This is a genomic window from Halalkalibacter nanhaiisediminis (genome assembly GCF_007830185.1).
Lineage (GTDB): Bacteria > Bacillota > Bacilli > Bacillales > Bacillaceae_D > Halalkalibacter > Halalkalibacter nanhaiisediminis.
The window spans coordinates 115,344-173,014 of record NZ_VLKZ01000007.1 but is presented as its reverse complement, the minus strand read 5'-3'; the positions used below and the strand labels follow the sequence as shown (position 1 = coordinate 173,014).

Here is a 57,671-nt window from a genome sequence, read left to right as displayed (position 1 = left end):
GAGCAACTTCATGGTGAGATGCTTCAATATCAAAGCCCATATCTTCAAGCTCAAGTACGATATCACGACGGCAGTTTTCCCCTAAATCTGTAGGAGCTAAGTCAAAGTAACCACCTTTATCATTAAGCTCAAGTGTTGGCTCTCCGTTTTCGTCATTCTTGAAAAGGAAGAATTCAGGTTCTGGACCGATATTGAATGCTGTAAAGCCCATCTCTCTAGCTTCGTTAAGAACACGCTTTAAGATTCCACGAGGGTCACCTTCAAAAGGAGTAGGTTCTTCACCAGGCTTACCAGGCATGTAAATATCACAAATAAGACGGGCTACTTTCCCCTTTTCTGGCGTCCAAGGAAATACTACCCAAGTATCAAGATCTGGGTATAAATACATATCAGATTCCTCAATACGAACAAATCCTTCGATTGATGAACCATCAAACATCATTTTGTTATCAAGTGCCTTTTCTAATTGGTCAACTGGAATTTCAACGTTCTTAATTGTCCCGAGTAAATCTGTGAATTGAAGACGAATAAAACGTACATTTTCTTCATCGGCGATACGCATAATATCTTCGTTACTGTATTGTGCCATCCTATGTAGTCCCCTCTCAGTATTCTAATTTTATTAAAAAAACGAGCCACCTTCTACGGTACAAGTATGACTGTTTTTTCTTACCCTCTTTTTCTTCATTAAAACATTTGTCTAATGAAAAAATCTTGATAATTGACCTTGAATAATGGAAGCACGACCTAAGCGTCCAGCCATAACAAGCTCACTTTTAAGATGTTCTCTTAATTCTCTGTCTGTCATTTTCTTTTCAGTTTTCTTTTCTTGGGTTGCATGTGTCTTTGCTTGTTCTTTCAGCTCAATGACTTGCTTAATTCCTGAAATATTAACACCTTGCTCAATCAATGCTTTAATTTCAAGCAATCTATCGACATCGCGAAACGAAAATAGACGTTGATTGCCTTTTGTTCTAGCCGGAGAGATCAGACCATTCTGTTCATAATAACGGATTTGTCTTGCTGATAATTCCGTTAATTGCATGACGATACCAATCGGAAACAATGGCATATTGCGACGAACTTGGTCATTCATGCTAACACCTCCTCCGCTTACATCACAATACTACTAAATGTCATCTAAAGTGTCAACTTAATGTTAGGTAAGTTAACATAAAATTATTTGTTTTCACGCTAAATTCAGACAATTTTTTCATAAAAAGAATGATGACTCATGTTTATACTAGCATCCCCAAATTAAATTGACGTATTCAAGTTGATATAATGCTAGTGAGCCATCATTTTTCAATTAATCTAAAATGCTATCAAGTGCTTGTAAAACGGCAATTTTGACATGTTCATACGTCAGACCGCCTTGTACATATGCGACATATGGAGGACGAATTGGTCCATCTGCTGTTAATTCAATGCTCGCACCTTGAATAAAAGTCCCTGCTGCCATAATGACAGGATCCTCATAGCCTGGCATAGGACTTGGTTGTGGCGACACATGAGCGTTAACTGGAGACGCCGCTTGAATCGCTTGGCAAAATGAGATCATCTTTTCAGCATTCGGAAAATGTACTGATTGAATTAAATCAGTACGTCGTTCGTTCCATTTTGGTGATGTACTCATACCAACTTCCTCAAGCAAAGCTGCTGTAAAAATAGCTCCTTTTAAGGATTGTGAGACAACATGCGGGGCGAGGAAAAAGCCTTGATACATTTCAAGTAAACTATAAAGGCTTGCTCCCCCCTCTGCTCCAATACCAGGTGCGGCTAAACGGTAGGAAGCTAATTCAACGAGCTTACGTTTACCAACGATATATCCACCTGTTTTGACAATTCCCCCACCTGGATTTTTGATTAATGATCCAGCCATTAAATCCGCACCAACCTCACATGGCTCTCGTGTTTCAACAAACTCCCCGTAACAATTGTCTACAAATATAATAACGTCTTCTTTAATACCGCGAATAAACTGGATCATTTTTTCAATTTCAGCAATCGTATAAGACGGACGATCTCCATACCCTTTTGAGCGTTGAATACCAATTACTTTCGTCTTTTCGGAAATAGCCGCTCGAATGTTCTCTTCATCAATCCAACCAGAATCGAGTAACGGGACCGCTTGATAGCCAATGTTAAATTCTTTTAAAGAGCCATTTCCGTTACCACGAATACCAACAATTTCTTCAAGTGTATCGTATGGCTTACCTGTGATATACAAAAGCTCATCACCTGGTCTAAGTACGCCAAAAAGAGCTGTCGCAATCGCATGTGTACCAGAAATGATTTGCGGGCGAACAAGTGCTGCTTCACCACCAAACACATCAGCATAAATCGATTCTAATGTATCTCGTCCCGTGTCATCATATCCATACCCTGTAGAAGGAGTAAAATGAAAGTCAGATACTTGATGCTTGCGAAAGGACTGCATCACTTTTGCTTGATTGGTCAGAGCAATCGCTTCTATTTCTTTATGGTGATCTCTGATTTGTTCTTCAATACGTTCTGTTAACTGTTCAAGCTTTTCTTGATGCTGTAATTGACTTAACATGCTTTATTCCTCTACTTTCGTTCGATTCAATAATTCCTGTCCAAGTGAAGAATTTGGAATGACAAACCCTTGTAAGTGGTACGCTTCTCTCTCTTCATCAAAGACATTGGTTTTCAGTAATGTATGTTGCTTACATTTGGCAAGAAGTTTTCCTTCACTCGGCTCTAGCCACACATTATAGCGAGATAGTTGTTGTGTTAACTTATCTTCAATCACCATCTTTAGCTGGGCAACATCTTCTGGGTCAAATGCACTCATTTCAACAGATGCTTCTGTACGAGTTGGAAAGAAATCAGGCACTTGATTTTCAGCTTTGTTGTAAATAAGTAATTGCGGAATCCCATTAGCCCCTAATTCTTCAATTAATTTTTTAACAGTCCGTTCATGCTGTTCATAATCTGGATGTGAACTATCGACAACGTGTAGTAATAAATTAGCTTGCTGTAGCTCTTCTAATGTTGATCGAAAGGCAGCCACAAGAGTTGTAGGCAGATCCTGAGTAAATCCTACTGTATCTGAGAGCAAAACCGTCATTCCACTAGGTAAAGTAAATTGTCTCGTCGTTGGATCAAGGGTCGCAAAAAGTTGATTTTCTTCATACGTATCTGCTTGCGCCAGACGATTAAGCAAAGTTGACTTTCCTGCATTCGTATACCCAACAATTGCTAATTGTAGCACCTCATTTTGCTTGCGACGGTCACGGTAACGCTCTCTATGACCTACTACCGCTTCAAGCTGACGTTTGATTTCATCCATACGTCTACGAATATGACGGCGGTCAGACTCTAATTGTGTTTCACCAGGTCCCTTTGAACCTATTCCTCCTCCTTGTCTTGAAAGTGCCAGCCCTTGACCAGCAAGTCGAGGTAGCAAATAGGATAGCTGCGCGAGTTCAACTTGGAGCTTCCCTTCACGTGACTGAGCTCGTTGTGCAAATATATCTAAAATTAATTGTGTTCGATCAATCACAACAGCTTTTGTACGGGTATGAACATTGCGTACTTGACTTGGTGAAAGTTCATCATTAAAGACGATGCTATCCGCTTCTGTTTCCTCCACTAATTGAATCAGCTCGTCTACTTTTCCTTTTCCGATGTATGTTGACGGTTCAACCTTTTGTCTCTTTTGTGTGAGTGTCGCCACAACGATTCCGTTCGCTGTCTTTACTAAACTATTTAATTCATCTATAGAACGTTCAAATGCACTGTCATCTTCATCAAACTGACAGCCAACAAGAATGACCTTTTCGGTATCTCGGTGATTAATCTCTTGCAATCAATTCCACATCCTTCATCTCTGTTAAAATCTAGCGTCTATCCTCCATCTTACCACGAAATAGCGCGAAAAAGAAAAGCTAGAAAATGTCCTAGCTTTTCTTTAATTCAGCTTCACGTGAGAAGTATGGAATTGAAAGTCATCTCTCTTAATTGTGATAAGCGCTTGCCGATCATATTTTTGCTCACGTAAAAGTCGAACGGCTTGCATCCGAATCGCTTCCTCAATGAGATTACGAATATAACGGCCATTGCTAAACGTGCGCTCTTGTTCTTGCCGAATACGTCTTAAATGTTCCTTAACGTGCAATTCTCCGTCTTTTGTCAACTGATATTCACGCTCTGATAACATCCGACGCACAATTTCCATCAATTGATCAGTCGTATAGTTTGGAAAATCAATTGCAATTGGAAAACGTGAAGGAAGGCCTGGATTGAGAGAGAGGAAATAATCCATCTCACGAGAGTAGCCAGCTAAAATTAGAACAAAATCATGTTGGTTATCCTCCATTGCTTTCACTAACGTATCAATCGCTTCCTTACCAAAATCCTTTTCTCCACCTCGTGCTAAGGAATAAGCCTCATCAATAAAAAGCACACCACCATTTGCTTTTTTTAAAACATCTCGTGTTTTTTGCGCTGTATGACCTATATACTCCCCCACTAAATCGGCTCGTTCAACCTCCATGAAATGCCCTTTTGACAACACACTCATTTCATATAAAAAGGAGGCAATGATTCTTGCAACTGTTGTTTTTCCTGTTCCTGGATTGCCTTTGAAAATCATATGAAGGACTTGTTTACTAGCTTTGAGTCCGTATTGCTGTCTTCGCTGATTAATGTAAAGCCAAGCATAAATTTCATTAACAAGTCTTTTAATTTCTTCAAGTCCCACATATTTTTCTAGCTCCGTTTCAAAACGCGATAAAATATCATGTTTTTCTTTTTCCTGTTCCGTTTGAAAAAGCGATTCCGTACGGTCGACTTTATCAATAGTCTTGTGATTGATGACGACATTGATCCGACCTTTTTTCCTTACATTTACTGGGTTATTCATGCTACTCACCCCTTTACTCCGAATACCACTCAAGTCCATTTTTAGTTCCTTTAACACTATACGCATAAATAGGCGAACATGTGACAAATGCCCATTTTTTTGTCCTTCTTAATTTTTTAGAGCACTACAACAAATAAAATGGTAAACTAATGGATTAAGAAGGGAGTGAGAGAATGGAGCCAGAATTCCCTGCATTTATTGAAGATTATCTGAACCAACTCTTACTAAAGGGGAGAAAGGATTCAACAATTAGACGATATCAATATGATCTATTTGATTTTTCAAACTGGCTAAGACAAGCTCGGCAAACGACAGAAGTCATTGATTGGAAAACGATATCAACAGAAGAATTAGAGCTTTTTTTTGAGGAATTATCAAGCGGTCGTAATTATCATATCCGAACGATCAGGCGCATTCATAGTGTGTTAAAGCAAGTATCACGTTACCAAAAGTCGCTTGGCTCTAGTGAACTCAGACCGATTGAGGATATCGAACCACCAGAGCTAACAGCGAACCCATTGTCGGAATCTGAATGGTTAACAGAAAAAGAGCGAACAGTTTTATTACGTTCTGTTATGTCTGATCACGGATTATCTGATCAACAAATGGAGACCTTTCATTTTTATAAAGAGCGAAATGTCTTTATGGTTCGTCTTTTCTTACATTATGGTCTTACTTTACGCGAGGTACATCAATTATCAATGACAAATATCAAGTTTGAACGAAACGAACTAGTAATCGATCATGAAAGTGCTCCAGCACGAAACATAACATTAGAGGAACAAGATAAAAAACTAGCGTATACGTACTATAAACAAATACCTGAGCCTGTTCGCCCTCGCTTACATAGTGCAGATCCTTTTTTTGTTGCTTTTGATTTTAAGCGGAAGACCTTTCATTGGTCTTATGATGATGATGGTCCAAAGCGAATGACTATAATTGCGATGCAGAAGATGCTTAGAATGGAAGTGAAGCGTGCCCAGCTTAGAAAAGGAATCAGTGCGCAAACACTGCGCCACACCTTTATTTTACAGAAATTGATAAACGGAATGTCACAAGATGAATTGATCGATATTATCGGCTACACTTCACCACTATCAATTAAACGATACCTTAACACTGCTCAGCACATGACGAAAGAACAAATCGCTCGTTTAAACAAATAAAAGCAAAAATGGTGCTCGAAGTATGATCTGGCACCATTTTGTTTCATCATGTAATAATTTACAATAAATACAAAACGACGATCGGTACAATGACCGATGTCAAAATAGCAGCTAAACCCATCGCTATGCCTGCCATCGCTCCTTGCAATTGCCCTTCCCTAGCAATTTCTGCTGTCCCTTGTCCATGTGCAATCGTTCCCATTGAAAGTCCTCGCGAAAGGGGGTCTGTGATTTTTGTCAGTGTTAAAAACCATGGTCCTACCATGCCCACGATGATTCCTGTAGCAACCACAAATATCGCTGATAAAGAAACATCTCCGTAAATCATTTCTGATACTTCAACAGCAATCGGAACGGTTGCAGACTTAACACTAATTGAAGCAATGATCGTATCCGTTAACTCAAATGCTTTCGCTATCCAAATCACTGAAAGAATCGTCGAAATTGACCCAAGAAAAAGGCCAATTCCTGCTGTTATGCTGTATTTCATGATAATTTTCCGTTTTTTATACAATGGAACAGCTAACGCAACCGTTGCTGGACCTAAAAGATAAGTGATGATGTCTTTTGCTGGTTCATACCGCTCGTAAGGAGTTCCTGTCGCTAATAAAAGCAAAATAATAATTGTCGTACTAAAAAAGACTGGAGTCGTAAATGGTGAAGGGTATTTTCCTCCAGCTACTCTTGAAAGAGCATAGACCCCAATTGTGATCAAAATACTGAGCAACGTAGACATGATGATCATACACTCTCTCCTCCTTTCTTTTTAGCTAAAAATTGAGAAACAAAACCAGTGACATAAATACCAATCATCGCGCTAATAGTGATCGCAATCCCTAAGGCGAGACCGTGCTGCCAAAATAAATCGCCAAATTTCATCAAACCGACAGCTACTGGAATGAAAAAAAATGCTAAATGTTTTATCAAAAAGGTTGCTGCCTCTTCTACTAATGATAGGGGGATGACACCCGTTACTAATAGAACTATGAGAATAACCATACCAGCCACATTGCCTGGTAATGGAAGATTAAGCCAACTCACAATTAAGTAGCCGAGTTGATTGATTGCCCATAAAATCATTAGTTGAATAATAACAAGTATACCGTTTCGCAACACAATAACCGACCTCCTCTAAAAATGTGAGTTTTAACGTATAAAAAATCGATAGCAAGAAACGGAAAAACCTTTTAAACTAAAGATTAAAGAGTTCGTCGATATTTTCGATTTATTATAACTTTAGCTTATGGTTCATTATATGAGTAATATAGTTATAAAGAAAATACATATAAACTATGCTTGCTATTCATTTTAGTTATAGGGAGGTTTTTCGAATGGATATTCGTCAGTTAGAGTATTTTTCAGAGGTTGCTAAACAAGCAAGTTTCACGAAAGCTGCCGCAACCTTGCACGTTTCCCAACCATCCTTAAGTAAAGCAATTAAAAACTTAGAAGGAGAGCTAGGAGTCCCTTTATTTTATCGTTCGCCAAAACAATTGGAGTTAACAGATGCAGGAAAAGCCGTCTTGATGAATGCCAAAAATGTCCTAGAAGCTTTTAAAAATTTAACGTCAGAGCTAACAGATATTATGGAGATAAAGAGTGGAGAAATTAGAATTGGTATTCCACCCATCATTGGGGCAGCTTTTTTCTCAACATTAATTGGCCAGTTTAAAGAATCATATCCATACGTTGATATTCTCTTAAGTGAAGTTGGCACCATTAAAATTAAAGAAGGGCTTGAGGACGGCTCACTAGACATCGGATTAATTTGCACGCCACCAACAGAAGGGCATTTTGAAATGATTAATTTATCAAAGGACCCACTGATGGTCATTGTTCATTCCGAACACTCCTTTGCTGCCAAAACTGAAATCCTATTTAGGGAATTAGAACATCAACCGCTTATTTTATATCGAAATGATTTTTCTCTTCACGACCGTATTCTTGAGGAATGTTCAAAAAATCAATTTAATCCGAATATCGTATGTGAAAGCTCACAAAAGGATTTTATGATTGAAATGGTAGGGGCCAAATTAGGAGTTGCCTTGTTTCCTAGTAAGATCTGTGAGTCTATCAACAAAAAAGAGATCATTGCCATACCTTTATCCGATCCTGAGATTCATTTAGAGTTAGGGCTAGCATGGAAAAACAATAAATATTTATCGTTTGCCGTGCGTGAATTTATTCATCTTGCTCAAAAACGTCACGAAAACCAATAACATCGTTTGGAAATACCAAACGATGTTATTGGTTGTGAATCATATTATCTTATCATTCTATGTTTTAAGCTTGCTTTTCAATTGTTGGGAAACGAATATAAAAATTTGTTCCCTCGTTTACTCGACTTGTTACACTTAATTTACCACTCATCATTTCAATGATCTGCATAGCTGCCATCATACCGAGTCCTGTTCCTTCTCTTCCCTTTGTTGTGTAATAAGGTTCACCTAATCGAGATAGTTGCTCTTTCGTCATTCCTTCACCCTCATCAGAAATCACAATCATCAATTCGCCATTTCCTTTATATGTTTCTATAAAAAGTTCTCCGCCATTCGGCATGGCTTCAATACAATTTTTTGTAATATTTAACAAGCATTGCTGTAGTAATTGTGGATCACCCAGGATGAAGCAACTTTCAAGCTTAGTTCCTATATGGATCCTATTTATGTTGGCCAATGGTGTAATGATGTTAATTGCTCGTTTCAATTCTTGCTCAATATTAATCCGTACGGCGTTTTCAGGAGACGGCTTCGCAAACGTTAAGTAATTTTGAATAATATCAGTTGCTCGATCAATTTCTTCAATGGAAAGACTTAAATACTCTCTTTGTTTCTTTTCTGATACAGTCGTTACCTGCATCAGCTGCAAAAAGCCTCTAACGACAGCCAATGGATTTCGGACTTCGTGTGACATTGAGGAAGCTAAATGACTGACTATCTCCATTTTTTCCGCTTTAATCACTCGTTGGTTAATTAACTGCGATTCTTGAAATGCTTCGTATATATAAATAACTAAAAGAGTAGTCATAAATGTTAGAATCAAATATAAAAAGACAAAAAAAGCATTAAATGAAATATCAAAAATGATTATTGAGACAAACAAGGCCCATACACCCGCTAATAAGGAAACAGTAGTACCTACTAGGAGTTTTTTCTGTTTTGATGATTTTCTAAACATTTTTCTAATAGCGATTAATATAAACATTAAAACAATGCCGATAAGAACGGTTGCCCCAACTCCAACTCCTCCAAGAAAATAACGAAACGCTATCGTTAATCCAGTCAATAAAATAATTGTTGTAACTCCACCATACAATCCCCCGATCGTAACAGCAACCCAACGCAAATCAAAAATATACCCATCTATAATGGAGAACGGAAATAAAATACATAGAATGATTCCTAAACTAGCAGAAAAATTGATGATCCAGTTCTTCTTTGTTGGATTGAATAACATCTTCGAATTAATTTCTAACAGTAGAGGGATAAATAATAAAAAGATGATGATAAAAAGTACATTTAATAAAAGAGATTCTAGACCATGCATCAACTATTGACCTCCTTTCATTCCATGGCTCACCTACTAGGTTAGTCTATCTTTTATATAAATGATACTTTTTTCTTATTTTTTAACTTCACCTTATTTTATGATTATGAATTCTAAAACTCTTATTACAATTATGATTTTACAGAACCAATTAGAAAAAAGTTACCTCGTCGTCATCCAATTAAAACTTTCTTCACTTTTCCCTTTTGGCGAATACTCTAATCCTATAAATCCCTCATAATGAAGATTATGTAGTAAATCAAATATTTCTTGATAGTCCATTTCTCCAGTCCCTGGTTGATAGCGTCCTGGAACATCTGCTATTTGGACGTGTTCGATGAGATGAGTATATCGCTCGAATAAAGTAAGCGTGTGACCATATGTTCTTTGAATATGATAGAAATCGAATTGTAGTTTAACATTAGGTGAATGAACTTCTTTAATAATATGCACTGCCTCATGAAGATCATTTAAAAAGTATCCTGGGATATCAAATGTATTGATGGGTTCAATTAATAGTGTTAGGTCATGCTCTGCCATTTTCGCTGCTGCATACTTGATATTGTTTATAAAAACATCTCTAACCTGCTCTTTGTTAGATTTTTCAGGCATTACACCCGCCATACAATGAATCCGCGGGCATTGTATAGTAGTCGCATAGCGAATTCCTATCTTAACAGACTCCCTAAATTCTTCTATTCTGTTTGGGTCAATTGCCATTCCTCGATCGCCACTCACCCAATCTCCTGGTGGCAGGTTGATTAAAACCATTGAAAGATGGTGATCATCAAGTTCCCGTTTGATCTTTTCTAATGAATAAGGATAAGGAAATTGACATTCTACATGAGTAAAACCATGTTCTTTTGCTTTTTTGATGCGATCGATAAAAGGATATTCAGTGAAAATAGTTGATAGATTAACAGAAAATTGATTCATAAAATCCTCCTAATTGAGATTTTTTCTTATCTAAAGTAAACATGGACATAAGAAAATAAAACCCTCATCATAAGGGTTTTATTTTCATTATATCTTTCTTCATACTATAAAATTATTTCATTCCAAATGGTGTACTTTTATCTATTAATAAGTCAGCACGCTTACGGTTTGTTGCAATAATGTAAACGGCCGCAAGTGCAATACCTAAAACGATAAAGCTACCGATGTTAAAGAGACCTTTTTCCGCATACCAGACAATGGAGTAACCAAGCCCTCCAGCAAATAATGCATAATAGAGAAATGGGAAGATGGTTTTCCGAATAATCGTACCTTCTTTTCCGACTAAACCTACAACAGCAGAAGCTGCTACAACATTATGAACACAGATCATATTACCAGCTGCTCCGCCGACTGCTTGAAGAGCAACAATCCATGTAGGATCTACTCCAATTTGTGCACCAACATCATATTGGAATAATGCGAACATCATGTTACTTACGGTGTTACTTCCAGCAATAAATGCTCCAAGACCCCCAATAAATGTTGCAAAGATTGGCCAGAAATCACCAGTTAATGAAGCTACTCCATTCGCAAGTGCGATCGGCATTCGATCAAAACCTGCTGCTCCCCCGTCTGTATTTAAAAATACTTGGACCATTGGCACCGTAAACACAAGTGCAGTGGAAGCAGCAAGTGTTGTTTTAGCAGAATCAGACCAGGCTTTCATGTAAGCGTTACTACTCATTCCGTGTATGAAGAAAGTAATTAATGTGACAAGAATAAATATCGTTCCAGGCAAGTATAGTGGCTGAAAACTTGCAGAAATTTCTGTTCCAAGAATATTATCGAAACTAACAGTCCATGCCCTCAACCAGTCAATAATAGGCAGTGATTGTAATCTTGAGAGCACTAAGAATATCCCGACTAAAATGTACGGTGACCATGCTCGAATCATGCTCATATTTCCACTTTTATGAGCAATATCTTTGATTTCGATTTTACCTGTCCATTCTGGATCCCATTTTGACTTTTCTTCAAAGTTCCAAATTTCATCTTTCGGTGGCATCAAAAATCCTTTTTTAGCTGCAGATACGACAATTACTAGACCAACTAAACTACCAATCATGGATGGGAATTCAGGTCCAAGTACATTTGCTACAATCACATAAGGAATTGTCATTGCAAAAGCAGCAAATAAGGCAAACTTCCAAATTTTAATTCCTTCTGAAAATGATTTGTTTTTTCCAAAAAACCTTGTCATAAGTGCTACTACAAATAATGGGACAAGTGTACCTGTAATAGCATGCATAATTGCCACTTTGCCACCGATCTCAGTTACTAATAATAGAAAGTCATTGGTAATGGTCGGATCAGCTGATAAACCAGATTGTACTCCAACTAACATCGGAGTACCAACAGCTCCAAATGATACAGGGGTACTTTGGATAACCATTCCCGAGATAACCGCGGCCATCGCAGGGAATCCAAGTCCTACTAGTAATGGTACGGCTACAGCTGCAGGTGTCCCAAATCCGGCAGAACCTTCAATAAACGATCCAAACAACCATGCAATAATAATCACTTGTACACGACGGTCTGGAGAGATATCAGTAAATCCTTGACGGATCGTTTTAATTCCTCCACTTTCCTGTAGAGTATTTAAAAGCAGTATCGCTCCAAAGATGATATACAAAAGTGTCCCTGCAGTAACAAGCCCATTAATCGATGCTGCAGCGACATTTACCCCCGGAACTTGCCAAACAAATAATGCAAGTCCAACTGCCACTAGGTAGGAAATCGGCATCGCCTTACTTGCAGGCCACCTGAGTCCAACTAGAAAAATCGCTACCGCAATGATCGGTAAAAGAGATAAAAAAGCCAACATCCCAGTACCCATAAATTTTCCCCTTCCTTATGCAATCGTTTATTTTTTACATTATTATTAAATTGTTGTATAATTTTCACTATTATTTATACAACAAATTATCCAAAAAATGATAGCGTTTACATTTTACTGTTACTTTTATGAAAGCTAAAATATTATTATGCCTACAAATAAACTTTCAATAGCATTTGTATAAATTAGAAATAATGAGGAAAAAGGTTATGTAAGTTTTAAGGTGAGGATTCATCTTAATAGCATGAAAGTATGCCCGGCACAAAGCGTCTGTATCTCATTGCGACCGGGCTCCATTCGTTAAATCGTTTTTACATTTTGCTTTGCACTAACAAATGTGTTACGCAAAACACCGATTTCTTTTATTTCGCATTCAATGCTATCACCAGCTCCAACTAGTTCAGCTCCAACTGGACTACCTGTTAGAATCACGTCACCTTTTTTGAGTGTCATGACATTTGATAAATATGAAATCATTTTTCCAATAGGAACAATCATTAATTCCGTTGCACTATTTTGCTTTTCGACATCATTTAGGCGTGCCTCGACTCTAACATTAAAAGGATCTAGCTCTGTTTCAATGACAGGGCCAAGGGGTGTAAATGTATCAAATGATTTTCCAATCGTCCAATGACCATCTTCTCGGAAGTATTGAGGAGCTGTTACATCATTTCCTACTGTATAGCCAAAAACATAATCTAACACGTCTTCTTCCGCAACATTCTTCGCATCTCTTCCAATGATGATCGCTAGCTCTGATTCAAATTTAACCTCATTAATCGCAGCTGGTATGACAATTTCATCCTCAGGACCAATGACTGATGATGTTGGCTTGAAGAAAAACACAGGAATCTCAGGTAACGTATCAGGAATTTCTTCTACTTTTGTAACAAAGTTTGCACCAATTCCAATGATTTGGTTTGGCTCAAGTGGAGCAAGCAATGTAACATCACTAGGTGAAAATTCTTTTCCTGTGAACTCCCAGCTTTCAAAAATGTCACCTTCTACTTCTTTAATAACATTATTCTCGATAACGCCTGTATATACTTCTGTATTAACTGAAAATCTAGTAAATTTCATTATCATTTTCCTTTCAATGTAAGGTAGGTAACAGTATGTACGTTTGCAGCAAGTCATGGTGTAAAGATGTGACGTCCACCATGACTTGTGCAGTATTGATTAATTCCTAATTCATTAAGCGTTTTGAGCAATCTTCGCCTTCGCTTCTTGACGGCGACGGTGTAAAATTGGTTCTGTGTATCCGTTTGGTTGCTTACAACCTTCAAACACTAGCTCACACGCTGCTTGAAACGCAACAGAGTTGTCAAAGTCTGTAGACATTGCACGATATTCAGGGTCACCTGCGTTTTGCTCATCTACCACTTTTGCCATACGTTGTAATGTTTCAAGTACCTGCTCTTTTGAACAAATGCCTTGGTGAATCCAGTTTGCCATGTGTTGACTAGAAATTCGAAGTGTCGCACGGTCTTCCATTAGCCCAACATTATTAATATCAGGTACTTTTGAACATCCAACTCCTTGCTCTACCCAACGAACAACATAGCCAAGAATTCCTTGTGCATTGTTATCTAGCTCTTGCTGAATCTCTTCAGGGCTCCAGTTAGGATTTTTAGCAACTGGGAATTCCAAAATTTGATCACGTAGGTCTTTAGATTCCTTAGCTAATTCATTTTGTACTTCTTTCACATCAATTTCATGATAGTGAAGAGCATGTAATGTAGCTGCTGTTGGAGATGGTACCCAAGCCGTATTTGCTCCTGCTTGAAGTTGGCTACCCTTTTGCTTCAACATTTCTGCCATCATATCTGGCATTGCCCACATTCCTTTTCCAACTTGCGCGCGCCCACTAAAACCACTAGCTAAACCAACAATTACGTTGTTTTGCTCATACCCTTGTAACCAGCTAGATGATTTCATATCATTTTTGCGAATCATCGGACCAGCTTCCATCGATGTATGCATCTCATCACCTGTACGATCTAAGAAACCAGTATTAATAAATACGACTCTCTCTTTTACTTCGCGAATACACGCTTTTAAGTTTAAAGTCGTACGACGTTCTTCATCCATAACCCCAATTTTTAACGTATTTCTTTCTAAACCTAGCAAGTCTTCAACTCTGTCAAAGAGCTGATTTGAAAAAGCGACTTCTTTAGAGCCGTGCATTTTCGGCTTAACGATATAAACAGAGCCTTTTCTTGAATTAGCTTTATCTCCATTACGTAAAAGGTCTTGTTTAGCAAGAAGGCTCGTAATAACTGTATCCAAAATACCTTCTGGAACCTCTTGTCCCTCTTGATCTAATACAGCATTACTTGTCATTAAGTGACCAACATTTCGTACAAACATAAGTGAACGGCCTGATAATGTAAGTTCACTGCCATTTGAAGTCGTGTACGCGCGATCAGGATTTAGCGTACGTGTAACACTCTTACTACCTTTTTGAAAAGTAGCTTCTAATTTTCCATTCATTAGACCTAACCAGTTGCGATAAACAAGTACTTTATCCTCTGCATCAACTGCAGCAACAGAGTCTTCACAATCCATGATTGTTGTAAGTGCAGATTCCATTAGTAGGTCTTTTACACCAGCCTGGTCTGTTTTACCAATTGGATGCTCACGATCAATTTGAATTTCAAAATGTAGACCGTTATTTTTCAGTAAGATAGCGGTTGGTTCCTCTGCTAATCCTTGATATGCGACAAGCTTCGATTCCGTTTCTAGCTCTGTCGCCTCACCATTACTTAAAGAAATAGACAATTTACCATCTTGGATCACATATTTGACAGCATCTTTATGAGAAGCTGATTTTAGAGGTACTGTTTTGTCTAAGAAATCCTTCGCATATGCAATAACTTTTGCTCCGCGAGCTGGATTGTATGATTTTTGACGTTCAGCACCGTCCTCTTCACTGATTGCATCTGTGCCATAAAGAGCATCATATAAACTTCCCCAACGAGCGTTCGCAGCATTGATCGCATAACGAGCGTTATTAACTGGAACAACTAATTGTGGCCCTGCTTGCAATGTGATTTCTTCGTCTACATTATCTGTTGTAATTTGATAATCTTCTACTTCAGGCTCTAAATAATTAATATCTTGTAAAAATGCTTTATATTTAGCGAAATCAAAGCTCTCTTTATTTTCTTTATGCCAAGCATCAATTTGACTTTGAATCTCGTCACGTTTAGCAAGTAATTTCTTATTTTGCGGAGCTAAATCGTTAATTAACGTTTCTAATCCAGTCCAAAACTGTTCCGTTTCTACTCCGCTTTGCGCAAGAGCTTCCTCGTTAATAAATTGATGCAATTCCTTAGCAACTTGAAGATTACCTACTTTTATATAATCTGTCATTGACAATCTCCTCCTTAAAATATGAGCTTTTCCATTCGTTTCTTATTAGGAAACACAGTTTCTATTATTCCACTAAAGAGTACCATGAAGACGCTATCATTTCAATAATTTTCTTAACATTCGTTAAATTTATATTATGAACTAGCCATGGCTGCTTTCATCTCTTTTTTGATTTCAACACAACGCCCTGGAGACGGGAACAATTTTCCTGCATTTAATAAATTATTTGGGTTAAAGACTTCACGAATATTCGTTTGAGCAGCAATTTCCTCATCTGTGAAAATAAAACGCATCTCATTGATCTTTTCAATTCCAACTCCGTGTTCACCTGTAATGGATCCACCGACATCAGCACAAACTTGTAAGCAAGCACTTCCTGCCTCTAATGCCTTTTCAGATGCTCCTGGAATTCTTGCATCAAAAAGAATAAGTGGGTGAAGGTTTCCATCACCTGCATGGAAAATATTCGCTATTCTTAAACCGCTTTCTGCACTGATTTCATTAATTCTATTTAACACCTCAGGCAACTTACTTCGCGGTATGACACCATCTTGTACAAGATAGTCTGCAGATATCGCTCCCATAGCTCCAAAGCCTGTTTTACGATTAGCCCACCATCTTGCTCGCTCTTGTTCATCTTGTGCGACTTTTACTTCGCGCACATGATGATTCTTACAAACTTGTAAAATATGATTGATTTGTTCGTTAATACCCGCTGAAACACCATCCACTTCAATGAGCAATAAGGCTTCAATATCTTTTGGATGTCCTACTGGGAAAGATGCTGCTTCTACCCCTTCGATCGCTGTTTTATCCATCATTTCTAACGCTGCTGGTACAATACCTGCAGAAATAATATCAGATACAGCCTGACTTCCATCTTCCACATGATCGAAATAAGCTAAAACGGTTTGCTTCGCTTCAGGGTTTTTCAAAATTCGCACGGTAATTTTTGTGACAATGCCAAGTGTGCCCTCTGAGCCTGTTAATAAACCAAGTAAGTCATAACCTGGTGCATCAGGAATTCCATCATGCCCAATCTCAATGATTTCACCATTTGGCAAAACAACCTCTAGGCCTAAAATATGGTTCGTTGTGACACCGTATTTAAGACAATGTGCCCCTCCTGCATTTTCTGCCACATTACCACCAATTGTACAACAAGATTGACTCGAAGGATCTGGTGCATAATAGTAACCTTTATCTGCTATAGAATTGGTTAACTTAAGATTGACATAGCCCGGTTCCACGACTGCACGACGATTTTCTAAATCAACGCTTAAAAGACGTTTCATTTTAACGAGACTAATAATCACTTCTTCGTTTAAAGGGATCGCGCCACCACTTAAGCCAGTTCCAGCACCACGAGCTAGGTAAGGCAAGCTATTTTCTGCACAGTATTTAACGAGTTCAGCCACTTCTTCGGTATTGTTAGGAAAGACGACAGCCTTAGGCAAATGTTTATGAATGGTAAACCCATCGCAATCATAAGCAAGTAGATCTTCTTGATCATAGAGAATAGAGTATGGACCCGAAACAATTTTAGCCAAATTGTTAATATGTTTGTCTTTTGACCTTACTTTTGTTCTCGCCATTAGTTACCCTCCTTTTGTGCATCTTCCTTTTGATAAGCCCAATCGAGAAGCTGAACAGTATGAACGACCTTTTGATTTCTGCCGTACTTTTCAACACCGATTGCCATCTGTAGCATGCAGCCTGGATTCCCCATTGAAATCATTTCGACATCATCAGGAACATTTTTCATTTTACTTTCTAGAACAGCGCCTGCCATCTCTGGATTCGTCATGTTATAAATACCCGCGCTTCCACAACAACGGTCTGCATTAGGCATATGAACCATTTCAACTCCAGGAATATTAATTAAAAGATCACGTGGCTCTTGGCGAACTCCTTGACCATGCGCTAGGTGACATGCATCATGATAGGTGATTCTTGTGTTTAGTTCCGCCTTTGGTTTTTCATAGCCAGTATCATATAAATGTTTCGAGATGTCTTCTACCTTTTCAGCAAACTTTTCTGCTCTTTCTTGCCATTCTGGTTCCTCCTTAAAGAGTTCACCATATTCTTTCAACATACAACCACAACCAGCTGCATTCACAATAATCTTATCTGAATCTTCAAATGCTTCGATGTTCTGTTTTGCTAGCTTTCTTCCCGTATCACGGTCTCCAGCATGTACATGCAGGGCTCCACAGCACGTTTGTTTTGGTGGAATCGTTACTTCATTTCCATTACGAGTTAGTACATTGATCGTTGATTGGTTAATATCACTAAACATAACGTCCATGACACAACCTGTCATAAATGATACTTGTTGCTTCGTTTCACCTTGAGCAGGGATCACATTATTATTCTTATATTTTTTTCGTACAGGCTGCTTCACCTCAGGCATAACAGCTTCCATTTGAACTAAATGCTCTGGCATAATATTCATTAAACCTGTTTTTCTCACAACCTTCTGAATCCCACTCTTTTGATAAACCTTTAATAAGCTTCCTAATGAATTTAGGCGATTTTGATGCGGGAATAACCCTTGTAAGAACAATTTACTAACAGAGCCCTTCCACCCCGTTAATGGCATTGCTTGGCGAACCTGTCCTCTTGCTTCTTCAATTAGTCCACCTACATCAACATCGGCAGGACAAGCGGTTGTACATGCACGGCAATCTAAACAAGCAAACACTGGATCTGCAAATTGTTCATTAACGACAAGCTTTCCTTCTGCAACTGATTTAATTAAATGGACACGACCTCGCGGTGAATGCTGCTCTTGACCGGTTAGTTCATAGGTCGGACACGATTCTAAACACATTCCACAGTGAACACAGTCTGCCCATTTGTTCTCATCTGGCTTATCACTCCACAAATAGTTACTCAAACTCGTATTTGATGAACAGGCTGGTGTTTGTTGTTTTTCCTTTTCTGCTACACTCATGTTAAATTCCTCCTACAAAGCGCTTATGATTCAGCGTTCTTTTTGGATCAACCTTTGTTTTGATTCCGTCTAGTAAAAAGAAATGAGCTGGCTTTTCTCCCCAGACATTTGTCGTTTGTCTGAGTGACAGCGGTAAATGCTTCACCACTACATATCCACCTAGTTCCTTAACAGACTGTTTAAGAGATTCAATGGCAGACATGACATCCTCGCTTGCTCCCTTTAAAATGACTTGACATAATCCATGCCCTAACCCACCATGTGCAAATACCGTAAGATTGTTCGCTTCTTCTAGTAGTTGACTAGCTTTTATGACTTGAAGGACATCAAGATTTTTTACACCTATTTTTAATGCTGCTTCTGTTATTTCACCTTGCTGCGTATTCAATCCATTTGGAGCCAGCTTATAAAAATCATCCCAGATTGATTGCGCTTCTTTTTCAGCAAGAATTTGTAAATTTGTGTTTGCAGGCTGATTTTGTTTGACGAACTCTTCTTGATAAAGCACAGAACTTTGAACATCTTCAAAACTAATCGCTAACGTGTAGTTTTCATTACCCGTTAATGCCTTTGAAATGGAAGGATTTAATAGTTCAAGAGCAATAGGCTCCATCATTGAATCTAATAACTGAATGGCAAATGCTCTTACTTTCTTGAGGTCTCCATCAGGAAATGATAACAAAACGAGACTTTGATACTTAGGTATCGGTCGAAGCTTTAATGTCACTTCCGAAATGACGCCTAATGTTCCCATCGATCCGATAAACAACTTGTTCATGTCATATCCTGCAACATTTTTCACAACTTTCCCACCTGAACGAATGACATTGCCATCTGGGTAAACGACTCTTAGACCAATGACTAAGTCTCTCGCTGATCCATAACCAAGTCGTTTAGGACCACTATCATTTGCAGCAATAATCCCACCAATTGTCGCATGTTCTGGCCATGCTGGATCAAGTGCGATCATTTGCTGATGTTGTGCTAAGTATTCCTGTAACTCTTTAAAAGTTGTACCTGTCTTAACAGTCAGCGTCATATCTCCAACGGTGTGCTCATTTACACCTTTATACATCTCTAAAGATAACAAGATGTCTGTTTGAGGATCTAATCCACCAAAACCTCTTTTCGTTCCCATTCCTGCAATAGTCACTTTCTTTCCATTGTCATTTGCATATTTGAGTACGCTTTCAATTTCTTGTTCAGTTTTTGGATAAACAACGATTTCCCCACTATTACCTAGTAAATCGGACTGACTCCCTTTCTCTTCAACTTGATCTACTGGTAAGATTGCTTTTAAATCAGCTAAAAGATTTGAAGTGATCACGATAACACCCCTATTCGTTTCTTAATAACAAACGATGTTTCTATTTTTGTTTCAAAAAAATGAGCGATAATTTTAAAACGCTTACATTGTTTCGTGTGCTTTATCAATTAGAACACGATCTTGTAAGAGTTCTTCGACAAAACTCAAATGTTTAATCATTATTTGGTATGCCAGTTTAGATTCGCCTGATTGTATTGATTTATAGATATTATTATGCTGCGCTTTAATTGATGCAAGAATCTCATCATTTGGCTCGATTTGTGCATAAAATTCATTCATCGTTTTCTTCGTTGTTGAGGAGATAAATTCCATTAACTGTACTAAAATCTCATTACCTGCAGCATGTGCAATTGCCATGTGAAAGTTGTAATCTGATTCCCAGCCATCAGTTTGATTTAAAAGAATTTCTCCAATAATCTCTACGTCTTCCTCTGTCCTATTCAATGCTGCTCCTTCCGCTATCCCTGCTTCAACAATCTTTCTCACTTGAAACAATTCGCGGATATTTTTTTGACTAGGTAATAAGGTTGTTTGATTAAAAAACTTTGTTGAGTCAAATTCACAAATATATGTTCCTTCGCCTTGCTTGACATTAACGGTACCTTTTCCGTTAAGAGTAATGATTGCATCACGGATTGCTGAACGTCCAACATCAAACATTTCACAAAGCTCTCGCATAGAAGGTAATTTTTCTCCTGGTTTGAACATTCCCGATTCAATCATCTTCTCGATTTGCTCAACAACTAACTCCGATATTTTCTTTTTTGGTATTTTTTCGACATTCACATATCCACCACCCTTCTGATCAATGATCACATATGTGATATGTGTGTAACTTTATTAAACCATCCTTCCTTTTATTTTTCAATATTTTTTTAAAATATTCTAAACAATTGCAATTGATAACAAAATACGACATCTTTCTTATTTTACTAAAAAATATAAAAAAGCTAACTGTTTTGTTAGCTTTTTTAATTAATTTGGAGAAATATATCCAAGACGTCGTGAGATTTTTTTTCCTACTTCGATAATGACTGGGCTTATTGCTTTCAAACGATCACTTTCCATGCGAATGGACGGTCCTGAGACACTTATGGCAGCTGCAATCCTCCCTCTATTATCGAATATTGGTGCAGCTATACAGGTTATGCCTGTTTCATTTTCTTGAATTTCCACTCCGTAACCTTGGTTTCTAATTTTTCGTAACTCAGTAAGTAAACTTTCTTTATCTGTAATCGTATTTTCAGTCCGCTTTTCCATCCCATTTTTATTTAAAATAGCTGAAACCTCTTGCTCAGGTAAATGGGCAAGAATAACTTTACCAACACTTGTACAATGCATCGATGCTCTTCTACCGACTTTTGAGTGAGTACGTAACGTTTCATTTCCCTCTAATTTCTCAATATAAATCACTTCACCTTGATCAAAAACAACTAAGTGAATCACTTCGTTTGTATACGATTCTAACTCCTCAAGAAACGTTTTTGCTTGAGAACGTAAATCAATCGACTCTAGTAAAATAGCGCTTAATTCTAAGTACTTATACCCTAATCGATACTTTTTTGTCTCAATATCTTGTTCGATAAAACCATGACTGACAAGTGTGGTTAATAATTTATAGATCGAGCTTTTATTTAAGTCAAGATGAGTAGCGAGTTCCGTTACACCTCGCCCCTCTTTACTTTGACTTACTAAAGTGATGATTCTTAGCGCCCTATCAACTGATTTAACCATTTGCATCCCCCAAGTGATAAATGATAACCAAATATTACCTTCATAAAAAAAATATAAAAAACTGACTTGTCGTGTCACTCTCCATCACTTCCACAAACAAGTGAGTATTCAGAGTAGACACTGTAACAAGTCAGCTTTGTTATTATTATGCAGTTGGTTCTGAATCTGCTTTTAGTTGCACATTACGTTGCGGGGCAAATGTTGAAATGGCATGCTTATATACAAGTTGCTGCTTTCCTTCTGTTTCTAGAATGATTGTAAAATTATCGAATCCTTTCACATGACCACGAAGCTGAAAACCGTTGAGTAAAAAGACTGTGACTGAGATGTTATCTTTGCGTAATTGATTAAGAAATTGATCCTGAATGTTAATTTGCTGTTTCATCGGGGTGTCCTCCTCTTATTGACTCTCTCTTTATTTCGATAAAGATTGGAATTTTCCTTCAATAAATGTACAAATTTCGTGAAAAACTTGCTCCGTGAGCCCGTCAGTCATGTCAAACCACGTCGCATCTGTTTTGTTGCGGAACCATGTTAATTGTCTTTTGGCATATCTTCTTGAGTTTCTTTTTAATGTTTCAATAGCCTCATCTTTTGAACACTTACCATCAAAATATTCATACAGTTCTTTGTAACCAATCGCTTGTACTGATTGACAGTCGATAATACCTTGATCATAAAGTGCCTTTGCTTCTTCTACAAGCCCTTGCTCGATCATTAGATCTACTCTTTGGTTAATCCGCTTATACAGTTTCTCACGCTCCATTGATAATCCAATAAAAACGAGATCATAATGAGATTTTTTTTCTCCTTGTTCTCCAACTTGTTGCTTTGAAAACGGTACTCCTGTCACACGCGAGACTTCAAGTGCTCGAATAACACGACGAACATTATTAGGATGAATGTTGACAGCAGCTTCATGATCAACAGCTTCTAACATCTTATGTAATTCTTCGTTTCCAACATTTAAAGCAATCTCTGCAAGCTCGGCTCGATACTTTTCATCAGTTGGCATCTCATCGAGTTGATACCCTTTTGTTATTGCATTTACATATAGCCCTGTACCACCGACTAAAAAAGGAATATGGCCTACTTGATTAATAAGAGAAATAAGCGGGAGGCAATGTTCTTGAAATTCAGCCACTGAAAAAGATTCGTGTGGCTCTTTGATATCTATTAAATGATGCTTAATCCCGTCTTGTTCTACTTTTCCAACCTTCGCAGTGCCGATATCCATTCCTTTGTATACTTGCATTGAATCCCCACTGATGACTTCACCGTTGTATTTCTTACTAAGCTTAATGCTTAGAGCTGTTTTCCCAACAGCAGTCGGTCCGACGATTACGACTAGCTTTTCTTTCATCATCTTCTCCCTATTTTCATAAATTCAAACATTTTCCTTCTTTTTCTATATATCCATAGTGGAAGGCGGAGTGCTGCCTCCTTATTACGTGAAAAGGAAATCGATCAAAGCGTGTACTTTTCCAGTGATCCTTTAAAACGATTCGACCACTACACACTCGGTATGTCTCTCTCAGCGTTTCCTCTGACAAATCATCATGACAAGCAAATTGCTTTAAGCCTTTTATCCCAGTGGAGTCTGATAAATGCTGTTCAAACATTGGATCAAAGTAGACAACATCGACTGAATTATCCTCAAGTGACAGTAAGTAATCATAATGTTTCGCATGAATGACTTCAATTGCTTTCATCGCAGCAAGCATTTCAGGACCGCCCTCATTCCACGTTTTAAGTCCTTCTTTTACAATTGCTGCGACAGTTGCATTCGCCTCAAGACCAATCACACGCCCTTCTTTTCCTACAGCAAGCTTTGCAACAAGACTATCAGATGCAAGCCCTAATGTACAATCAAGAAATGTCATTCCTTTTGTTAGCTTAGCCGTATCAACAAGCGGATCATATCCTGTCTTCAAGAACTGCTTTACTCTAAACATCGCAGAATTTGGGTGATAAAAGAAAGGTTCCCCTCCACACGCGTGATGAAGAGTGATTTTTTGTTTTCCTATTACTAATACATCTTCCTTGTACTGCTCGATTAATTCCTGCACAGATTGTTTATTCCTCAAAACAAATCGACAATCTAGCTTTTGACTAAAACCGATCGCTTTCTCATGTAACTGATCAGCGCCTTTTCCTGCAGTTGTTACGATCATTCTCGTTTCTCCTACTATTATCGTCTAATTTGACCTATTTTTAAACCTTTACATCACCCGCTTGAACATTTTCTCCAAAGCATATGTTGAGAAATGAACAATGATTGGTCTCCCATGAGGGCATGTAAATGGATCACTGCTTTTCCTTAGTGATTCAAGTAAGGCATACATTTCATCATGACGGAGGTGGCGATTGGCTTTTATAGCTGCTTTACACGACATAAGAATCGCTGCTTCTTCTCTTAATTTCGCTAAGTCCACTCTTTTATGCTCAAGTAGGTAATCAATGATTTCTCGAATTGTTTCTTCTTCATAGCCCTTTGGAAGCCATGTTGGGTGAGAGCGTACAATGAAAGCTTGTGTTCCAAATACTTCGAGAAACACACCGACACGGTGAAGTTCATCCATATGTTCATTGATCGTAGCCATTTCTTGCGCCGTGCATTCAAGTGTGATTGGCACGAACAATTCTTGAACCTGCGCTTCGACTTGTCCCACCTTTTCTCGGTAAAATTCATACTTAATTCGTTCTTGTGCAGCATGTTGATCAATTAAATACATGCCTGTTTCATTTTGGGCAATGATATAGGTGCCATGCATTTGACCAATAGGATATAGTGCTGGAATACGCTCAAGTGGCGCAGCTTCAACGTGTTGAGTTACCTGTGCTGCTGGTTGCTCATTCACTTCTTCCTCTATTTCTCTATCATCAAAATCAACATTTTTATTTGAAAAGGAAATGGACGGTTCTTCTTTTGACTCCATTTCCATCTTCGACTTAGGTACTATTTCACGCGACTCTTGTTCTGAAACAGCTGGATTTTCCCTCACTTGTAAAACTGTCTCAGGCCGAGGAGTCGTATCCTGTTCAAAGCTGAGAGACAACTGTTCACTTTTAGCTTCAGGTCTCTGCGTCCGCTTACTTGTATCTACCGTGGGGATTAGTGTTTCTTTCTTAAAAACCCCTTTAATAGCTGTTGTAATTAATTGTCCAAGTTCTTCTTCCTTACTCAGTCTTACCTCGAGTTTAGCAGGATGGACATTGACATCAATAAGCTGTGGATCCATTTCAATTGAGAGAACGACTATTGGAAAACGACCTATTGGTAGCAAGGTGTGATAGCCATCTTGAATCGCTCTCGCTAATGAGTAATTTCGTATATATCTACCGTTTACAAACAATGACATATATTGTCTAGAAGCCCTTGTGAGCTCAGGCATCGCCACATAACCACTGATTTGATAATCAAGTGACTGTCCGTTAACAGCAACCATTTTCTTTGCGACAGATCTGCCATAGATAGAGGCAATAACTTGACGAATATCACCATTTCCAGACGTTTTCAAAACCTCTTTTTTATTGTGATAGTATTCAAAGGCTACGTGAGGATGAGCCAGTGCAAGTCGATTGATAATATCGCTAATATTACCTGCTTCGGTATGAACCGTTTTTAAATATTTTAGACGAGCTGGTGTATTATAAAATAAATTTGTGACAACTATTTCTGTCCCTTTTCTTGCTTTTGCTATTGCTTTACTTTTGATGACCCCACCTTCAAGCTTCAGCTCTGTTCCTGGACCAATACCTGTACTCGTTGTCATCGTTAAATGAGAAACAGACGCAATACTCGGTAAAGCCTCCCCGCGAAAACCAAGCGTTGAAATGTGAAAAAGATCCCGATCCGTTCGAATTTTACTTGTGGCATGGCGGAAAAAGGCTGTCTCGACATCGTCCTCATCAATGCCATCACCGTTATCGACTATTCGAATTTGAGATAAGCCGCCTTCCTCAGCTTCAATTAAAATATGTGTACTATTAGCATCAAGTGCATTTTCAATTAATTCTTTTACAATTGAAGCTGGGCGCTCGACGACTTCACCCGCTGCAATTTTGTTAGACAAGGCATCATCAAGCTTGATAATTTTCGCCATCGAACCCCTCCTTTTTCAAACAAGTTGTTTATTATTATTTTAATAATCTCTGAAGCTCATTTACAAATTGAATCGCTTCAATTGGTGTCATATTTAGTACATCTTTTTGAACGAGCTTTTTAATCACTTTTTCTTCTCGTTCAAGTGTGCCAACCGATTTCTTTTTCTCTTTCGTTACGACAGCAGGGCCTTCTTCTTCAAATAAGGATAATTGCTCAATCGGGGTTGCTTTTTCCCTGATCTCATTATGTTGCTTGACTCCTTTAATCGTTGCCTGGCTTGATTCGAATTGTTCAAGTAATGCCTCTGCACGATCAGTCACCTCTTTAGGCAACTCAGCTAATTCCGCTACATATATGCCATAACTTCGATCAGCTTGTCCGTCGACAACTTTATGCAAAAAGACGACACTTCCGTGTTCTTCAACTGCTGCGACATGGACATTTTTCAAATCTTCTAGCATACCTTCGAGTTCCGTTAACTCATGATAATGAGTTGAAAATAGCGTTTTCGCACGAACATGATTATGAATGTATTCAATAATGGCCTGAGCAAGTGCCATGCCGTCATAAGTAGAAGTCCCACGACCGATTTCATCAAGCAAAATTAAGCTGTTTTCTGTTGCTTTTTTCAGAGCGTATCGCGTTTCAAGCATTTCGACCATGAATGTACTTTGACCACTAGCTAAATCATCAGCTGCTCCAATACGAGTAAATACTTGATCAAAAATAGGTAATTCAGCTGATTCTGCAGGGACATAGCAGCCAATCTGAGCCATAACAGCAAGTAAGGCAAGCTGACGCATATACGTACTTTTCCCTGCCATATTTGGACCCGTTATTAAGAGCATTTCACGTCCTTTTGTCATTTGTACATCGTTTGCAACATACTGACCTTTTGCAATCACCGTTTCAACAACTGGATGACGTCCACCTACTATCTCTATTTCTCTCTCGTTTGAGAATGTTGGTCGAACATAGTGACGTTGCTCACTTACTGATGCAAATCCAGCCAAGACATCAATTTCACTAATCGCATGAGCTAATTCTTGAATCGATGCTAAATACTGTTTTGTTTCATCGCGAACAGTGACAAATAAATCATACTCCAGCTGCTCCATCTTTTCTTCAGCTTCTAAAATAAGCGCTTCTTTTTCTTTTAGTTCAGGAGTTACATAACGTTCAGCATTCGTTAATGTTTGCTTCCGTTCATACCGACCTTCAGGTAGTAAATGGAGGTTAGCTCTCGTTACTTCGATATAGTAGCCAAAAACTTTGTTAAATCCAATTTTTAATGATTTAACGCCCGTTGCCTCGCGCTCTTTCCGCTCAAGTTCAGCAATCCACTGCTTTCCATTTTTACTTGCATCACGATACGTATCGAGCTCTTCATGAAACCCAGCTCGAATCATACCACCATCTGTAACCGAAATTGGAGGATCTTCAAGAAGACTATGTTCAAGTAAATCGACTAATTCGTCTATAAATGCATCTTCCTTAAACCAACGCTCTCCAAATATTGGTGCAATGGCTTGAATCAACTGTTTGATCGAAGGAATTCTTTGAAGAGAACGTTTTAATTGAACAAGCTCTCTAGCATTCACACTTCCATACGCAATCCGCCCAGCTAGTCGCTCAAGATCATAAACATGCCGAAGTTCATCGCGCAGCTCTTCTCTCTCAAAATAAGATTGTAATAAAGATGTAACCATTTCAAGTCGATCTTCTATGACCTCTTTATGAATTAATGGACGTTCAAGCCAGTTCTTAACAAGTCGACCACCCATCGCTGTCACCGTTTGATCTACAACTGCCAGAAGTGAACCAGCTTTTTTCTTTTCCCTTAGCGATTCCGTTAACTCAAGATTACGCTTTGTATGAGTATCCATTTTCATAAATGAATCTGTTGAATAGTACGTCACTTCTTGCAAGTGACTAAGTGAGCGCTTTTGCGTCCGAATTAAATAGTTTAATAATCTCGAAAAGCTATCAATTAACTTGTCCGATTTTAGCTCTTTGCATAACGAAGCATACTCCTCATTGAGTATTAATTCATCTTCTATTGATAAAGTTAGTGCTTTTTTTTCTTGAATTTGCACGATAACTTTCTCATCTAAATCTGATGCAACAACGAGCTCTTTTGCTCCTGAGCTTGCTATATCTTGAATTGCCTCTTCAAGCTCTGAGGCGACCGTAACAGCACATTCTCCTGTCGTCAAATCAGTTCTTGCAAGACCATAAGAACCATCCTTAAAATGCGTTAAAGCAACTAAATAATTATTTTCTTTTTCTTTAATACCGTTCCCATTCATTACTGTTCCAGGCGTTAATAGTTTAACGACTTCACGTTTAACGACACCTTTTGCTTGCTTAGGGTCCTCTACCTGCTCACAAATGGCAATCTTGTACCCTTTTTCAATCAGTCGTGACATGTATTGATCAGCTGAATGATAGGGTACACCGCACATAGGAATTCGGTCTTCTCCCTGTCCTCGACCAGTTAGTGTAATTTCAAGCTCACGCGCTGCAAGCTTTGCATCCTCAAAGAACATCTCATAAAAATCACCGAGACGAAAAAATAAAAAGGCATCCTTATATTGTGCCTTGATTTCTAAATATTGCTTCATCATAGGGGTCTGTTGTGCCATTGGTTAATCCTCCACCGTACGTAATCAATACATATGATTATAGCATAGCCTGTTTGATTCTCGCATTAGGGAGTCACTAACAAGTTTATTGCTAATGAATAGTAAGTAGTAGCCCTATCTTGTATAAGACTTCAACCAAGCTTTCTTTCAAAAAAAGAGAAAAGAAGACTGACTCACCAGAAAATTGCCATCGCCTTTTTACTCTATTTAAGTGCATAATAGCACTAAACAGTATGTGCGGGGCAGACATTTTCCAGTGAGTCAGCCAAATCCCTTATTTATCCATCTCCCCATGAAGAAAGTTTGGGTCTAGACGCTCATATTCTTCATCACTTACTTCATCTTCATACTCTTCCTCAAAAAACTCTTCCATTATACCATCTGGATTAACAGCTACTGCGACCTTCGTTTCCCCGATACACTCAACAATAAATTCACGCTCTACTTGCACATCAACGTTTGCTCCATTTTCTGAAATTGTTGCTTCAAGCGTATTAGGCTGTTGAACCGCACGAGCAATAACATCGAGTTCATCTGATAACACATTCTCATCTCTCATAGAAAGCGAAACAACATCGGTATACGAAACAGTTTGCGTCGCAACATCCGTCTTCGTATTTTTGTTGTAGGAAAACCATACATTAATATCATAGCTTCCTTGTACTTCTACATCATCACCCTTTTTTTCGGCGCTATATTTATGATTAATAATCCAGCAGCCGAGAATACTTGACGGTTTGTGTGAAGGGCTAATCGTATGAGTGGCTTCAGAAAACTTACGACCTTTTCCACATACCGCTTTTGTTATAATCTCACGATAGTTAAACCCATTTTCTGTCTGTGACATGAAACTAAACCCTCCTCTTTCTCGTATCGTATCGAGTTGTCGGTCGCTCGTGTCGGCTTTTGCCTAATTCGCTCCGCCAATTTCTTCACTTATCATCCTATGCAGGGCGAATAACCATGGTGCAAAAAGAAAGTAAGATGAAAGCAAAGTGTTATCTGTATCACGATATGATGGATGCGTCTTGTTTAGTACAATAAATCTCAGTTGTCCGAGAAAAAGCTCAGCTTCATGTCTAAGTAAAAAATTACAACTTTTATTCGTTATTTTTAAATACATTGATCAGTTTGATTACGATTCAATTAACGTATATCCTCATTTAAAAAACGTCGAAGAACACTACATTCAATCGACGTTTTTAAGATAATTTATTTAAGATAATTTAATTGTATGAAAGGGCAAAGTTTATTCACGATTGCTTAAACTACCTATTCGCTTTATAGCCACTCTTCTATTTCTTCTTCTCCTTCTTTGCGATCTTCTGCTAGCTTAGCCACTTTAATGGAGGCGACATGACAAAGGTTGAGGCGTACCCCTTCTAATCGAACCCAATCACATTTTGTACGTTCAATCCAATCATTGATTCTCGAAACTGGATTTTCAGTGAAATAAGCCGTTTCTTGTTCTCCGTTAACTAATTGAAAATAGACTTTATAGTTTCTCAATGTTTTTCTCTCCCTTCATTGGTTACATATGATGCCATTCCCTTTTTCATTGAATTTATTCACCTCTTTCTTCTTTTTCATGATATTTTAAATCTTTTGAGATTATTTATAAAAAAAGAGGATGTTTCAAAGGTTTGTTGACCTTTGAAACACCCTCCTAAAAATTAATGACAGCCGCTACCATCAGAGAATGGATTTTTTGTTGTCGTCCCTTTAAGTAAATCTCCACCCATTGATTCAATAATTTGATTTGTTACCGTTCTAGAAATCGTATTTGAAATCATTTGAAGTAGTTCATTCACTTCAACTTGACTTTGTTTGAACTCTTGTACTAGGGGAATTCCATCGATTTCAGCATGTAATGCATCAATTTTAGCTTCGACCTCTTTAAGGGCTTCTGATTTACCATAATGCTGAAGGTTAACCGCTTCTTTTTGTTGCTTCTTAATTTGCGCAATCAATTCTTGTACTCTAAGATGTTCATTAATTTGTTTTTCTGCTCGTTTAAAGAAGTCGACTTCTTCCGTTTCAGCAACCATTTTTGCAAGTTCTAGCGCTTTTAGACGAATTTCTTCGCGTGTATATGTGTTTGTTTTTGTCATGACCCTTTTACCTCCGCCATTTCTACGATTTCACCATTTAGTGACCACGTTTTTGCTTCTGTTACTTTTACATAAACTATGCTTCCAATTAAGGACTTCGGTGCTTTGAAATTAACCATACGGTTTGTTCTCGTTCTACCTGCTAGCACTTCAGGATTTTTCTTACTTTCACCCTCTACAAGTACTTCAACGATTTGATCTTGATAATCAAGATTCTTTTTAGCAGATATTTCATTCACTAAAGCATTTAAGCGAGCTAAACGCTCACGCTTCACTTCATCAGGAACATTGTCTTCCATTTTCGCTGCAGGTGTTCCTTCGCGAGGAGAGTAAATATACGTATAGGCACTATCAAATTCAATTTCTTTAATAAGAGATAACGTATCTTCAAATTGTTCTTCTGTTTCATTAGGAAAACCGACAATTAAATCTGTCGTAAATGAAGCATTTGGAATTGCCATCTTGATTTTATGGGCTAGCTCCACGTATTGTTCACGTGTATATTTTCTAGCCATTAACTTCAAAATGTCAGAATTACCATGTTGAACTGGTAAATGAATATGTTCAACAAGGTTCCCACCTTTAGACAACACTTGAATTAAATAATCATCAAAATCACGTGGGTGACTCGTTGTAAAACGAACACGCGGAATATCGATTTTATGAATTTCATCCATTAGATCGCCTAATCCATATTTAATATCTGTTAAGTCTTTTCCATACGCATTTACGTTTTGACCTAGTAGAGTAATTTCTTTATAACCTTGACGAGCTAGATCACGTACTTCAGCAATAATATCCTCTGGACGACGGCTCCGTTCTTTTCCGCGAGTATACGGCACGATACAATACGTACAGAACTTATCACAGCCATACATGATATTGACCCAGGCTAGTGTTTTTCCTTGGCGTGCTCGTGGCATATTTTCGACGATATCGCCTTCCTTTGACCAAACTTCAACGACCATTTCTTTTCCAAACAAAGCGTTACGTAGAAGCTCTGGTAAGCGATGAATATTATGTGTACCGAATATGAGATCAATGTGTTGATGCTTTTGCATTATACGATTGACAACATTTTCTTCTTGAGACATGCAACCACATATACCAAGAATTAATTCAGGACGCTCTGTCTTTAATGTTTTCAAATGACCAATTTCACCAAACACTTTATTCTCAGCATTTTCACGAATAGCACATGTATTTAATAGAATAATATCCGCTTCAGTCGTTTCTTCTGTTGACTCAAATCCCATTTCAACTAGAAGACCCGCCATATGTTCTGAATCATGAGTATTCATTTGACAGCCATATGTTCGAATTAAAAATTTCTTACCATTCCCTATTCCTTTCATATCATCAGGGATCAGGTTATCTGGTCTTAGTACTTGAACATCTTCTTTTCCTCGACGTTTACCCTGTTTATAATCGGGTTGATCATAAATCGAGATTTCACGACCTGAGATTCTGATAACCTTTTTATTATCTTCTTCTGAAATAACTTTTGCATTTGAGAAATCAAAGTATTTACTATAGTCCTTAGAGGGAGCTTTAGCTTGAACCTCATTAGTATTATTTCGTGTATTCCCTTGACGTCCTAGTCGCTGGTCTTCATTCATTTTTGTTAAACTCCTTCCATCAAAACATGCCCACTTGATACACTACTAGCTTCAATAAAAAGTGGACATTCTTACCATTGAAATCTATTCGACAGCCATTCGTTATTAAAACGAACGATGTTTAAGATTTATTTGCAGTTACCTCATCCATTATACGTGGAACTTGGTATAAACTCAATGAATCTTGTTTGACAATAGAAATATAACTAAAAAAGAAAGCAATGCCATACATTAGCGTAGACACTGCTTTCTTTATAAAGTCCGTTTTTGTTACATAAATTCAGCCATTAATTCGTTAAATTTCGATTCATCAAGCTGTAAATCTTGATGAGCCAGTGGTTTTTCGTCGTAGTTCGAAATTAGCTCTTGGTACGATGGCTGTTCTGAATTTTGATAGATAAGACCTGTAACAAGGCCATTATGCTCCATCAATGTTTGCATTGCTGTCACACGGTTAGTGTGATCATATCCTTCTACATCAGAAAGCTTTGTGATGTTTTCTTTAAACCAATCATATGTATTCACTTTATTAAATGTTACACATGGACTGAATACATTAATGAGTGAGAATCCCTTATGTTGGATTCCTAGTTCAATTAGTGCTGTTAACTCTTTTAAATCACTTGAAAAGCTTTGTGCAACAAACGTTCCACCTGCAGTTAATGCCATTTCCATCACATTAAGAGCTGATTCAATGGAACCACCTGGTGTACTCTTTGTCTTAAAACCCATATCACTTCTTGGTGATGTTTGACCTTTTGTTAAACCGTAAATTTGGTTATCCATCACAATGTAAGTCACATCGATGTTACGACGTATCGCATGAATTGTATGACCAAGGCCAATCGCAAACCCGTCACCATCTCCACCAGAAGCAATAACAGTTAAATCACGGTTTGCCATCTTTACACCTTGTGCAATAGGAAGGGCACGACCATGAACACCATGGAATCCGTATGAATTGATATAACCAGAAATACGACCTGAACAACCAATACCTGATACAACAGCAAGATCATCTGGCTCTAAACCTACATTGCCTGCTGCACGCTGGATTGCTGCTTGAACAGAGAAATCTCCGCAACCAGGGCACCAGTTTGGTTTTACTTTATTACGGAACTCTTTAAATGTAGCCATCTAGACCAACTCCTTGCATGTTTGATGTAGCTCACCAGGTAAAAACGGGTTTCCGTCGTATTTAAGAACATTTTCGATTTTTACATTGCCAATATTCATTTTTATAATATTCGCAAGTTGTGCTGTTGCATTGTTTTCAACGACAACAACTTTTTTGGCACGTTCAATTAGTGGCTTTATTTCGTCTGTAGGAAACGGATGCAATAGACGAACTTGAGCGTGATTCACTTTCACACCATCTGCTTCAAGTCTTGGCATGGCTTCTTCAATGGTCCCACGTGTGGAGTTAACACCAATCACAAGTAAATCAGCTTCCTCATGCTCGGCATGTACAAAAAGAGGATTCTTGAACGTTTTAGGTAGATTAGCCAGCTTACGAAGACGTTTATCCATTTGGTTTTTACGATTTTCAGGGCTTTCAGATGGCTTACCTGTTTCATCATGTTCAACCCCTGTTACGTGGTGAATACCGTTTTTCATACCAGGAATGACACGAGGTGATACACCTGATTCTGTTACTTCATAACGCTTGAAGTATTCTTTGTCTTCTCTTTCTGGTATGTCTACTCCTAACTGAAGCGCACCACGACGAATTTCAATTTTACTGAAATCGAGTGGTTCTACTGTTTGCTTACCAAGAGATAACGCTAAATCTGTCACCAAAATAACAGGGCATTGGAATTCTTCGGCGAGGTTGAAAGCTTCGACTGTGTCATAAAATGCTTCTTCCACGGTACTTGGTGTAATTACAATTTTCGGGATGTCACCATGCGTGCTGTAAATCATCGCCATTAAATCCGACTGCTCTTGTTTTGTTGGAAGACCTGTACTTGGACCACCACGTTGTGTATCCATAATCACAAGTGGTTGTTCTGTCATACCCGATAAGCCAATAGCTTCAGCCATTAAAGAAAGACCAGGACCTGCTGATGCGGTGAATGCACGTACACCAGCATAGTTTGCACCAATCGCCATTGTACAAGCAGCAATCTCGTCCTCAGTTTGAATGACTGTACCACCAAACTCAGGTAATTTAGCAATCATATATTCCATAATTTCAGATGCTGGTGTAATCGGATAAGCAGCCATGAAACGACTACCTGCTGCAACGGCCCCCATACCAATAGCATCATTGCCGATCATAAACATACGCTTTTGACCATCAGCAGGAGCAAGCTGTAAGTCTGGCATATTGTCGCCCGCTTCGTTACGGAAGTATTCTGCACCTGCGCGTATTGCTTCCATATTCTTTTCAACTACAGAAGTCCCTTTTTTCAAGAAAATATCTTCTACTACATTTTGATATGAATCCGCGGTCAAACCAAGAATTGCACTAGTCGCGCCAACAGCTACCATGTTTTTCATTAATGATGTTCCAAGTTCTGTTGCAATTTCAGTAAAAGGAACGGCAAATAAACGCGCATCATAACCTTCTGTTACGACAGGATTAAATTTTGCATCTGCAATGACTATTCCATCTTCACGTAATTCATGAATATTTACATCAATCGTTTCTTGATCAAATGCAACAAGTATGTTTAAATCATCTGATATCGAATTAAGTGGGTTTGTGCTCACTCGTATTTTATTGTTTGTATGACCACCTTTAATTCGAGAAGAGAAATGACGATACCCATATAAATAATAACCGAGACGATTTAATGCTGAAGCAAAAATTTCACCTGTACTTTCGATCCCTTCCCCTTGCTGCCCGCCGACTTTCCATGATAATTGATCTTTCACTCTATCCACCCCTTATACCCTTATACCAAGCTACCTACCTATATATCATTAAAATTATGTAGGTTTACAATCTATTTAACTAAGAACAAACATTAAAATCCTTGTAAATATGATTATCTTAGCATATTCCCTAGTAATTTCCTAGACTTACTCACCTTTAAATCATGACTAGTTTCTTTGATTGGTAAACGTCATTATGATAGTCCTTCCCTTCTAAAAAAGCAAGGGCTTTTAAGACGAATACAAATAAAAAAGACCCACTTACGAAATGTAAGTAGGTAATTAAAATCTTCACCTTGGTTCGATAATTAACCTCATTGCCGTCCGTTCTTCACCTTCAATTTCAATATCTGTAAATGCTGGAATACAAATAAGGTCAATTCCACTTGGGGCAACAAAGCCACGAGCAATGGCGATTGCTTTAATTGATTGATTCAATGCTCCTGCACCAATTGCTTGAATTTCAGCTGCTCCACGCTCTCGAATAACACCTGCGAGTGCGCCTGCAACAGAGTTCGGGGTCGATTTCGCCGAAACTTTTAAGACTTCCATTTCTAGTACCTCCTCTGTAAACGAAAAGTGGGTTGTCCCGGATCTCAATTGGCCTCATACTATTATTCGTAGCATCAAGTCAATCATAAAAGATGTTAGTCTAATTCATCTTATTTCACAAAAGCAATCCATATTCCTAAAACAGTAATTAATTAGGAAGACCTACTCATAAAAAGGATGATCATTGTTAATTTGAATTCTCTTGATTGACTTTGCAAGACCTGTTTTAGGATTAAAATCAATCACTACTCCATTTAATTGTTCCCTTCCTTCCGCAACTTCAAACCTCACAGGCAAAGTCGTAAGGAATTTTTTCAAGACTGGTTCTTTTTCAACACCAAGAATACCATCATAAGGACCAGTCATTCCGACATCTGTTAAATAGGCCGTTCCTTTAGGTAAAATACGTTCATCAGCTGTTTGAACATGTGTGTGAGTTCCGATAACAGCCGTGACACGCCCGTCCAAATACCAACCCATTGCTTGCTTTTCACTTGTTGCTTCTGCATGGAAATCTACAAAAATATAAGAAGTTCGTTTTTTTACAATTTCAAGTATCTCATCCATTTTTCTAAACGGACAATCGATTGCAGGTAAAAAGGTTCGTCCCATTGCATTTATGACTGCTATTTCAATATCATTTATCTTCACAAACGTATATCCTTTACCCGGAGTCCCTTCAGGAAAATTAGCAGGACGAACGAGTGCCTTAGCATCTTCAATAAATTCAAAGATGTTTCGATTATCCCATGCATGGTTACCTAGCGTGACTACTTGAGCTCCCGCATCAAGAAATCCTTTATAAATTTTTTCTGTAATTCCTTTTCCTGATGCCGCATTTTCCCCATTAATAATCGTAATTGTCGGCTTATATTTCTGCTTTAATCTCATTGTATACTCTTTTATCATGTTTCGTCCTGGTGCACCTACAACATCACCAATAAATAAAATCCTCATAAAATCTCCTTTTTATTTACCATTCTCTTTTTATTGTACTGAATTCAGGCAATAAAAAACAAATAAAGTGGCGAATATCGCCACTTTATTTCGCATACTCAACCGCTCGTGTTTCACGAATAACAGTTACACGTATATGACCCGGGTAATCGAGTTCATCTTCAATTTTCTTCGTAATATCCCTAGCAAGTTTATGAGCTAGTGCATCATCAACAACATCTGGTCGAACCATAATTCTCACTTCTCGTCCAGCTTGGATCGCATAAGTCTTTTCTACACCCTCAAATGACTCTGAAATCTCTTCTAGCTTTTCTAAGCGACGAATATATGTTTCGAGCGTTTCTCTCCGCGCGCCAGGTCGAGCTGCAGAAAGAGCATCCGCCGCTGCAACCAATGTTGCAATAATTGATGTTGCTTCCGTGTCACCATGATGAGAGGCTATTGAATTAATCACAACTGCGTGCTCTTTATACTTCGTTGCAAGCTCAACCCCAATTTCTACATGGCTTCCTTCAACTTCATGGTCGATCGCTTTACCGATGTCATGAAGAAGCCCAGCTCTTCTTGCAAGCTTCACGTCTTCACCAAGTTCTGCTGCCATAAGTCCTGTTAAATAGGCAACTTCCATTGAATGCTTTAGAACATTTTGACCATAACTCGTACGGAATTTCAAGCGACCAAGAATTTTAATGAGATCTGGATGTAGCCCAAGAATCCCCATTTCAAAAGTAGCTTGTTCACCATATTCCCTAATGGATTCATCAACTTCACGACGTGATTTATCCACCATTTCTTCAATACGAGCAGGATGTATTCGACCATCTTGAACTAATTTCTCAAGTGCTGATCGAGCAATTTCACGACGAATTGGGTCAAACCCAGATAGAATCACCGCTTCAGGAGTATCGTCTATAATAAGATCGATACCAGTCAAAGTCTCAAGGGCACGAATATTTCGACCTTCTCGACCTATAATCCGTCCTTTCATTTCATCGTTCGGCAAGGTGACAACCGAAACGGTCGTTTCTGCTACATGATCAGCAGAACAACGTTGAATCGCAAGAGACAAGATTTCTTTCGCCTTTTTGTCAGCTTCTTCTTTAGCTTGTGCCATTCGCTCCTTAATCATGAGGGCTGTTTCATGAGCAATCTCTTGCTCCACCTCATTACGGATCGTAAGACGCGCTTCTTCGCGGGAAAATCCAGAAATTCGTTCAAGCTCCGTTTTCTGCTTGTTCAAGATTTCCTCCACTTTGCTATCCATCTCTTCAATTTGTCGTTGTTTTTTGGTGAGAGATTCCTCCCTTTTCTCCAAAGACTCTTCTTTCTTATCTAAGGTTTCACTCTTACGGTCAAGAATCTCTTCTTTTTGCACCAAACGATTCTCTTGTTTTTGAATCTCATTTCTCCGTTCACGAATTTCACGCTCTGCTTCAGTGCGAATTTTATGAGCTTCATCCTTCATTTCAAGGAGTGCTTCTTTTTTACTCGCTTCAGCATCTCGCTTCGCATCTTCAACAATTTGTTTCGCTGCATGTTCCGCACTGGAAATTTTCGCTTCTGCAATGGATTTTCTAACAAGATATCCAACAACTGCACCAATACCTGCAGAGACAACAAGCAAAATGGAGATGAGCAATACGTTATCCATACTCTTTCACCTCCCCTTGCTATCTAATTGTTGGTTTCAAATTTGTCATACTTTCATTAATAGTAAATCAAGTAGTACTTGAACACATGATCGCGGAAAAAATAAATATGACATAAAATTCACCGCATTCTATCTAATTTTAAAGCTCGCTTTCGTCAATGTCAAGTGTTGTCAATTTCACTAACATCACTTATACCATCCTTTATCGTAACATCGTAAGCTTTGTCACCTGATTGAGCAAGATGATAGTTATGAGTGATCATGATAATCTGACGTTTAAACATCGTGCTAAGTGACTTAAGAAATTCATATAAATAGAGTACATATTCACCTGATACATGTTTACCAGGCTCATCAAGCAAGAGAGGACCTGTTCGTTTCGGTTGAACCGTTTCTATTAAAGCTACTCGGAGTGCCAGTGTTACAATATCAACAACCCCACCCCCTCGTGAATCTTGAGGTCTTGTTTTCACCTTCACCCCTTCATACTCTGAGACAACGTAAAATTCAGCAACAGCTTTATTACCATGCTCCTCTAACTCAATTTGAAAGGAGAAAAGCGGACCAAAGACGTATTGCAAAGCGTTCGTCACAAGTGTTTCAATTTGCTGCTTTGCTTGCTCTCTTGCATATTCTGCCGATTGTTGGAGAAGGACTCTCGCTTTTTCATATGTATCAACAGTCTCAAAGTATGAATCCAATTCCCTTGTTTTTTCGCCTAGTTGCTCTTCAAGCAATGTTCTTTTTGCATCCAGTCTTGTCCACTTATTTTGAGCCTTCTTATAACGTTGTTCAAGTAACTCTATGCGATCACTTATGCTACTACTTCTCATCTTCAATCAGTTCCTTTGGAATCAACTCCCACGTTTCTGTTAATGACGTATGTATCTCACGTTCAAGTCGCTCAATTTCTTGATCAAGCTCTTCAGGTTTTACACCGAGTTCCTCTAATTCTGTTAATAAACGATTTTTCTGATTTTCTAATTCCTCAAGCTTTGCTTCAGCACGGTATCGCATATCCCTTGCTTTATCAATCGCTTTCTTCATTTGAGCTAATTGTTGTTCAACACTCACATTCTCACCCTCCTACTCTTTCTCATTTTCATGTATACAAATCGATTGACCACATGTAGGGCATGTCCCTTCTGCAAGCAATCGTTTCTGCCATTTTGATTCTGCTTTTTCTTGTTCCTCCAATTGCAACTGAATGAATCGTTTTCCTTCTTTGAGTCTTTGGTCGAACTCTTTTAACTGCGATTGAATCGCTTGAAGACGAGTGACTTTTTTATATGCATCTGTAATCAATTCTTGTCTCTGCATTGTTTCATCTACTTGCGACAGTCTACTAGTAAACTCACTCACTTTGCGACGTTGCTCTATATAAGCGTTGATTTGTTCTTTCATTCTCTTTAATTGCTGATATTTTTGTTGTTTCTCTGCTATCTTTTCAAGGGTTATTACATGTATTGAATCAACAAAGCTTGACCGCTGCATTCTTTGTTCTTCTTGCTTGAAAGCTTGCTGGATTGTTTCTTGTTTGCTTAAAAGAGATTTAAGCTTTGCTCGCAAAGTCACAAGTTCAGCTGTAAACTCAAGCTTTTTGGTCGCAACTTGCGCATGTTGCGTTTTTTCAAGCCATTTTTGGCACATGACAATTGCTTTATTCATCTCTTGATATTGCTTTTGTTTTTGATCAAAGACCATGTAGCGGCTTCTGATTGCTTGTAGATGCTCTACTTTAGTCGACCAAACATCTACATCCGAAACGAGCCGTTTTCTTTTCTTTGTTTCTTCTTCTTCTGCATCTAATCTTTCTTTTTGCAATTTCAATAATTGAAGCCTGTTTTTTCTTTCTTCTAATTGCTTAATTTGTTGAATTTGATTGTCAGTCTGATCAAGCTGCTCTTGCATCTCATTAAGGGATGAATAAGGAATCAATTCCTCTTGAAGTTTCTCAATAGCTAGCTGTTCTTGTTTAAGACGTTGATTAAGTTGTGAGACATCTTTCGTCACATCACGTATGGCCATGTCTAAAAAGTGAGCGCCACTAATTCGTCCAAGTGTTTTTGCCCGAACAGAGTTTGTTTGTTCTAATAAAAATGGACCATCTAATTGCTGTGAGAGATGAATCATAAGTTCATTATCATGATCAATTCGCAAATGTCCCATACCATGAGCTTCGAGCACTTCATCAGGTACATGAATTCCGAAGCCTTCAAGCACTAGATCTTCTTGACTCTCTCTTTGTATCGTATAACGATTTTTTGAATTCGTTCGTTCTCTTACAATACTGGTTCCATTATGAAATGATACCGTCACACGGACAAAATCTGCTCCAACACGAATAAAATCTGTTCCACGAGGTTGGTTATATAGCGCCCAACGTATCCCTCTTAAAATGGCTGTTTTTCCACTGTCCGACTGGCCGACTATGACGTTTAATCCTTCAGTGAATTCAACGAACGTATCAAAATGAGATTGAAAGTTTTCCAGACGTACCGTTTGAATGTTAGTCATAGTCTCCGTCCTTCCATAATTCTTCAGTCAAGGTCATCCTTCGCAGAGCTTCATGTTTAACCTTCTCTTCAACATTTTTTAGCGATGCGATATCTTGAATAATGTCACTCATATTTAATGTTTGGAATTGTGATGATTCTCTCACTTGTTGAACAAAACTATGAAGCTTTTCCTCTTGATGAACAGCTTTCTCTAAGAAGGAACGGTCTAATACGTCTTCACCCTTTTTCGCACATGAAATCGCTTGTTCATATAAAGAGATTCCTTCTCTTTCAATCTTTCCAATAATAATTTTAGGAGTTCTACTGATCTCTGTCCAATGGTTATTAACTCGTGCCAATGCCCCAGGGTTACAAATATATTTCCCATTTCGTTCTTTAATCCCAAATCCACCGTGGAAATGACCAGTTAAGAGAATATCAGCTGTCGTCCCCCAAATATGATCAATGACTGTATGAGGGATACCCTCTGGTAATGCTTTTTCAACTAACATACTATGAACAAGATGAATCAGAACATCAGCGTTTGTCTCATTCGTTGGATAATAATCTAGCTTGGGATCACGTTGGTCGAGATCATAATGGTAAGGTTGTCCACTAATTTGTACATGTAAACCATCTTTCTCGATAAGTACTGGCTTATCTGGTTCAATCACATTCATAACACCAAACGAATCCATTAATCCAAGCATCGTTCTTGAGATCGTTTCAGGATTATGACCAAACGTGTCATGGTTACCAGCTACGACATAGATTGGCATCTTCGCTTTCATGAAAATTTTTGCAAATTGACCAACAACATTTGGTGATAAATCAGGCCGATCAAAAACATCCCCACCATGTAAAAGAACATCGACTTGTTCTTGATTAGCGACTTGAATCACTTCTTCTAACTTTTCTTTTAATGTATCAACATACACATCCAACCGATTTTTAGGAGTTGTTCCACGGATATGAGTGTCCGTTACGTATAAAAACTTCATGCCACACCTCTATAACCTTAAAAGAATAAGCACCCTGAGAAGGTGCTTATTCAATATATTTTCTATAATTATTTCAAGTCAAAAGGAACCTCTTCTGCTTCTTCTGAGGTAGCAACTTCTACGAGAATCTCACCGTTCAATCCATGATGTTCACGAATCATTGTTTCGATCTCTTCAGCCATAGCTGGATTTTCTTTAAGGAACTGCTTTGAATTTTCACGTCCTTGACCGAGTCGTTCCTCGTTAAATGAGTACCAAGCGCCACTCTTTTGAACAATATCAAGTTCAGAAGCAATATCTAAAATAGAGCCTTCACGTGAAATCCCTTCTCCGTACATAATGTCTACTTCAGCCACTTTGAATGGAGGAGCTACTTTATTTTTAACAACTTTAATTTTTGTCTTATTTCCGACCATGTCATTCCCTTGCTTTAACGTTTCAGCACGACGAACTTCTAGGCGCACAGAAGAATAGAACTTCAGAGCACGACCACCAGGTGTAGTTTCAGGGTTCCCAAACATAACTCCAACTTTTTCACGAATTTGGTTAATAAAAATCGCAATTGTTTTTGATTTATTAATCGCCCCTGAGAGCTTACGAAGTGCTTGTGACATGAGACGAGCTTGTAAACCTACATGACTATCCCCCATATCTCCTTCAATCTCCGCTTTCGGTACAAGTGCAGCGACACTATCGATAACGATCATATCAACCGCTCCACTGCGCACCAATGCCTCTGCAATCTCAAGTGCCTGTTCTCCTGTATCTGGTTGTGAAAGCAAGAGTTCATCTATATCAACACCAAGTTTTTGAGCATAGACTGGGTCAAGAGCATGCTCCGCATCAATAAATGCCGCTTGTCCCCCTTTACGCTGAATCTCTGCAATAGCATGAAGAGCAACAGTCGTCTTACCTGAAGATTCAGGTCCGTATACTTCAATCACACGCCCTTTAGGATACCCACCAACTCCAAGGGCAATATCAAGAGCTAGTGCACCACTTGAAACCGTTGAAACTCGTTGCTCTGTTTGTTCCCCAAGTTTCATGATTGAACCTTTTCCGAATTGTTTCTCGATTTGACGCAATGCCATATCAAGAGCTGCCTTACGATCGCTCATTAAAATCTCTCCTCTATATTTAAAAATGATTTATATGAATTGGAAAAGCGAATCTTTGTTTTGTTCTTCTCTATCATACCTTGTTTCATCGCTTTTGCCAATAGTTTTTACGAACATTTATTCGGTTATTGATTCATTAAGAAAGTTAAAGGTGGGGAATTACATAGAAGATAGACGAGAAGGAGCCATATTGAGGTCAAAGCTCCTTCTGTCTCATAATGTTGTATCGTAGAACAATCGTCCGCTTGATACAAAATAAAAGAGGTATTAATTACGAGTTGTTGGTGTAGTTGATGTTCTTCGTTCGCGTTTTGGGCGTGGTTTAGCCGGTTCTAAATTTACTCTTGCTCCGTTAATTCTGGAGTAGCGTAATGCTTCATAGACAAATGGAGCAACTTCTTCAGGTACTTCAACAAACGTAAAGTTTTCAAAAATATCAATTCTACCGACAGATTTACTTGGAATCCCTACAAGCTCAGAGATTTCTTCAGTTAGGATTTTTGGTGTCATGTTCACGTTTCTACCGACATTAATAAAGAAACGAACCATTCCTTTTGCGCCACCTGTTTCACCAAAATGATATCCAGTTTCATCTGTTGATGAATCCGTTGAAAAATTCATTCTCAACAATGCAGATACGACTTCTTCAGGAGAATGTTCAGCAAGAATCTCTGTCACAAGAGGAGAGAATAACTCCGTTTCTTTTCCACCTGCAGCAATTGTATCTGAAATAAGCTTTTTCCATGAGCTATGTTGCTTCTCAACAACCTCCTCAATTGTTGGTACATCTTGAGAAGGAATACTCATCTTAATTTCTTGTTCAATTGAACGCAGATGCTTCATTTCACGCGGGGTGACCAGCGTCAACGCTAATCCCTTACGACCAGCACGACCTGTGCGGCCAATTCGATGAACATAACTTTCAGGATCTTGTGGAATATCATAGTTAATAACATGTGTCACATTTTCAACATCAATTCCTCGTGCAGCAACATCTGTTGCAATGAGAAACTCAATAGATGAATCACGGAATTTTTTCATCACAGCATCACGTTGCGATTGAGTGAGATCTCCGTGTAATCCATCTGCTAAGTACCCACGCGCTTGAAGTGCTTCCGTTAGCTCAGCTACACCTTTTTTCGTGCGGCAAAATAAAATGCCTAACTCAACATCTTCACTGTCAATAATGCGACAGAGAGAGTCCACTTTATTGCGTTCTAACACTTTATAGTACATTTGATTAATTAAAGGAGCTGTTACTTCACCTTTATTAATCGTTACTGTTTTTGGAGCTGTCATATATTTACGTGAAAGCTTCTTAATAGCAGGAGGCATTGTTGCTGAAAAGAGTAACGTTTGGCGTTCCCCTTTCACTTGACGAAGAATTGACTCAATGTCTTCAACAAAACCCATATCAAGCATTTCGTCTGCTTCATCAAGAACAATCGTGTGAACACGATCAATCTTCAACGTTTGACGACGAAGGTGATCTAAAATACGCCCAGGTGTACCAATCACCACTTGAACTCCTTGTTTCAATGCTTTAATTTGATGGCCAATCGATTGACCACCATAAATCGGCAATGTGCGTATAGTTTTGTGAGCAGATAGTTTCTGTAATTCTCCAGAAACTTGAATAGCTAACTCACGTGTTGGCGTTAAAATAAGCGCCTGCACGTAGCGATCAGATGTTACTTTATCAACGACAGGGATTCCAAACGCTGCTGTTTTTCCTGTACCTGTTTGAGCTTGTCCGATGACATCTCCACCCTCTAAAATCACTGGAATTGCTTTTTCTTGAATAGGGGATGGTTCTTCAAAGCCCATGTCTTTAATTGCCTGTTTAATTGGTTCTGAAATCTGAAAATCATTAAAATACGTTGTCATTCTGATTTATTCCACCTTTTCAATTCGTTCAACAAATAGAAACATCCATACTTCATCGCACGCTCTCGAACAGCTTCACGCCCTCCTCCGAGTAAGAGCTCAAAACTAAGTGGAGACGTTGCAAACCCAGCTATACTTATATAGACTGTACCTGGCTCCTTTCCCTCCTGAGGATTGGGTCCAGCTACTCCTGTAAAGCTAATGGCAATATCAGCTTGATACGTTTCTTTCGCACATGTTGCCATTTCATTCGCACAATGATGACTAATGACTCCATATTCGTCAATCACTCTTTTCGACACACCAAGGACTTTTTCCTTCACATCAGTCGCATAGGAAACGGTCCCACCTCGAAAGATTTCTGAGGATCCCGAAAATGAAGTTAATGCTGCTGAGAATTTTCCACCTGTAAAACTTTCTGCTGTTGCTATCGTACAGCCTTTTTGGCGTAATTGCAAAAAGAGTTGCTCAAAGAGAGTAGTTTCTCCGTATCCATACAAATACGCTCCAACTCGCTTTGTTATTTGTTCCTCTGTTTCATCTAATAGTCTTAAACGTTCTGCTTCACTTGGATGCTTCACCGTTAATCTTAATGTAACTTCGCCATCACTTGCCAATGGGGCAATGGTCGGATTTGACTGTGCCTCAAGAATGTCCATAAGTTCTGTTTCTAACTGGGATTCTCCAATATTAAAAAAACGTAGAACACGAGAAGTAATCGAGGATACTTGCTCTCCAAGAAGCTTAGTTAAATGAGGAACAAGTTCGTTTTTAAACATTGGTTTCATTTCTTTAGGAGGCCCAGGTAAAAGCACAATTGCTTTATTCTCATAAGAAACAACCATTCCAGGAGCCATCCCAAAATGATTAGACAAAGCTGTACTTCCCCTCACAATTAACGCCTGCTTACGATTGTTTGGAGTCATTTCCCTTTTACGTCTTTGAAAATAACCTTCAATACTACGCAACGATTCCTCGTGGTATGTTAATTCTTCTCCAACAAATAAAGCGACAGTCTCTTTCGTTAAATCATCCTTCGTTGGACCAAGCCCACCTGTTATAATCAACAAATCAGCTCGACTGTGAGCTTGCTTTAGCGTTTCATACAACCGTTGTTCATTATCACCAACAGTCGTTTGATAATAAACATCAATCCCAAGCTCTGCAAGCTCTTTTGAAAGAAACGTAGCATTTGTGTTTACAATTTGACCGAGTAATAATTCAGATCCTACAGAAATAATTTCAGCATTCATATGATCAACCTTCCACTATTTCGATTTAAGGAGAATATGTTGGTTTTTCTTAAAATAATCGACACCAGAAATGATTGTTAAAAACGTCGCCACCCAAATGGCAATCATATCAAATGGTAAGGAGAAAGCTTGGAAGGGCCAATTATGTAACATCAAAGCAGAAATAGCGACAATTTGGGTCACTGTTTTTAATTTCCCTAATTGACTTGCTGCTATAACTTCACCTTCTGCCGATGCCACTAAGCGGATACCTGTCACCGCAAATTCACGGCTAATAATCACGATTGCCATCCAAGCTGGAAGAAGCTGCAATTCAACTAAAGCAATAAGTGCGGCAGTAATCAATAGTTTGTCAGCAAGCGGATCTAAAAACTTTCCAAAATTTGTTACTAAATTCAATTTGCGGGCATAGTATCCGTCAAGCCAATCAGTTGCTGAAGCGACAATGAAAATCAGAGCAGCAATCAAATGCGCAAGTGGCAAAGTAGTTCCTAAAAAATTAATATCTCCAAAGGGTAATGGAGCAAGTAAAAAAAGCATAAATAACGGAATTAAAAAAATTCGTGAAATCGTGATTTTATTAGGTAAATTCAAAGACGTTCCCTTCTTTCACAACAATGATTATAACAGCCATCCTACATATTGACATAAAGCGCTGCATTGCTATTATAAACGATATTTAAGCATATTGTAACACAATGGCCCTTTTAATGATAAATTCATCCAATTTATTTAGTGAAGAAAAAAAGCACCCATTTTGGATGCTTTTACTCTGAAGCTGTGTCACTTGTAACGGTAATATCAATCTTCTGATGAACCTCATCGAGAGGGAATTCTACTTGTTCTCCCGCAATAAACAGATTTACATTTTGAGAAGCACCAAAATTAAAAATCACGTGTTCTTCAGCAACCAGATCTTCTAATACAATTTCCTCACCTGCTATTGGTTGTCCACTGTAGAATGTACGACCTGATGCATTTTTTACATCAAGATAAGAGCTACCCGTTAACTCAATACGCACATCATCCAACTGACCATTTTCTAATTGAAAATAAGATGTATTACCAGAACTCTCAACAAAAGTAAATGTCACCTCAGTCTCCGGCTCTGGTTCAACTTCAGGTTGTGGCTCAGCTTCAGGTGCTGGCTCTTCTATTTGATCTCTCGCTTCCTCTTCTTCAGGACTAATTCCAGCATCCTCAGAAAACTCTGCCTCTTCTACACTTTCAGTCGTATCTGGAGAAACAGCTTGATCATCTGAGCCGCCTCTACTCTGTGCTATTAACCAAATCGCGAATACAACAACAGCAATAAATACGATCGCAATAAGAGTTGAAACAACAGAATTTCCTTTTGTTCTCTTCTTAGGAGCTTCCGCTGTTTTTGATCGTTCAGAACGAGAAGGTAATGTTACTGCTTCTCGTTGAGGATTCGGCAATTCGTTTCGATATTGATCAAACAATGGCTCAGGATCAAGTCCAATCGCTTCAGCATATGTTTTCACAAACGCTCTTGCATAAAATAATCCTGGTAATGTATCCAATCGTCCCTCTTCAATCGCAATTAAATAGCGCTTCTGAATCTTTGTTGTTCGTTGAAGGTCATCTAGAGAGATCTGCTTCTGCTCACGTACTTCCTTTAAATATTGACCTAATTCTGACAATCCTAACACCTACCTACACGTTTAGCTTATATCAAAGGAGGAAAAACCCGATTCCACAACTTCGTACGTAATCTCTTCACTATCTTCATTTCTAAGTTCAATAATACAATCAAAATCATCTAATTCATATTCTGTTTCACGGACAAAAATATCTGGATGCTCCACTACTTTTACAGCTGGTATTCTCATAATATCACGTACAAGTGTACGATGTTTCTCTGTTGACCGCATGGTCGTTACAATGCCATCAATAATAAAAATATGGTCTTCACTCAACTCATCATCTGCCAATTGACTTCTTACAGTTTGACGAAGCAATGTAGAAGAAATAAAGGACCACCTTTTATTTGCACATACACTTGCCGCAACTATCGATTCTGTCTTCCCAACACGTGGCATCCCACGAATTCCGACAAGATAATGCCCGTCCCTTTTAAAAAGTTCTGCCATAAAATCAACAAGTAGTCCTAATTCTGTACGAACAAAACGGAATGTTTTTCGATCATCTGCGTCTCGTTGAATGTATTGTCCATGACGAACAGCAAGTCGATCACGAAGCCTTGGCTCTCTAAATTTTGTTACCGTAATGTCTTCAATGATATCAACAATAGCCCTGAACCTAGCAACTTGATCATCGCTATCACTGCGAATTAACATTCCACGTCTCATATCATCAACGCCATTTATGGTGATTATATTAATAGCTAACATCCCTAGTAAAGATGAAATATCGCCAAGAAGTCCTGGTCTGTTATTATGTATTTGATATTCAAAATACCATTCTTTCATTTCCATTTGCGTCACCCTTTACTACTATGTTAGAAAAAAGTCGGTGAAAAAGAAGCTCATTGTTATACTTTAACGTACTCGCTTCCTTTTATGATAATTGATTTTATTCACAAATGAAAGAACTTTGTCGGAATAAATTGGTTTAGAATAAAAGATGGTTATATTCAACTAGCTCCCTCTAAATACTAATCACTTTTATTGGATTTTATTATTCATTTTAACATTTATATCGTAAATAGTGAAAAGTAATTATTAGTGAGTCAATTTCATTTGACATATGTCATTAAAAAATAAATAACAACTAGCATAGTCAAGAAAAAACGTCGCTTTTGCGACGTTTTTTCTTAATCGATTACCCTTGATTTTGAACAAGTTTGACCATCATATTGGCGATGGCATGCTGCTCTTGCTCATCAGCAACACTCCATAATTCAGCTAAGACACGTTCTTGTTCATTTTTAGGTTCAACTTGCTGCGACAGATATTCACCAACTTGATAAGCAACATCAGAGACAACATTTTGCGCCATTCCTTCATTTTGTGCTTGGTTTAAACGATTACCTAAAAAATCTTTCCATTGCTCCCAATTCTCGAGTACAGACATGTAAATTCCTCCTTGATAGTGTACTTCAAATCTATTTTTTCTATAGATGGCTGAATTTATGCATAGAAAATTTTTAACAATACCAAGCACCGTTTACTGAAAGAATCTGACCATTGATATAATTTGCTTTTTGCGAGGCAAGAAAAGCAATTGCATCAGCTATATCTTGAGGTTTCCCTAGGTTATTCGCAGGAATTTCCTCAACCAGCTCTGCCAGGTGTTCCACTCCATTTCTCGTTAACATATCTGTCTCAATCGCCCCTGGTGCAACTCCATTTACTTGAATATTACTCGGAGCAAGCTCTTTGGCAAGTCCTTTGACAAAGCTATTTAAACCACCCTTGGCGGCGGAATAAACCACTTCACAGGAAGCCCCTGTCAAACCCCAAATAGAAGAAACGACCACTATTTTTCCACTCTGACGACTAATCATTTGTGGAAGCAATGTACGTGTCATTTTCATTGGATTAAGTAAATGAATATTCATAACTTCTTTTAACTCTGTATTTGTCATATCAGTAAATAACCCAAAAGGACTCATTCCTGCATTATGAATGATTACATCAAATATAATACCATTTGGAATTGTAGCAAGAAGCTTCTCATCCCCATCATCACTCGTTAAATCAGCAGAAACCATTGTCACTTTTGCTCCCTTTTCCTCACAAACCTTTGCAAGTTCTATGGTCGCTGAATGATTTCGATAATAATGCAAAAAAAGAGAGCAACCAGGGGAAGCTAGCTCTTGTGCAATAGCCGAGCCAATCCCCCCAGATGCTCCTGTTATTAAAATATTTCTCATTTATTGCTCATACCCTTCTTTCATCACTTGACACACTGTAAAGCGATCAAATTGAAAATGATCTTCTAGTACTTCTTCCAAATGTGTAGCCGTTAAGCTCTCAAGTACCGGAACCACATCAAACAAATTCATATCGTTAAATTGATAACGAGTAAACTGATTGGCAATATACTCTGGTGAATTTAGCGAACGTAAAAACGAGCCTATTTTTTTCTTCACTGCTCTTTGGACACTCTCTTCAGATAACTGAGATTGCTTAAATGATTCGATCATTTGTTTTATGCGCTCTGTAAGTTTATCTGGATGCTTCGTGTCACCACCGATGATTGTAAAACCAAATCCTTCTTCAGCCGAATGATCAAAGGAGAATGAATCGTCGATAAGGCCCTCATCATAAAGTGTTTGATAATGGTCAGAGCTTTGCCCAAACATCATGTCGAGTAAAATCGAAATAGACAATTCTCTTTTTAATAAATCCTTTCCTTGACGAGTAGCATCTTTTTCTTTAATTCCAATTAAACATTTCGGAGTTTGAACAGGCATGCTAATGACATGCTTTTCGCGTGCTACTTGATCTGGTTCTTCATCAAAGAAACGTTGAATTGATTTAGGTTCAGCAAACTCTTTACTCGCTTGATTTTCTTTTATTTGTTGCATAATCGCTTCTGGATCAACTGGTCCGACAACGAAGAAAAGCATATTACTAGGATGGTAAAACGTTTCATAGCACGTATATAATAAATCTTTTGTAATATGAGAGATCGATTCAATTGTACCAGCAATATCGATTTTAACAGGATGAGTTTTATACATATTTTCGATGACACCGAAATAAACGCGCCAATCTGGATTGTCATCATACATCGTGATTTCTTGACCAATAATTCCTTTTTCCTTCTCAACACTTTCATCTGTAAAATAAGGATGTTGAACAAAGTTAAGAAGTGTTTCTAAATTTTTCTGGACATTTGACGTGCTCGAAAATAAATAAGCTGTTCGCGTAAAGCTAGTAAAAGCATTTGCTGATGCACCTTGTTTACTGAAATCTTGGAAGACATCTCCCTCTTCATCCTCAAACATTTTATGCTCTAAAAAATGAGCAATCCCGTCAGGAACTTCAATTGCTTCTTCTTTTCCTAGCGGAGTAAAATGACGATCAATAGAGCCATATTTCGTCGTAAATGTTGCATACGTTTTATTAAAACCTGCTTTTGGTAGGATATACACATCTAATCCATTCTCAAGCTGTTCATGATAAAGAGTCTCTTCTAATTGTGTGAATTGAACTGGTTTCATTGGTTTGCCTCCTTACCTTTTAAAAAGTAAATCGTATCTAGCTTCACTTTATTGGCAACGCGAATGACATCTTCCTTTGTAATCACATTCACTTGGTTAAGCCACTCTTCCATCGTTCTTTCATGTCCACTCACAACTTGATGATAGGCAAGTTCAACAAATCCTCTAGCAACATCTGCTGTTTCAAGAATTTGATTTTTTAGCATCGCTTTTGTTTGTTCGATTTCTTGATCAGAAAAATCACCTTTTTTCATCGCTTCAAATTGCTCTTTAATAATTTCCACTGCACGATCATACTTATTGAACTCGATTCCTGACATGACCATCATAATACCTTTGTGACTTTCAAGCTGTGACGCGGCATAATAAGCAAGACTTTCTTTTTCCCGAACATTCATAAATAATTTCGAATGAGAAAAGCCACCAAATAGCCCATTACAAACCTGCATCGCAACATAGTCATCATCTGCATACGTTGTATATGTGCGAAATCCCATATGAAGCTTTCCTTGTTTAATGTCTTGCTCTTCATGAACAATACGCGCTTCATTTACTTCTGGACTAGGTGTCGTCTTTGTCATTTCTGTCGATTCATGCTTACTTGCAAGCGTTTGAAAAGCAGCAGTTGCTTGTTTTAGGGCTTTCTCTTCATCAATGGCCCCCACCATATAGAGATCAAATTGATTCGTTTTTAATAACTCCTCATAAAACCGATAAACCCGCTCTGGCGTGATCTCTTCTACTTCTTCAACGTGTCCAAACGCCGTTAATGCGTATGGCTCATTTTTACACATTTCTTCCGTTACACGAACATTTGCATAACGCATTTTATCATCATAAACCGATTGAATTCGTTGTATAAGGGAACGTTTTTCATTATCAACAACGGATTTAACAAAAAACCCTTCTTCAAGTCTTGGCTTGAGAAGCACTTCAGCTAATAAGGACAAGGCTTGCTCAAATAATGGCGTGGCATCTGATAAAAACCGTTCGTTCGCTACATCTAAACGAACCGTAATGATATGCTGTTCTCCCTTTTTCTGAACATCTGTCGTGAGCATAGCTCCGTATAACTCATCAAGACGTTCACGTAACTGCTTTCTGGTCGAATAATTTGCTGTTCCATTTTGTAAAATCTGTGGTAGTAAAGCACGTATCGCGACTGTTTCTTTTGCAAGAGGTGCTTTAATCATTAAAATAAGTGAATTTGTTTTGTATTTATCCGTTTTCACTGTATGAATAGTTAAACCATTTAATGTATGAATACGTTCAGCTAGTTGGTTCAAGTCGATCATCTCCTTTTTTACCATTCAAGCATAGGTTATGCTTTCACTCTCTTTCTTACTACGTGGAACTTAAATTTATCTGCACGGAAATAGTTTAATGAGTAAAGCAAAGGCTGTTCAGAGTCATCATAATGCATTTGTTTTAATAAAAGTAAGGAAGTCTCAGGATCACATTCTAAAATCTCTGAAATGTGTTCGTGATATCCAATTGGCTCAATATAGGTAATTGCGTATGTAATCGTTCTCCCAATCTCTTCTAAGAAACGAAAAATCGATTTCGTTTCATGAATGGAATGATTTTCAACTAGTTCATTTGGAATTCTGTCTAAACAGTACACTACAGGCGTTCCATCAGCAGTACGTACACGTTCAATCTGCATGACTTCTTTTAGGTCATCATTATCAAATTTGCGACGGTCCTCATCTGTGCTTTCTTGTACCGATGAGGATAAAAAGATCGTACCTGGTGTCATATTAGCTTGAATAATCATGTCTGTCACACTATACATTTCTTCGATCCCAGCATTAAAAAGCGGTTTTGAATGAACGAACGTTCCTACCCCATGCCGACGAATGACCACACCTTCTTCTTCTAATATACGAAGGGCTTCACGTAATGTTGCACGACTGACTCCAAGCAATTTAGAAAGCTCAAATTCAGAAGGCAGCTTTTCGCCTTCAACGTATGACTTTTTATCAATATCTGCTTTGATACGATCAATCACTTGTAAATATAATGGTCTATGATCTGCTTTGATCAAGCTCCCCACCCCTTTTTCTCATCTCTATCTGCCCACACGACGTTGAGCGAACTTAGCCAAGTTTCTTTCTTTTACACACCCTCTGCAACTGTAACGAAGTCATCAAATCTCCGTCGCTTCATCCTCTCGCGTTTTTTCTACTAATACTTCCCTCGGCTTGCTTCCCTCATACGGACCAACAATCCCTCTTACTTCCATCTCATCAATTAACCGAGCTGCTCTCGTGTAACCAATTCGAAAACGTCTTTGTAGCATGGATACTGAAGCTGTATTCATTTCTGTTACAAGTTCTACAGCTGTATCATATAAATCATCGTCAACTTTATCTGTAACTTGTTTTTCTTCTGTAGGTGTCATTTCCTCTTGATATTGAGCCTTTTGTTGAGAGATCACAAAGTCAACGACTTCCTCAACTTCTTGGTCAGAGAGAAAGGCTCCTTGAATTCTTGTTGGCTTCGTTGCCCCAACAGGCATGTACAGCATATCTCCACGTCCAAGTAGTTTTTCTGCACCGCCAGAATCGAGTATCGTTCTCGAGTCTGTTTGCGAAGAAACGCCAAAAGCAATTCTTGATGGAATATTTGCTTTAATCACTCCTGTTATGACATCAACGGATGGTCGCTGAGTTGCGATAATCATATGAATTCCTGCTGCCCTTGCCATTTGAGCAAGTCTAGCTATTGAGTCTTCAACATCTCCTGAGGCGACCATCATTAAATCGGCAAGTTCATCAACAATCACGACAATATAAGGAAGATTGGGCTGTTTCGCATCCTCACTTTCATTTTGACGATTCACTAAATCATTATATCCTTCTATATTTCTCGTCCCACTATGAGAAAATAAATCGTAGCGTCGTTCCATCTCAGCAACAACTTTTTTTAATGCCTGTGATGCTTTTTTAGGCTCGGTTACCACAGGTGTAAGCAGGTGCGGCACACCATTATAAACGGTTAATTCCACCATTTTTGGATCTATCATCATGAGTTTTACTTCATGCGGCTTCGCTTTTAGTAAAATACTTGTGATAATACCATTAATACATACACTTTTCCCACTTCCTGTTGCACCAGCAACAAGAAGATGCGGCATTTTATTTATATGAGCAAGGACAGGCTCCCCTGATATATCTCGACCAAGTCCTACAGCAAGAACATTTTCTTCCTCATGAGATTTTGGTGAATCAAGAACTTCTCTCAGCGTTACAATTGCAACCTCATGATTTGGAACTTCTATTCCGATTGCTGATTTCCCAGGAATAGGGGCTTCAATTCGAATATCTTTTGCTGCTAGGGCCAAAGCTAAATCATCAGCTAGGTTGACAATTTTACTTACTTTCACTCCGACACTAGGGTTCACTTCATATTTTGTAACCGCTGGTCCTAAATGTACTTTTGAAACTCTCGCTTTTACGCCAAAACTTTCTAATGTTTGTTCTAACTTACGAGCGTTCGCTGTTAACTGCCTTTTTTCATTCGACTGACTTGGATTATTTGGCAACTTTAGCAACTCAACACTTGGTAGCTTGTACGCTTCATTTGTCTCTTGCGCTGTCACAAGTGGTGTCTGCATATCAACTTCAATCGTTTCGTCTGGATTTGTTTCAGACTGCACTTTTGTTTCGTTTGATTCGTGCTTTACAGGGACTTTCCGATACGTTTTTTGTGAAAAGTCAACAATCTCTGGTTCAACTTCTTCTTGATACTCTTCTTGCAGTTTCACATCTTGCTCTTGAAGCTCTTTTTCACTTTTACGTTGCTTTTTCTTTTCCTTATTCACTTCTCGTTCTTCAGCTATTTTTTCTTTTGCTTTCACTCTCATTTGCTTTAATTCTGTAAATAAACTGCTGAAAGTATCACCGACAAACACATAACTTTTTCTGAAAATATTGCCGATAAGTTCAGAGATTGATTTTCCTGTTAATAAAATAAAGCCAATGATAAACAAAACAAAGCATAAAAAGTACGTACCTTGCTCCGCAAATAAGAAGTAACTAACGGCAAATGCCAGTGATCCAATCATCCCCCCACCTAAATCTGTTGGTGGAATGTCGCCCCTCATTTCCATCCAAAATAAATTCCACGTATTGCGGATGACAGATTGATCTTGAAAACCTTCTTGTCCACTAAGCTGATTGAAAAGTCCGACATGACTAAATAAGACAAATGAAAGGATCATAACGTAAACACCCGCTATTCTCCTTGTCAAAAATTTAGGCTTTTGTCTTTTAATCATTATATAAAGAGCGGAAGCAAGTAAGCCAATTGCCATCACAACAAACCATTCACCTAAAAAGAACCGGAATAATCGAACGAATGTTTCACCAACCGTGCCCAGACGTGCAAATGTAACGACGGCAATGACTAATAAGCCGAGTCCAATGAGTTCATACGTAAGCTGTGATTTCCACTCGGTTTTTCTTTTTTTCTTGCGTCTTGCCATACGTTTCACCCTTTACTACAATAGATAATCAACATACTTAAGAAGCAGCCAATGTTGGCTGCTTCGACCATTCTTGGATGAAGTTAATTATAGCATAAGACATTCCTTGTCTACATAGCTAAAATTGAGGTTTCGCTTGAATAATCGTACCTGGTGTATATTTTTCATTCAGATAATGCATCGGATTTCCACTCATTAAACGAACGACTCGATATTGCTCGGGGTTAATCTGCTCAATGATTAAATTTCCTGCCTCACAGGCAATCACCTGTTGAGAAGAAAAGCTTTGTTCATCTTCAGGGAAAATCAATTCATGAGGCATCATCGTATAAAGAATCATTGTACAACATCTCCTACAGAATTTTTTTCGCGATAGATGTCAATCAATTCATTTAATTTATTTAAAGCCTGCCCGATACCACCGACTTCATCTATTAAACCATATTTTACAGCGTCAGTACCGACGACATTTGTACCAATATCGCGAGTCAAATTCCCTTTTGAGAGCATTAATTCTTTAAATTTTTCTTCTGTTATAGACGAGTGCTTTGTCACAAAACTAATGACGCGCTCCTGCATCTTATCTAAGTATTCAAACGTTTGCGGTACACCAATGACAAGGCCTGTTAAGCGAACTGGATGAATTGTCATTGTTGCTGTTTCAGCAATAAAGGAATAATTAGAAGCGACCGCAATTGGCACACCAATCGAATGACCTCCTCCTAGAACAAGTGTAACAGATGGCTTGGACATCGAGGCGATCATTTCTGAAATTGCTAAACCTGCCTCAACATCTCCACCGACTGTGTTTAAAATTAATAACAACCCTTCTAATTTCAGATTTTGCTCAATAGCAACAAGCTGAGGAATAATATGTTCATACTTTGTTGTTTTATTTTGTGGCGGGAGTTGCATATGGCCTTCAATTTGCCCTACTACAGTCATGCAATGGATATTTGATTGAGCCATATCTGGGACATTTGTTTGTCCAAGTTCTTGAATCTTATCTAAAATACCAGATCCCTTTACTTCTTTTTGAGGTATTTCTGGTCTGGGTGATTGCTCAAATTGCGGGTTTTCCATCGTCATGCCTACTTCCTCCTTTTGTCGTATCTCTTTGTAGTATGAGCCTGTTTTTTCATTGTCATCCATTATTCTAAAAGAAAAAAGCGCACTGCATCAGTGCGCTTTCAACCTAATCTATACTTCCATGATAATTGGGAGAATCATTGGTCGTCTTTTTGTTTTTTCAAATAAAAAGCGGCTCAATCCTTCACGAACACTACTCTTTAAAGAAGACCATTCGTTAACTTTTTCACTCACACATTTCTTCAAAATGACACTTACTAATTCATTTGCATCCTCTAAAAGCTTCTCAGATTCACGGACATACACAAATCCTCGAGAAATAATATTAGGACCAGAGACAAACTCTCCCGTTTTCTTGTTAAGAGTAACAACGACGACAAGTATGCCGTCTTTTGATAACAAACGACGATCGCGTAAAACGATGTTACCAACATCACCTACACCTAATCCATCGATAAGGACATTTCCTGAAGGAACTTTTCCACCTTTACGTCCTTGACCATTTGTAAATTCAATGACTTCACCTTTGTCGACAAGGTAAATATATTCTGGCTTAATACCAACTTGCATCGCAAGTTCACGATGAGCATACTGCATTCTAAATTCGCCGTGAATCGGAATAAAATACTTAGGCTGCATTAAATTCAACATTAATTTAAGCTCTTCTTGACTACCGTGTCCTGAAGCATGGACCTTTGCTTGTCCATATACAACATCAGCACCGATTCGGTGAAGCTTATCAATGATAGAAGAAACAGATTTCTCATTACCAGGAATGGCAGAGGCTGCGATGATAACTGTGTCTTGGTTTGTGATCGTGATCTGACGAT

General features: G+C 38.3%; 52 protein-coding genes (2 of these 52 cut by a window edge). 2 read left to right on the top strand and 50 right to left on the bottom strand.

The annotated features are described in order from the left end of the window. From glnA to spoVK, 5 genes are all read right to left on the bottom strand, one after another. Positions 1–589 carry the 5' portion of a type I glutamate--ammonia ligase gene (gene glnA / locus IQ10_RS13715; protein ID WP_144451060.1) on the bottom strand. It extends 761 nt beyond the left edge of the window, so only the first 589 of its 1,350 coding nucleotides appear in the window; the start codon lies at positions 587–589; the stop codon falls past the left edge of the window. A gap of 111 nt (positions 590–700) precedes the next feature. Continuing rightward, positions 701–1,096 (bottom strand): MerR family transcriptional regulator, encoded by a 396-nt coding sequence (locus IQ10_RS13710; RefSeq protein WP_144451059.1) that lies wholly within the window; start codon positions 1,094–1,096, stop codon positions 701–703. A 213-nt stretch (positions 1,097–1,309) separates the two neighbouring features. After that, the gene (locus tag IQ10_RS13705) at positions 1,310–2,560 is read right to left on the bottom strand and encodes a methionine gamma-lyase family protein (protein ID WP_144451058.1); all 1,251 of its coding nucleotides are present in this window, start codon (positions 2,558–2,560) and stop codon (positions 1,310–1,312) included. A 3-nt stretch (positions 2,561–2,563) separates the two neighbouring features. Then, a complete protein-coding gene (gene hflX, locus IQ10_RS13700; RefSeq protein WP_144451057.1) occupies positions 2,564–3,835 on the bottom strand; it encodes a GTPase HflX in 1,272 nt (423 codons plus the stop codon). 102 nt (positions 3,836–3,937) lie between these two features. Beyond that, positions 3,938–4,891: a stage V sporulation protein K gene (gene spoVK, locus IQ10_RS13695; protein ID WP_144451056.1), complete on the bottom strand. Its 954-nt coding sequence runs from the start codon at positions 4,889–4,891 to the stop codon at positions 3,938–3,940. A gap of 173 nt (positions 4,892–5,064) precedes the next feature. Between spoVK and IQ10_RS13690 the strand changes: the two genes are divergently transcribed. Beyond that, entirely contained in the window at positions 5,065–6,057 is a 993-nt protein-coding gene (locus tag IQ10_RS13690) for a tyrosine-type recombinase/integrase (protein ID WP_144451055.1), read from the top strand. A gap of 58 nt (positions 6,058–6,115) precedes the next feature. Here the strand turns inward: IQ10_RS13690 and IQ10_RS13685 are convergent, their stop codons facing one another. Next, the gene (locus IQ10_RS13685; RefSeq protein WP_144451054.1) at positions 6,116–6,802 is read right to left on the bottom strand and encodes an LrgB family protein; all 687 of its coding nucleotides are present in this window, start codon (positions 6,800–6,802) and stop codon (positions 6,116–6,118) included. Beyond that, complete coding sequence (locus IQ10_RS13680; RefSeq protein WP_242009830.1) at positions 6,799–7,173, bottom strand: CidA/LrgA family protein; 375 nt, start codon at positions 7,171–7,173, stop codon at positions 6,799–6,801. The genes IQ10_RS13685 and IQ10_RS13680 overlap by 4 nt, the downstream gene beginning before the upstream one ends. A gap of 215 nt (positions 7,174–7,388) precedes the next feature. Here IQ10_RS13680 and IQ10_RS13675 point away from each other — a divergent pair, with 215 nt between their 5' ends. Continuing rightward, a complete protein-coding gene (locus tag IQ10_RS13675; RefSeq protein WP_144451053.1) occupies positions 7,389–8,276 on the top strand; it encodes a LysR family transcriptional regulator in 888 nt (295 codons plus the stop codon). Between the two features lie 64 nt (positions 8,277–8,340). Here IQ10_RS13675 and IQ10_RS13670 read toward each other — a convergent pair whose 3' ends face one another. From IQ10_RS13670 to IQ10_RS13460, 43 genes are all read right to left on the bottom strand, one after another. Next, positions 8,341–9,603 (bottom strand): ATP-binding protein, encoded by a 1,263-nt coding sequence (locus IQ10_RS13670; RefSeq protein ID WP_242009834.1) that lies wholly within the window; start codon positions 9,601–9,603, stop codon positions 8,341–8,343. A 162-nt stretch (positions 9,604–9,765) separates the two neighbouring features. After that, positions 9,766–10,539: a hydroxypyruvate isomerase family protein gene (locus IQ10_RS13665; RefSeq protein WP_144451051.1), complete on the bottom strand. Its 774-nt coding sequence runs from the start codon at positions 10,537–10,539 to the stop codon at positions 9,766–9,768. A 112-nt stretch (positions 10,540–10,651) separates the two neighbouring features. Next, positions 10,652–12,436: an L-lactate permease gene (locus IQ10_RS13660; RefSeq protein WP_144451050.1), complete on the bottom strand. Its 1,785-nt coding sequence runs from the start codon at positions 12,434–12,436 to the stop codon at positions 10,652–10,654. A gap of 300 nt (positions 12,437–12,736) precedes the next feature. After that, positions 12,737–13,516, bottom strand: coding sequence for a fumarylacetoacetate hydrolase family protein (locus tag IQ10_RS13655; protein WP_144451049.1), 780 nt, complete (start codon positions 13,514–13,516; stop codon positions 12,737–12,739). A gap of 114 nt (positions 13,517–13,630) precedes the next feature. Then, on the bottom strand, positions 13,631–15,811 hold the full coding sequence (locus IQ10_RS13650) for a malate synthase G (RefSeq protein WP_144451048.1): 2,181 nt from the start codon (positions 15,809–15,811) through the stop codon (positions 13,631–13,633). Positions 15,812–15,945: 134 nt separating this feature from the next. Continuing rightward, the gene (locus IQ10_RS13645; protein WP_144451047.1) at positions 15,946–17,406 is read right to left on the bottom strand and encodes an FAD-linked oxidase C-terminal domain-containing protein; all 1,461 of its coding nucleotides are present in this window, start codon (positions 17,404–17,406) and stop codon (positions 15,946–15,948) included. After that, on the bottom strand, positions 17,406–18,767 hold the full coding sequence (locus tag IQ10_RS13640; protein ID WP_144451046.1) for a (Fe-S)-binding protein: 1,362 nt from the start codon (positions 18,765–18,767) through the stop codon (positions 17,406–17,408). The genes IQ10_RS13645 and IQ10_RS13640 overlap by 1 nt, the downstream gene beginning before the upstream one ends. 1 nt (position 18,768) lies before the next feature. Continuing rightward, positions 18,769–20,094, bottom strand: coding sequence for an FAD-binding oxidoreductase (locus IQ10_RS13635; RefSeq protein ID WP_144451045.1), 1,326 nt, complete (start codon positions 20,092–20,094; stop codon positions 18,769–18,771). A gap of 81 nt (positions 20,095–20,175) precedes the next feature. Next, complete coding sequence (locus IQ10_RS13630; protein WP_144451044.1) at positions 20,176–20,880, bottom strand: FadR/GntR family transcriptional regulator; 705 nt, start codon at positions 20,878–20,880, stop codon at positions 20,176–20,178. A 189-nt stretch (positions 20,881–21,069) separates the two neighbouring features. Next, positions 21,070–21,828 (bottom strand): IclR family transcriptional regulator, encoded by a 759-nt coding sequence (locus tag IQ10_RS13625; protein WP_437177692.1) that lies wholly within the window; start codon positions 21,826–21,828, stop codon positions 21,070–21,072. A 145-nt stretch (positions 21,829–21,973) separates the two neighbouring features. Further along, positions 21,974–22,213, bottom strand: coding sequence for an RNA chaperone Hfq (hfq, locus tag IQ10_RS13620; RefSeq protein ID WP_144451043.1), 240 nt, complete (start codon positions 22,211–22,213; stop codon positions 21,974–21,976). A gap of 30 nt (positions 22,214–22,243) precedes the next feature. Further along, positions 22,244–23,191 carry a tRNA (adenosine(37)-N6)-dimethylallyltransferase MiaA gene (gene miaA / locus IQ10_RS13615; protein ID WP_144451042.1) on the bottom strand — a complete coding sequence of 316 codons (948 nt, stop codon included), beginning with the start codon at positions 23,189–23,191 and terminating at the stop codon, positions 22,244–22,246. Positions 23,192–23,207: 16 nt separating this feature from the next. Then, positions 23,208–24,002 carry a class I SAM-dependent methyltransferase gene (locus tag IQ10_RS13610; RefSeq protein WP_144451041.1) on the bottom strand — a complete coding sequence of 265 codons (795 nt, stop codon included), beginning with the start codon at positions 24,000–24,002 and terminating at the stop codon, positions 23,208–23,210. Positions 24,003–24,050: 48 nt separating this feature from the next. After that, positions 24,051–25,934: a DNA mismatch repair endonuclease MutL gene (gene mutL / locus IQ10_RS13605; protein WP_144451040.1), complete on the bottom strand. Its 1,884-nt coding sequence runs from the start codon at positions 25,932–25,934 to the stop codon at positions 24,051–24,053. Positions 25,935–25,968: 34 nt separating this feature from the next. Continuing rightward, positions 25,969–28,581, bottom strand: coding sequence for a DNA mismatch repair protein MutS (mutS, locus tag IQ10_RS13600; RefSeq protein ID WP_144451039.1), 2,613 nt, complete (start codon positions 28,579–28,581; stop codon positions 25,969–25,971). A 274-nt stretch (positions 28,582–28,855) separates the two neighbouring features. After that, positions 28,856–29,428: an outer spore coat protein CotE gene (locus tag IQ10_RS13595; protein WP_144451038.1), complete on the bottom strand. Its 573-nt coding sequence runs from the start codon at positions 29,426–29,428 to the stop codon at positions 28,856–28,858. Positions 29,429–29,862: 434 nt separating this feature from the next. Further along, positions 29,863–30,090 carry a hypothetical protein gene (locus IQ10_RS13590; RefSeq protein ID WP_144451037.1) on the bottom strand — a complete coding sequence of 76 codons (228 nt, stop codon included), beginning with the start codon at positions 30,088–30,090 and terminating at the stop codon, positions 29,863–29,865. A gap of 164 nt (positions 30,091–30,254) precedes the next feature. Further along, positions 30,255–30,692 carry a YlbF/YmcA family competence regulator gene (locus IQ10_RS13585; protein WP_144451036.1) on the bottom strand — a complete coding sequence of 146 codons (438 nt, stop codon included), beginning with the start codon at positions 30,690–30,692 and terminating at the stop codon, positions 30,255–30,257. After that, a complete protein-coding gene (miaB, locus tag IQ10_RS13580; RefSeq protein ID WP_144451035.1) occupies positions 30,689–32,311 on the bottom strand; it encodes a tRNA (N6-isopentenyl adenosine(37)-C2)-methylthiotransferase MiaB in 1,623 nt (540 codons plus the stop codon). The genes IQ10_RS13585 and miaB overlap by 4 nt, the downstream gene beginning before the upstream one ends. Positions 32,312–32,581: 270 nt before the next feature. Next, the gene (locus IQ10_RS13575; protein ID WP_144451034.1) at positions 32,582–33,448 is read right to left on the bottom strand and encodes a 2-oxoacid:ferredoxin oxidoreductase subunit beta; all 867 of its coding nucleotides are present in this window, start codon (positions 33,446–33,448) and stop codon (positions 32,582–32,584) included. Continuing rightward, positions 33,449–35,191 (bottom strand): 2-oxoacid:acceptor oxidoreductase subunit alpha, encoded by a 1,743-nt coding sequence (locus IQ10_RS13570; RefSeq protein WP_144451033.1) that lies wholly within the window; start codon positions 35,189–35,191, stop codon positions 33,449–33,451. 291 nt (positions 35,192–35,482) lie between these two features. Next, complete coding sequence (locus IQ10_RS13565; RefSeq protein ID WP_144451032.1) at positions 35,483–35,743, bottom strand: stage V sporulation protein S; 261 nt, start codon at positions 35,741–35,743, stop codon at positions 35,483–35,485. Positions 35,744–35,905: 162 nt separating this feature from the next. Further along, positions 35,906–36,700, bottom strand: a complete 795-nt coding sequence (locus IQ10_RS13560) for a TIGR00282 family metallophosphoesterase (RefSeq protein WP_144451031.1) — start codon at positions 36,698–36,700, stop codon at positions 35,906–35,908. 85 nt (positions 36,701–36,785) lie between these two features. Then, positions 36,786–38,351 (bottom strand): ribonuclease Y, encoded by a 1,566-nt coding sequence (gene rny / locus IQ10_RS13555; RefSeq protein ID WP_144451030.1) that lies wholly within the window; start codon positions 38,349–38,351, stop codon positions 36,786–36,788. Positions 38,352–38,512: 161 nt separating this feature from the next. After that, positions 38,513–39,184 carry an OLD family protein gene (locus IQ10_RS13550; protein ID WP_144451029.1) on the bottom strand — a complete coding sequence of 224 codons (672 nt, stop codon included), beginning with the start codon at positions 39,182–39,184 and terminating at the stop codon, positions 38,513–38,515. Further along, a complete protein-coding gene (locus IQ10_RS13545) occupies positions 39,174–39,425 on the bottom strand; it encodes a hypothetical protein (protein ID WP_367613673.1) in 252 nt (83 codons plus the stop codon). The genes IQ10_RS13550 and IQ10_RS13545 overlap by 11 nt, the downstream gene beginning before the upstream one ends. Before the next feature lie 12 nt (positions 39,426–39,437). Continuing rightward, positions 39,438–40,868, bottom strand: a complete 1,431-nt coding sequence (locus IQ10_RS13540; RefSeq protein WP_144451028.1) for an AAA family ATPase — start codon at positions 40,866–40,868, stop codon at positions 39,438–39,440. After that, positions 40,861–41,850 carry a metallophosphoesterase family protein gene (locus IQ10_RS13535; RefSeq protein WP_144451027.1) on the bottom strand — a complete coding sequence of 330 codons (990 nt, stop codon included), beginning with the start codon at positions 41,848–41,850 and terminating at the stop codon, positions 40,861–40,863. The genes IQ10_RS13540 and IQ10_RS13535 overlap by 8 nt, the downstream gene beginning before the upstream one ends. Before the next feature lie 68 nt (positions 41,851–41,918). Next, entirely contained in the window at positions 41,919–42,968 is a 1,050-nt protein-coding gene (gene recA, locus IQ10_RS13530; RefSeq protein WP_144451026.1) for a recombinase RecA, read from the bottom strand. A gap of 267 nt (positions 42,969–43,235) precedes the next feature. Further along, positions 43,236–44,855, bottom strand: a complete 1,620-nt coding sequence (locus IQ10_RS13525; protein WP_144451025.1) for a DEAD/DEAH box helicase — start codon at positions 44,853–44,855, stop codon at positions 43,236–43,238. Then, the gene (locus IQ10_RS13520; RefSeq protein ID WP_144451024.1) at positions 44,852–46,108 is read right to left on the bottom strand and encodes a competence/damage-inducible protein A; all 1,257 of its coding nucleotides are present in this window, start codon (positions 46,106–46,108) and stop codon (positions 44,852–44,854) included. Before IQ10_RS13520 ends, IQ10_RS13525 begins: the two co-directional genes overlap by 4 nt. Positions 46,109–46,123: 15 nt before the next feature. Next, positions 46,124–46,702 carry a CDP-diacylglycerol--glycerol-3-phosphate 3-phosphatidyltransferase gene (gene pgsA / locus IQ10_RS13515; protein WP_144451023.1) on the bottom strand — a complete coding sequence of 193 codons (579 nt, stop codon included), beginning with the start codon at positions 46,700–46,702 and terminating at the stop codon, positions 46,124–46,126. Between the two features lie 173 nt (positions 46,703–46,875). After that, entirely contained in the window at positions 46,876–47,772 is an 897-nt protein-coding gene (locus tag IQ10_RS13510) for a helix-turn-helix domain-containing protein (RefSeq protein ID WP_144451022.1), read from the bottom strand. Between the two features lie 21 nt (positions 47,773–47,793). After that, positions 47,794–48,567 (bottom strand): DUF3388 domain-containing protein, encoded by a 774-nt coding sequence (locus IQ10_RS13505; protein ID WP_144451021.1) that lies wholly within the window; start codon positions 48,565–48,567, stop codon positions 47,794–47,796. 346 nt (positions 48,568–48,913) lie between these two features. Then, positions 48,914–49,165, bottom strand: a complete 252-nt coding sequence (locus tag IQ10_RS13500) for a DUF3243 domain-containing protein (protein WP_144451020.1) — start codon at positions 49,163–49,165, stop codon at positions 48,914–48,916. 73 nt (positions 49,166–49,238) lie between these two features. Further along, positions 49,239–49,967 (bottom strand): elongation factor P 5-aminopentanone reductase, encoded by a 729-nt coding sequence (ymfI, locus tag IQ10_RS13495; RefSeq protein ID WP_144451019.1) that lies wholly within the window; start codon positions 49,965–49,967, stop codon positions 49,239–49,241. Further along, a complete protein-coding gene (gene yfmH / locus IQ10_RS13490; RefSeq protein ID WP_144451018.1) occupies positions 49,968–51,263 on the bottom strand; it encodes an EF-P 5-aminopentanol modification-associated protein YfmH in 1,296 nt (431 codons plus the stop codon). After that, the gene (gene yfmF / locus IQ10_RS13485) at positions 51,260–52,558 is read right to left on the bottom strand and encodes an EF-P 5-aminopentanol modification-associated protein YfmF (RefSeq protein WP_144451017.1); all 1,299 of its coding nucleotides are present in this window, start codon (positions 52,556–52,558) and stop codon (positions 51,260–51,262) included. The genes yfmH and yfmF overlap by 4 nt, the downstream gene beginning before the upstream one ends. A gap of 26 nt (positions 52,559–52,584) precedes the next feature. After that, positions 52,585–53,310, bottom strand: a complete 726-nt coding sequence (locus IQ10_RS13480) for a GntR family transcriptional regulator (RefSeq protein WP_144451016.1) — start codon at positions 53,308–53,310, stop codon at positions 52,585–52,587. A gap of 102 nt (positions 53,311–53,412) precedes the next feature. Further along, complete coding sequence (locus IQ10_RS13475; protein WP_144451015.1) at positions 53,413–55,752, bottom strand: DNA translocase FtsK; 2,340 nt, start codon at positions 55,750–55,752, stop codon at positions 53,413–53,415. Positions 55,753–55,870: 118 nt separating this feature from the next. Beyond that, a complete protein-coding gene (locus tag IQ10_RS13470) occupies positions 55,871–56,092 on the bottom strand; it encodes a YlzJ-like family protein (protein ID WP_144451014.1) in 222 nt (73 codons plus the stop codon). After that, positions 56,089–56,835 carry a ClpP family protease gene (locus IQ10_RS13465; protein WP_144451070.1) on the bottom strand — a complete coding sequence of 249 codons (747 nt, stop codon included), beginning with the start codon at positions 56,833–56,835 and terminating at the stop codon, positions 56,089–56,091. Before IQ10_RS13465 ends, IQ10_RS13470 begins: the two co-directional genes overlap by 4 nt. 117 nt (positions 56,836–56,952) lie before the next feature. Beyond that, a protein-coding gene (locus IQ10_RS13460) for a ribonuclease J (RefSeq protein WP_144451013.1) crosses the window boundary here: on the bottom strand, positions 56,953–57,671 show its 3' portion. Its footprint extends 949 nt past the window's final position; 719 of the gene's 1,668 nt are visible here — the last part of the coding sequence; the start codon falls outside the window, past its right edge; the stop codon is at positions 56,953–56,955.

Coding starts and splice junctions, on each gene's coding strand:
- IQ10_RS13665 (WP_144451051.1), bottom strand. CDS start 10,539: ATGAATCAATTTTCTGTTAATCTATCAACTATTTTCACTGAATATCCT.
- IQ10_RS13470 (WP_144451014.1), bottom strand. CDS start 56,092: ATGATTCTTTATACGATGATGCCTCATGAATTGATTTTCCCTGAAGAT.
- IQ10_RS13585 (WP_144451036.1), bottom strand. CDS start 30,692: ATGACAAAAACAAACACATATACACGCGAAGAAATTCGTCTAAAAGCG.
- ymfI (WP_144451019.1), bottom strand. CDS start 49,967: ATGAGAAATATTTTAATAACAGGAGCATCTGGGGGGATTGGCTCGGCT.
- IQ10_RS13670 (WP_242009834.1), bottom strand. CDS start 9,603: ATGCATGGTCTAGAATCTCTTTTATTAAATGTACTTTTTATCATCATC.
- IQ10_RS13690 (WP_144451055.1), top strand. CDS start 5,065: ATGGAGCCAGAATTCCCTGCATTTATTGAAGATTATCTGAACCAACTC.
- IQ10_RS13595 (WP_144451038.1), bottom strand. CDS start 29,428: ATGTCACAGACAGAAAATGGGTTTAACTATCGTGAGATTATAACAAAA.
- IQ10_RS13575 (WP_144451034.1), bottom strand. CDS start 33,448: ATGGCTACATTTAAAGAGTTCCGTAATAAAGTAAAACCAAACTGGTGC.
- IQ10_RS13500 (WP_144451020.1), bottom strand. CDS start 49,165: ATGTCTGTACTCGAGAATTGGGAGCAATGGAAAGATTTTTTAGGTAAT.
- IQ10_RS13465 (WP_144451070.1), bottom strand. CDS start 56,835: ATGGAAAACCCGCAATTTGAGCAATCACCCAGACCAGAAATACCTCAA.
- IQ10_RS13685 (WP_144451054.1), bottom strand. CDS start 6,802: ATGATCATCATGTCTACGTTGCTCAGTATTTTGATCACAATTGGGGTC.
- IQ10_RS13525 (WP_144451025.1), bottom strand. CDS start 44,855: ATGACAACGTATTTTAATGATTTTCAGATTTCAGAACCAATTAAACAG.
- IQ10_RS13520 (WP_144451024.1), bottom strand. CDS start 46,108: ATGAATGCTGAAATTATTTCTGTAGGATCTGAATTATTACTCGGTCAA.
- yfmF (WP_144451017.1), bottom strand. CDS start 52,558: ATGATCGACTTGAACCAACTAGCTGAACGTATTCATACATTAAATGGT.
- IQ10_RS13550 (WP_144451029.1), bottom strand. CDS start 39,184: ATGAGAAGTAGTAGCATAAGTGATCGCATAGAGTTACTTGAACAACGT.
- IQ10_RS13505 (WP_144451021.1), bottom strand. CDS start 48,567: ATGGAAATGAAAGAATGGTATTTTGAATATCAAATACATAATAACAGA.
- recA (WP_144451026.1), bottom strand. CDS start 42,968: ATGAGCGATCGTAAGGCAGCTCTTGATATGGCATTGCGTCAAATCGAG.
- miaB (WP_144451035.1), bottom strand. CDS start 32,311: ATGAATGAAGACCAGCGACTAGGACGTCAAGGGAATACACGAAATAAT.
- miaA (WP_144451042.1), bottom strand. CDS start 23,191: ATGAAAGAAAAGCTAGTCGTAATCGTCGGACCGACTGCTGTTGGGAAA.
- IQ10_RS13475 (WP_144451015.1), bottom strand. CDS start 55,752: ATGGCAAGACGCAAGAAAAAAAGAAAAACCGAGTGGAAATCACAGCTT.
- IQ10_RS13540 (WP_144451028.1), bottom strand. CDS start 40,868: ATGACTAACATTCAAACGGTACGTCTGGAAAACTTTCAATCTCATTTT.
- IQ10_RS13640 (WP_144451046.1), bottom strand. CDS start 18,767: ATGAGTGTAGCAGAAAAGGAAAAACAACAAACACCAGCCTGTTCATCA.
- IQ10_RS13560 (WP_144451031.1), bottom strand. CDS start 36,700: ATGAGGATTTTATTTATTGGTGATGTTGTAGGTGCACCAGGACGAAAC.
- IQ10_RS13645 (WP_144451047.1), bottom strand. CDS start 17,406: ATGGCGAGAACAAAAGTAAGGTCAAAAGACAAACATATTAACAATTTG.
- IQ10_RS13610 (WP_144451041.1), bottom strand. CDS start 24,002: ATGATCGTAACAACTGCAGGAAAAGGCGCTGATCAGTTACATGAGAAA.
- IQ10_RS13660 (WP_144451050.1), bottom strand. CDS start 12,436: ATGGGTACTGGGATGTTGGCTTTTTTATCTCTTTTACCGATCATTGCG.
- IQ10_RS13565 (WP_144451032.1), bottom strand. CDS start 35,743: ATGGAAGTCTTAAAAGTTTCGGCGAAATCGACCCCGAACTCTGTTGCA.
- IQ10_RS13650 (WP_144451048.1), bottom strand. CDS start 15,811: ATGACAGATTATATAAAAGTAGGTAATCTTCAAGTTGCTAAGGAATTG.
- hfq (WP_144451043.1), bottom strand. CDS start 22,213: ATGAAACAGCAAATTAACATTCAGGATCAATTTCTTAATCAATTACGC.
- IQ10_RS13710 (WP_144451059.1), bottom strand. CDS start 1,096: ATGAATGACCAAGTTCGTCGCAATATGCCATTGTTTCCGATTGGTATC.
- mutS (WP_144451039.1), bottom strand. CDS start 28,581: ATGGCACAACAGACCCCTATGATGAAGCAATATTTAGAAATCAAGGCA.
- IQ10_RS13655 (WP_144451049.1), bottom strand. CDS start 13,516: ATGAAATTTACTAGATTTTCAGTTAATACAGAAGTATATACAGGCGTT.
- IQ10_RS13535 (WP_144451027.1), bottom strand. CDS start 41,850: ATGAAGTTTTTATACGTAACGGACACTCATATCCGTGGAACAACTCCT.
- mutL (WP_144451040.1), bottom strand. CDS start 25,934: ATGGCGAAAATTATCAAGCTTGATGATGCCTTGTCTAACAAAATTGCA.
- spoVK (WP_144451056.1), bottom strand. CDS start 4,891: ATGAATAACCCAGTAAATGTAAGGAAAAAAGGTCGGATCAATGTCGTC.
- IQ10_RS13675 (WP_144451053.1), top strand. CDS start 7,389: ATGGATATTCGTCAGTTAGAGTATTTTTCAGAGGTTGCTAAACAAGCA.
- IQ10_RS13625 (WP_437177692.1), bottom strand. CDS start 21,828: ATGGTTAAATCAGTTGATAGGGCGCTAAGAATCATCACTTTAGTAAGT.
- rny (WP_144451030.1), bottom strand. CDS start 38,351: ATGGATAACGTATTGCTCATCTCCATTTTGCTTGTTGTCTCTGCAGGT.
- IQ10_RS13705 (WP_144451058.1), bottom strand. CDS start 2,560: ATGTTAAGTCAATTACAGCATCAAGAAAAGCTTGAACAGTTAACAGAA.
- yfmH (WP_144451018.1), bottom strand. CDS start 51,263: ATGAAACCAGTTCAATTCACACAATTAGAAGAGACTCTTTATCATGAA.